This is a genomic window from Lentibacillus persicus (assembly GCF_900112705.1).
GTDB classification, from domain to species: domain Bacteria; phylum Bacillota; class Bacilli; order Bacillales; family Amphibacillaceae; genus Lentibacillus; species Lentibacillus persicus.
On the sequence record NZ_FOMR01000001.1, the window covers coordinates 347,958 to 405,484 of the forward strand.

Annotated in this window: 62 protein-coding genes (2 of these 62 cut by a window edge); 48 read left to right on the forward strand and 14 right to left on the reverse strand. The window is 43.7% G+C overall.

The genetic code is table 11. The features are described 5' to 3' along the window. A protein-coding gene (locus BMZ22_RS01790) for a long-chain-fatty-acid--CoA ligase (protein ID WP_090080433.1) crosses the window boundary here: on the forward strand, nt 1-627 show its final stretch. 966 nt of this gene lie to the left of the window's left edge; the window shows 627 of its 1,593 coding nt (coding positions 967-1,593); its start codon lies off the left edge, out of view; the stop codon is at nt 625-627. A gap of 65 nt (nt 628-692) precedes the next feature. Further along, nucleotides 693-1,820: a CaiB/BaiF CoA transferase family protein gene (locus BMZ22_RS01795; RefSeq protein ID WP_090080435.1), complete on the forward strand. Its 1,128-nt coding sequence runs from the start codon at nt 693-695 to the stop codon at nt 1,818-1,820. 27 nt (nt 1,821-1,847) lie between these two features. On the opposite strand, the gene sdhB is transcribed toward BMZ22_RS01795, so the two are convergent. Continuing rightward, entirely contained in the window at nt 1,848-2,618 is a 771-nt protein-coding gene (gene sdhB / locus BMZ22_RS01800) for a succinate dehydrogenase iron-sulfur subunit (protein ID WP_090080437.1), read from the reverse strand. A gap of 117 nt (nt 2,619-2,735) precedes the next feature. Between sdhB and BMZ22_RS01805 the strand changes: the two genes are divergently transcribed. Together BMZ22_RS01805 and BMZ22_RS01810 are read left to right on the forward strand one after the other, a co-directional pair. After that, on the forward strand, nt 2,736-3,296 hold the full coding sequence (locus BMZ22_RS01805; protein WP_090080439.1) for a DUF4256 domain-containing protein: 561 nt from the start codon (nt 2,736-2,738) through the stop codon (nt 3,294-3,296). Nucleotides 3,297-3,409: 113 nt separating this feature from the next. Next, nucleotides 3,410-4,108, forward strand: a complete 699-nt coding sequence (locus BMZ22_RS01810) for an aspartate/glutamate racemase family protein (RefSeq protein ID WP_090080441.1) — start codon at nt 3,410-3,412, stop codon at nt 4,106-4,108. A 95-nt stretch (nt 4,109-4,203) separates the two neighbouring features. On the opposite strand, the gene BMZ22_RS01815 is transcribed toward BMZ22_RS01810, so the two are convergent. Beyond that, complete coding sequence (locus BMZ22_RS01815) at nt 4,204-5,253, reverse strand: C45 family autoproteolytic acyltransferase/hydrolase (RefSeq protein WP_090080443.1); 1,050 nt, start codon at nt 5,251-5,253, stop codon at nt 4,204-4,206. A 149-nt stretch (nt 5,254-5,402) separates the two neighbouring features. Here BMZ22_RS01815 and BMZ22_RS01820 point away from each other — a divergent pair, with 149 nt between their 5' ends. The 3 genes from BMZ22_RS01820 to BMZ22_RS17065 all read left to right on the forward strand — a co-directional run bounded on the left by BMZ22_RS01820 (nt 5,403) and on the right by BMZ22_RS17065 (nt 8,404). Beyond that, a complete protein-coding gene (locus tag BMZ22_RS01820; protein ID WP_090080445.1) occupies nt 5,403-6,887 on the forward strand; it encodes a BCCT family transporter in 1,485 nt (494 codons plus the stop codon). Nucleotides 6,888-7,130: 243 nt separating this feature from the next. After that, on the forward strand, nt 7,131-8,027 hold the full coding sequence (gene thpD, locus BMZ22_RS01825; RefSeq protein WP_090080447.1) for an ectoine hydroxylase: 897 nt from the start codon (nt 7,131-7,133) through the stop codon (nt 8,025-8,027). A gap of 185 nt (nt 8,028-8,212) precedes the next feature. After that, nucleotides 8,213-8,404 carry a hypothetical protein gene (locus BMZ22_RS17065; RefSeq protein ID WP_090080448.1) on the forward strand — a complete coding sequence of 64 codons (192 nt, stop codon included), beginning with the start codon at nt 8,213-8,215 and terminating at the stop codon, nt 8,402-8,404. Here the strand turns inward: BMZ22_RS17065 and BMZ22_RS01835 are convergent. Then, the gene (locus BMZ22_RS01835; RefSeq protein ID WP_090080450.1) at nt 8,392-9,978 is read right to left on the reverse strand and encodes a peptide chain release factor 3; all 1,587 of its coding nucleotides are present in this window, start codon (nt 9,976-9,978) and stop codon (nt 8,392-8,394) included. The genes BMZ22_RS17065 and BMZ22_RS01835 overlap by 13 nt on opposite strands. A gap of 446 nt (nt 9,979-10,424) precedes the next feature. On the opposite strand from BMZ22_RS01835, the gene BMZ22_RS01840 reads away from it, so the two are divergent. From BMZ22_RS01840 to BMZ22_RS01870, 7 genes are all read left to right on the forward strand, one after another. Continuing rightward, nucleotides 10,425-10,685: a metal-sensitive transcriptional regulator gene (locus tag BMZ22_RS01840; RefSeq protein ID WP_090080452.1), complete on the forward strand. Its 261-nt coding sequence runs from the start codon at nt 10,425-10,427 to the stop codon at nt 10,683-10,685. A gap of 241 nt (nt 10,686-10,926) precedes the next feature. Beyond that, nucleotides 10,927-11,235: a rhodanese-like domain-containing protein gene (locus tag BMZ22_RS01845; RefSeq protein WP_090080453.1), complete on the forward strand. Its 309-nt coding sequence runs from the start codon at nt 10,927-10,929 to the stop codon at nt 11,233-11,235. A 19-nt stretch (nt 11,236-11,254) separates the two neighbouring features. Next, complete coding sequence (locus tag BMZ22_RS01850) at nt 11,255-11,659, forward strand: DsrE/DsrF/DrsH-like family protein (RefSeq protein WP_090080455.1); 405 nt, start codon at nt 11,255-11,257, stop codon at nt 11,657-11,659. Between the two features lie 53 nt (nt 11,660-11,712). Continuing rightward, a complete protein-coding gene (locus tag BMZ22_RS01855) occupies nt 11,713-12,843 on the forward strand; it encodes an MBL fold metallo-hydrolase (protein WP_090080457.1) in 1,131 nt (376 codons plus the stop codon). A gap of 86 nt (nt 12,844-12,929) precedes the next feature. Beyond that, entirely contained in the window at nt 12,930-13,157 is a 228-nt protein-coding gene (locus BMZ22_RS01860) for a sulfurtransferase TusA family protein (RefSeq protein ID WP_090080458.1), read from the forward strand. Between the two features lie 264 nt (nt 13,158-13,421). Next, complete coding sequence (locus BMZ22_RS01865; RefSeq protein WP_090080460.1) at nt 13,422-14,210, forward strand: sulfite exporter TauE/SafE family protein; 789 nt, start codon at nt 13,422-13,424, stop codon at nt 14,208-14,210. Nucleotides 14,211-14,463: 253 nt separating this feature from the next. Continuing rightward, nucleotides 14,464-14,814 (forward strand): hypothetical protein, encoded by a 351-nt coding sequence (locus BMZ22_RS01870; protein ID WP_090080462.1) that lies wholly within the window; start codon nt 14,464-14,466, stop codon nt 14,812-14,814. A gap of 58 nt (nt 14,815-14,872) precedes the next feature. Here the strand turns inward: BMZ22_RS01870 and BMZ22_RS01875 are convergent, their stop codons facing one another. The 3 genes from BMZ22_RS01875 to BMZ22_RS01885 are packed head-to-tail and all read right to left on the reverse strand — an operon-like array spanning nt 14,873 to nt 16,893. Beyond that, complete coding sequence (locus BMZ22_RS01875; protein WP_342709694.1) at nt 14,873-15,472, reverse strand: SCO family protein; 600 nt, start codon at nt 15,470-15,472, stop codon at nt 14,873-14,875. A 55-nt stretch (nt 15,473-15,527) separates the two neighbouring features. Further along, a complete protein-coding gene (locus BMZ22_RS01880; RefSeq protein WP_090080467.1) occupies nt 15,528-16,118 on the reverse strand; it encodes a TlpA family protein disulfide reductase in 591 nt (196 codons plus the stop codon). Nucleotides 16,119-16,134: 16 nt separating this feature from the next. Further along, entirely contained in the window at nt 16,135-16,893 is a 759-nt protein-coding gene (locus BMZ22_RS01885; protein WP_090080469.1) for a cytochrome c biogenesis CcdA family protein, read from the reverse strand. A 317-nt stretch (nt 16,894-17,210) separates the two neighbouring features. On the opposite strand from BMZ22_RS01885, the gene BMZ22_RS01890 reads away from it, so the two are divergent. From BMZ22_RS01890 to BMZ22_RS01900, 3 genes are all read left to right on the forward strand, one after another. Beyond that, nucleotides 17,211-17,831 (forward strand): class I SAM-dependent methyltransferase, encoded by a 621-nt coding sequence (locus tag BMZ22_RS01890; RefSeq protein WP_245745132.1) that lies wholly within the window; start codon nt 17,211-17,213, stop codon nt 17,829-17,831. Between the two features lie 204 nt (nt 17,832-18,035). After that, nucleotides 18,036-18,704, forward strand: coding sequence for a response regulator transcription factor (locus tag BMZ22_RS01895; protein WP_090080471.1), 669 nt, complete (start codon nt 18,036-18,038; stop codon nt 18,702-18,704). Between the two features lie 121 nt (nt 18,705-18,825). Continuing rightward, on the forward strand, nt 18,826-20,979 hold the full coding sequence (locus tag BMZ22_RS01900) for a heavy metal translocating P-type ATPase (protein ID WP_090080627.1): 2,154 nt from the start codon (nt 18,826-18,828) through the stop codon (nt 20,977-20,979). 113 nt (nt 20,980-21,092) lie between these two features. On the opposite strand, the gene BMZ22_RS01905 is transcribed toward BMZ22_RS01900, so the two are convergent. Further along, nucleotides 21,093-21,467 (reverse strand): cupredoxin domain-containing protein, encoded by a 375-nt coding sequence (locus BMZ22_RS01905; protein ID WP_090080473.1) that lies wholly within the window; start codon nt 21,465-21,467, stop codon nt 21,093-21,095. Nucleotides 21,468-21,664: 197 nt separating this feature from the next. Here BMZ22_RS01905 and BMZ22_RS01910 point away from each other — a divergent pair, with 197 nt between their 5' ends. From BMZ22_RS01910 to BMZ22_RS01955, 11 genes are all read left to right on the forward strand, one after another. Continuing rightward, entirely contained in the window at nt 21,665-21,955 is a 291-nt protein-coding gene (locus BMZ22_RS01910) for a metal-sensing transcriptional repressor (protein ID WP_177183330.1), read from the forward strand. A gap of 12 nt (nt 21,956-21,967) precedes the next feature. Further along, complete coding sequence (locus BMZ22_RS01915; RefSeq protein ID WP_090080478.1) at nt 21,968-24,352, forward strand: heavy metal translocating P-type ATPase; 2,385 nt, start codon at nt 21,968-21,970, stop codon at nt 24,350-24,352. Between the two features lie 86 nt (nt 24,353-24,438). Then, nucleotides 24,439-24,645, forward strand: coding sequence for a copper chaperone CopZ (copZ, locus tag BMZ22_RS01920; protein WP_090080480.1), 207 nt, complete (start codon nt 24,439-24,441; stop codon nt 24,643-24,645). A gap of 196 nt (nt 24,646-24,841) precedes the next feature. Then, on the forward strand, nt 24,842-25,909 hold the full coding sequence (locus BMZ22_RS01925; RefSeq protein WP_090080482.1) for a DUF3231 family protein: 1,068 nt from the start codon (nt 24,842-24,844) through the stop codon (nt 25,907-25,909). Nucleotides 25,910-25,982: 73 nt separating this feature from the next. Further along, entirely contained in the window at nt 25,983-28,124 is a 2,142-nt protein-coding gene (locus BMZ22_RS01930) for a catalase (RefSeq protein WP_090080484.1), read from the forward strand. Between the two features lie 187 nt (nt 28,125-28,311). Further along, nucleotides 28,312-28,812 carry a CBO0543 family protein gene (locus BMZ22_RS01935; RefSeq protein ID WP_090080486.1) on the forward strand — a complete coding sequence of 167 codons (501 nt, stop codon included), beginning with the start codon at nt 28,312-28,314 and terminating at the stop codon, nt 28,810-28,812. Nucleotides 28,813-28,841: 29 nt separating this feature from the next. Further along, nucleotides 28,842-29,315: a CBO0543 family protein gene (locus BMZ22_RS01940; protein ID WP_090080489.1), complete on the forward strand. Its 474-nt coding sequence runs from the start codon at nt 28,842-28,844 to the stop codon at nt 29,313-29,315. 192 nt (nt 29,316-29,507) lie between these two features. After that, entirely contained in the window at nt 29,508-30,683 is a 1,176-nt protein-coding gene (locus tag BMZ22_RS01945) for an HD-GYP domain-containing protein (protein ID WP_090080491.1), read from the forward strand. Nucleotides 30,684-30,732: 49 nt separating this feature from the next. Beyond that, the gene (locus BMZ22_RS01950) at nt 30,733-32,025 is read left to right on the forward strand and encodes a peptidase (protein ID WP_245745136.1); all 1,293 of its coding nucleotides are present in this window, start codon (nt 30,733-30,735) and stop codon (nt 32,023-32,025) included. Between the two features lie 138 nt (nt 32,026-32,163). Next, on the forward strand, nt 32,164-32,337 hold the full coding sequence (locus tag BMZ22_RS16850; RefSeq protein ID WP_177183326.1) for a hypothetical protein: 174 nt from the start codon (nt 32,164-32,166) through the stop codon (nt 32,335-32,337). A gap of 55 nt (nt 32,338-32,392) precedes the next feature. After that, the gene (locus BMZ22_RS01955; protein ID WP_090080493.1) at nt 32,393-32,665 is read left to right on the forward strand and encodes a hypothetical protein; all 273 of its coding nucleotides are present in this window, start codon (nt 32,393-32,395) and stop codon (nt 32,663-32,665) included. 232 nt (nt 32,666-32,897) lie between these two features. Here BMZ22_RS01955 and BMZ22_RS01960 read toward each other — a convergent pair whose 3' ends face one another. Further along, a complete protein-coding gene (locus BMZ22_RS01960; RefSeq protein WP_090080495.1) occupies nt 32,898-34,229 on the reverse strand; it encodes an MATE family efflux transporter in 1,332 nt (443 codons plus the stop codon). Nucleotides 34,230-34,367: 138 nt separating this feature from the next. Here BMZ22_RS01960 and BMZ22_RS01965 point away from each other — a divergent pair, with 138 nt between their 5' ends. From BMZ22_RS01965 to BMZ22_RS01990, 6 genes are all read left to right on the forward strand, one after another. Next, the gene (locus tag BMZ22_RS01965; RefSeq protein WP_090080497.1) at nt 34,368-34,712 is read left to right on the forward strand and encodes an ASCH domain-containing protein; all 345 of its coding nucleotides are present in this window, start codon (nt 34,368-34,370) and stop codon (nt 34,710-34,712) included. A 6-nt stretch (nt 34,713-34,718) separates the two neighbouring features. Next, nucleotides 34,719-35,774, forward strand: a complete 1,056-nt coding sequence (locus BMZ22_RS01970; protein ID WP_090080499.1) for an LLM class flavin-dependent oxidoreductase — start codon at nt 34,719-34,721, stop codon at nt 35,772-35,774. A gap of 46 nt (nt 35,775-35,820) precedes the next feature. After that, a complete protein-coding gene (locus BMZ22_RS01975; RefSeq protein ID WP_245745138.1) occupies nt 35,821-36,426 on the forward strand; it encodes a chromate transporter in 606 nt (201 codons plus the stop codon). Further along, entirely contained in the window at nt 36,426-36,953 is a 528-nt protein-coding gene (locus BMZ22_RS01980; protein WP_090080503.1) for a chromate transporter, read from the forward strand. Before BMZ22_RS01975 ends, BMZ22_RS01980 begins: the two co-directional genes overlap by 1 nt. 195 nt (nt 36,954-37,148) lie before the next feature. Next, nucleotides 37,149-37,475 carry an ArsR/SmtB family transcription factor gene (locus tag BMZ22_RS01985; RefSeq protein ID WP_090080504.1) on the forward strand — a complete coding sequence of 109 codons (327 nt, stop codon included), beginning with the start codon at nt 37,149-37,151 and terminating at the stop codon, nt 37,473-37,475. A 59-nt stretch (nt 37,476-37,534) separates the two neighbouring features. Next, nucleotides 37,535-38,464 carry a cation diffusion facilitator family transporter gene (locus BMZ22_RS01990; RefSeq protein WP_090080505.1) on the forward strand — a complete coding sequence of 310 codons (930 nt, stop codon included), beginning with the start codon at nt 37,535-37,537 and terminating at the stop codon, nt 38,462-38,464. A 70-nt stretch (nt 38,465-38,534) separates the two neighbouring features. Here the strand turns inward: BMZ22_RS01990 and BMZ22_RS01995 are convergent, their stop codons facing one another. Beyond that, nucleotides 38,535-38,645: a YjcZ family sporulation protein gene (locus BMZ22_RS01995; protein ID WP_090080506.1), complete on the reverse strand. Its 111-nt coding sequence runs from the start codon at nt 38,643-38,645 to the stop codon at nt 38,535-38,537. 138 nt (nt 38,646-38,783) lie between these two features. On the opposite strand from BMZ22_RS01995, the gene BMZ22_RS02000 reads away from it, so the two are divergent. Further along, on the forward strand, nt 38,784-40,076 hold the full coding sequence (locus tag BMZ22_RS02000) for a M20 family metallo-hydrolase (RefSeq protein WP_090080508.1): 1,293 nt from the start codon (nt 38,784-38,786) through the stop codon (nt 40,074-40,076). A 57-nt stretch (nt 40,077-40,133) separates the two neighbouring features. Here BMZ22_RS02000 and BMZ22_RS17340 read toward each other — a convergent pair whose 3' ends face one another. Both BMZ22_RS17340 and BMZ22_RS02010 read right to left on the reverse strand, forming a co-directional pair. Further along, on the reverse strand, nt 40,134-40,358 hold the full coding sequence (locus BMZ22_RS17340) for a YjcZ family sporulation protein (protein ID WP_090080511.1): 225 nt from the start codon (nt 40,356-40,358) through the stop codon (nt 40,134-40,136). Between the two features lie 35 nt (nt 40,359-40,393). Further along, a complete protein-coding gene (locus BMZ22_RS02010; RefSeq protein WP_090080513.1) occupies nt 40,394-40,489 on the reverse strand; it encodes a YjcZ family sporulation protein in 96 nt (31 codons plus the stop codon). Between the two features lie 192 nt (nt 40,490-40,681). Between BMZ22_RS02010 and BMZ22_RS17455 the strand changes: the two genes are divergently transcribed. The 7 genes from BMZ22_RS17455 to BMZ22_RS02045 all read left to right on the forward strand — a co-directional run bounded on the left by BMZ22_RS17455 (nt 40,682) and on the right by BMZ22_RS02045 (nt 46,385). Continuing rightward, on the forward strand, nt 40,682-40,912 hold the full coding sequence (locus BMZ22_RS17455) for a YppG family protein (protein ID WP_090080515.1): 231 nt from the start codon (nt 40,682-40,684) through the stop codon (nt 40,910-40,912). Nucleotides 40,913-41,049: 137 nt separating this feature from the next. Continuing rightward, nucleotides 41,050-41,859, forward strand: coding sequence for a formate dehydrogenase accessory sulfurtransferase FdhD (fdhD, locus tag BMZ22_RS02020; RefSeq protein WP_090080517.1), 810 nt, complete (start codon nt 41,050-41,052; stop codon nt 41,857-41,859). A gap of 160 nt (nt 41,860-42,019) precedes the next feature. Further along, nucleotides 42,020-42,196: a YozQ family protein gene (locus tag BMZ22_RS02025; protein WP_090080519.1), complete on the forward strand. Its 177-nt coding sequence runs from the start codon at nt 42,020-42,022 to the stop codon at nt 42,194-42,196. 54 nt (nt 42,197-42,250) lie between these two features. Further along, nucleotides 42,251-42,559 (forward strand): hypothetical protein, encoded by a 309-nt coding sequence (locus tag BMZ22_RS17070; protein ID WP_218144014.1) that lies wholly within the window; start codon nt 42,251-42,253, stop codon nt 42,557-42,559. A gap of 202 nt (nt 42,560-42,761) precedes the next feature. Next, a complete protein-coding gene (locus BMZ22_RS02035) occupies nt 42,762-44,225 on the forward strand; it encodes a spore germination protein (protein WP_090080523.1) in 1,464 nt (487 codons plus the stop codon). A gap of 10 nt (nt 44,226-44,235) precedes the next feature. Next, on the forward strand, nt 44,236-45,318 hold the full coding sequence (locus BMZ22_RS02040; protein ID WP_177183327.1) for a GerAB/ArcD/ProY family transporter: 1,083 nt from the start codon (nt 44,236-44,238) through the stop codon (nt 45,316-45,318). Further along, nucleotides 45,315-46,385, forward strand: a complete 1,071-nt coding sequence (locus tag BMZ22_RS02045; RefSeq protein WP_090080528.1) for a Ger(x)C family spore germination protein — start codon at nt 45,315-45,317, stop codon at nt 46,383-46,385. Before BMZ22_RS02040 ends, BMZ22_RS02045 begins: the two co-directional genes overlap by 4 nt. A 16-nt stretch (nt 46,386-46,401) precedes the next feature. Here the strand turns inward: BMZ22_RS02045 and BMZ22_RS02050 are convergent, their stop codons facing one another. Beyond that, the gene (locus tag BMZ22_RS02050; protein WP_090080529.1) at nt 46,402-47,055 is read right to left on the reverse strand and encodes a DNA-3-methyladenine glycosylase family protein; all 654 of its coding nucleotides are present in this window, start codon (nt 47,053-47,055) and stop codon (nt 46,402-46,404) included. Nucleotides 47,056-47,213: 158 nt separating this feature from the next. Here BMZ22_RS02050 and BMZ22_RS02055 point away from each other — a divergent pair, with 158 nt between their 5' ends. From BMZ22_RS02055 to BMZ22_RS02080, 6 genes are all read left to right on the forward strand, one after another. Further along, nucleotides 47,214-48,428, forward strand: a complete 1,215-nt coding sequence (locus BMZ22_RS02055; RefSeq protein ID WP_090080531.1) for an NAD(P)/FAD-dependent oxidoreductase — start codon at nt 47,214-47,216, stop codon at nt 48,426-48,428. 269 nt (nt 48,429-48,697) lie between these two features. Beyond that, complete coding sequence (locus BMZ22_RS02060; protein WP_090080533.1) at nt 48,698-48,949, forward strand: hypothetical protein; 252 nt, start codon at nt 48,698-48,700, stop codon at nt 48,947-48,949. Between the two features lie 76 nt (nt 48,950-49,025). Beyond that, on the forward strand, nt 49,026-49,853 hold the full coding sequence (locus BMZ22_RS02065; protein WP_090080535.1) for a VanW family protein: 828 nt from the start codon (nt 49,026-49,028) through the stop codon (nt 49,851-49,853). A gap of 798 nt (nt 49,854-50,651) precedes the next feature. Next, on the forward strand, nt 50,652-51,767 hold the full coding sequence (locus tag BMZ22_RS02070) for a tetratricopeptide repeat protein (protein WP_090080537.1): 1,116 nt from the start codon (nt 50,652-50,654) through the stop codon (nt 51,765-51,767). Nucleotides 51,768-51,934: 167 nt separating this feature from the next. Further along, nucleotides 51,935-52,942, forward strand: coding sequence for an ABC transporter substrate-binding protein (locus BMZ22_RS02075; RefSeq protein ID WP_090080539.1), 1,008 nt, complete (start codon nt 51,935-51,937; stop codon nt 52,940-52,942). Between the two features lie 5 nt (nt 52,943-52,947). Beyond that, nucleotides 52,948-54,972: an iron ABC transporter permease gene (locus BMZ22_RS02080; RefSeq protein ID WP_090080541.1), complete on the forward strand. Its 2,025-nt coding sequence runs from the start codon at nt 52,948-52,950 to the stop codon at nt 54,970-54,972. Nucleotides 54,973-55,234: 262 nt separating this feature from the next. Here the strand turns inward: BMZ22_RS02080 and BMZ22_RS02085 are convergent, their stop codons facing one another. Together BMZ22_RS02085 and BMZ22_RS02090 are read right to left on the reverse strand one after the other, a co-directional pair. Then, complete coding sequence (locus BMZ22_RS02085; protein ID WP_090080544.1) at nt 55,235-57,193, reverse strand: aconitate hydratase; 1,959 nt, start codon at nt 57,191-57,193, stop codon at nt 55,235-55,237. 124 nt (nt 57,194-57,317) lie between these two features. Continuing rightward, nucleotides 57,318-57,527, reverse strand: partial view of a YceI family protein gene (locus BMZ22_RS02090; RefSeq protein WP_090080546.1) — the final stretch only. The gene runs 327 nt beyond the window's last position; 210 of the gene's 537 nt are visible here — the last part of the coding sequence; its start codon lies beyond the right edge, outside the window — the gene reads right to left on this strand; the stop codon is at nt 57,318-57,320.

Consider the following 57,527-nt stretch of genomic DNA (forward strand, 5'->3'; position numbering starts at 1 on the left):
TATTGCGAGTGGAAAAAAGAATTTGATGCCAAATCTGCTGATGAGCAAGCTGCGATTAAAGCACGGCAGGGAATTGAACTGGCATTTAACGGCGAGACAAAAGTCATCCACCAGGACGGAGAAGAAGTTGCCTGGAATGGTGAAGAACTGGGTGAGATTATCACTCGCGGAAACGTTGTCATGAAAGGCTATTATAAAGACGCGGAAAAAACGGCTGATGCCATTAAAGACGGTTGGTTCCATACGGGTGATCTGGCGGTCACGTATCCGGACGGTTACATTGAAATTCGTGATCGCGCGAAGGACATGATCATTTCCGGCGGCGAAAATATTTCCTCAACAGAGATCGAAGGCGTATTGTACCAGCACTCGGATGTTATGGAAGCTGCTGTCATTGCCATCCCGCATGAAAAGTGGGGAGAAGTCCCGAAAGCGATTATTGTGCCGAATGAAAACGCGTCTGCCACAGAACAGGCTATTATTGATTATTGCCGGGCAGAACTGGCGCATTTTAAAGCACCTAAAGCGGTTGCCTTTGTCGACGCCCTGCCGAAAACCGCCACAGGTAAACTGCAGAAATATCGTCTGCGTGAAATGCACTGGGAAGGACCGAAGAAAGTTAATTGAAGAATGGGAGGGCTGTTTTTCGTCCTCCTATTTAATCTGAATGTGGAATAAAAGGAGGGCGAGACATGCCGCTGAAATCGATACGTGTCCTTGATTTAAGCCGCCTTTTGCCGGGGCCATATTGTACGATGCTTCTCGCTGATTTTGGAGCAGAAGTCATTAAAGTCGAAGAGCCGGCAAAAGGGGATTATGCCAGAGCCTATGAACCCAAGCTTGATGAAGACAGTGCGATGTTTCATTCACTCAATCGGAATAAAAAGAGTGTTTGTCTTGATTTAAAATCTGAGAATGGTAAAAATGAATTTTTGAAGATGGCTGAATCAGCCGATGTGATTGTGGAATCATTCCGCCCGGGGGTCATGGAGCGTCTAGGTCTGGATTATGCAACATTGAAACGCATCAATCCAAGACTGGTGTACTGTGCCATCACAGGATATGGGCAAACCGGTCCATTTGCCGATAAACCCGGTCATGATATAAATTATTTAAGTTTTGCGGGCCTCTTGAATTTGATGGGCGACCAAAAAGGGAAGCCGGTGGTGCCGGCAACGCAAATCGCCGATATTGGTGGGGGTGCTTTGCTGGGCACCATTGGTATTTTACTCGCATTATTGGAACGGGAAAAATCCGGAGAGGGACAGTTTGTTGATGTATCTATGTTGGACGGGGTTATTGCGTGGCTGCAGACGCTTCTTCCCGATTATTTGAACGCTGAGGCGGAACCTAAACGGGGCAAAGAAATGCTGAATGGCGGCAGAGCTTGCTACAGTGTTTATGAAACAAAAGACGAACGCTATCTATCAGTCGGTGCGCTTGAGCCGAAGTTTTGGGAAAAATTCTGTCAGGTGATTGGGCGACATGACTTTGTTCCGTTGCTGGAAGCGCCGCTGCATGAACAGCATCGAATGAAGTATGAGATACAGCTGATTATATCGCAAAAAACACTGGCCGAATGGCTTAACCTGTTTTCCGATGTCGAGGCCTGTGTGTCACCGGTTTTAACATTTGAAGAAATGATTGAGCATCCGCAAGTGATTGCACGCGAAATGATCCAATCGGTGAACCATTCAACGCAGGGAACGATCAAACACATTGGCATTCCGATTAAGTTATCAGAAACACCCGGGAAAATCTATTCGCGCGCCCCGAAACTCGGGGAGCATACTGATGAACGGCAAAAAAACCTGAATTAAAATTGAGCAGTCTGATTAAAAGGCTGCTCAATAATTGTCACTTCCAAAAAAACTTTTAAACGATTGAATGGTGGCCGAACGGTTGACGGCTGCAATTGAGGTCGTAATCGGGATGCCTTTCGGACACACCTGCACACAGTTCTGGGAATTGCTGCACCCCTGTAGACCACCGTCTTCCATAAACGCCTCAACCCGTTCATCCCGGTTCATCTCCCCGGTAGGGTGAACATTTTTCAGTCGTACTTGAGGAAAGACGAATGGGCCCATGAAATCATTTTTATCATTAACATTCGGACATGCTTCCAGACAGACGCCGCATGTGAAGCATTTGGAAAGCTCATAGGCCATAAGCCGTTTGTTTTCATTCATCCGCGGCCCCGGACCAATATCATATGTACCATCGATTGGGATCCATGCCTTCACTTGCTTCAGCGAATCAAACATACTTTCCCGGTCAATAATCAGATCACGCATAACGGGGAATGTACGCATAGGCGCTATTTTAATCGGTTGTTCAAGATCATCAACAAGGGTGGAACATGCCTGGCGAGGGACATCATTAATCATCATGGAACAAATCCCGCACACTTCTTCAAGGCAGCTCATTTCCCATTGAACCGGCACAGTTTTTTCACCATCTTTATTGATGGGATTTTCTCTTATCGCCATAAGGGCGGAAATTATATTCATATTTGGCCGATATGAAATCGAAAACGTTTCGTTATATGGCTCAGAATCAGGTTCTTTCTGACGTTCGATGATTAAATCGATTGTTTTTTTCTCAACAGTTTCTGCCATGTTGTTTCTCCTTCCATTTGTTTATATGAATAGTGTTGGAATCAAATCGCTCATTTATTCAAGTAACTTAAGCGATTTTCTGCTACAATACAACTGAAATATAAGGAGGCGAAAGATATGACAAAGAATCAACTATCACCTGAACAACAAAATGAATTAGTTGAAACGTTAAGCGGGCGATTCGAAAAAAATATGCACCGCCATGAAGACCTTACTTGGAGTGATATCCAGAAAAAGCTGGAATCATCCCCTGAAAAACTTTGGTCGCTTCATGAAATGGAACGAACAGGCGGTGAGCCGGACGTTGTGGGGTATGATCAATCAACAGATGAATTTATTTTCTATGACTGTTCCGCTGAGAGTCCCAAAGGCCGCAGAAGTGTTTGTTATGACCGCGAAGCACTGGAAGCAAGGAAAAAACATAAGCCGGAAAACAACGCTATCGACATGGCAGATGATATGGGCATTACCCTTTTAACGGAATCACAGTACCGGTCACTTCAGGAACTTGATGAAGTAGATTTGAAAACTTCAAGCTGGGTGCAGACCCCTGCAGATATCCGGGAACGCGGTGGGGCACTTTTTTGCGATCGCCGCTACGGGCATGTGTTCGTTTATCATAACGGCGCGTCATCATATTACAGTGCCAGAGGCTTCCGCGGATCCTTGAAGGTCTAGTCCTGGCATTAAATAAGATCCCTTTTCACTGAAGTTAAAGCGGGGGAATGTGTTATCATATCACTATGGGTATAAGTATTCCGATTTAACTAATCAGGAAAAGGGTGGTATACATGAAAAAAGCGGGTATTGTCGGTGGTCTGGGTCCTGAATCCACAGTTGATTACTACGAGTCGTTTATTCAAAAATATCAGGCAAGAATGGGCAGTAAACAAACCTTGCCCGAGCTCTTCATTAACAGCATCAATATGTACAACATTTTTAAATATATCAGCGAAGACCGGCTTGGCGATTTGAGTGACTACGTGGGTGGTGCTGCTAAAAAATTGGAAGAAATCGGTGCGGATTTTGTGATTGTATCAGCCAACACGCCGCATATAGTATTTAATCAAATCAGGGAAAACGTTAATGTTCCAATGATTAGCATTGTCGAAGCAACGTATGAAAAAGCGGATGAATTAGGTCTGCAAAATGTTGGCTTGCTGGGGACAAAATTTACGATGGCACATGATTTTTTCAAGAAACCATTTCTTGAAAGTGACAAAAAGATTGTTGTGCCGAGTAATGACGATCAGGCGTTTATCCATCAGCATATTGTTGATGAACTGGAAAACGGCATTGTAAATGACGAGACAAAAGAAGAGTTCATTAAAATCAGCAACAAAATGATTCGTGAAGAAAACTTGGACGGTCTGATACTCGGCTGTACGGAATTGCCGATGATTTTGAAAGATGGCGATTTGGATGTGCCGCTGTTGAACACGACCGACATCCATGTTAATAAAATGGTCGACTTTACATTTTCGGATTAGTTTCAAGCTCTTTTACACCGAACCGAAACGTAATAAAAAAGGGAAGCGAGTCTGGCATGCCTTGTCCGAGGCGCACTGAACTCGCTTTTCTCAGTTTATTGCAGCCCCATATTAACAAACATTCCCTCATAATCGAGCTCACCTTTAACACGTTTAATGTGAATTTTTTCGCCCTTGAGCCATTTATTAAAATCAAAAATAACTGGGCGCCGGTCCGGCCCGATCGCGAACCAGGCCTTCATATCCTTCGGGAAATAAGCTGCGGTGTGCAGCGTTCCGGCAGCAGCATCATATTTGAATGAATAAATATCTTTCTCTGAATCATTCATCACCCGGAATGCCTTATAGGGATCAGTCATATACGTCTGCTGTTCCAAAATGGTTTGTTCACGCTCACGGGATTCGTCCTGCCGGTAGCGATTCTCCTCATCCAGTAAGTAGAAGTGATTTGTACAAACGTTGGATTTGCGTGCAGCAACTTCACGGGGGGATGCTTCCACCACAAATGATTCACCGCTTTTATCCAACAATACATAGCTGAATGAATGCCGGTGAGGCAGCTCTTTCAGCAGCGAAATCGCCTCCTCCACGCTGGCACACGTTTCGAGAATGATTCGTCCAATCATGTTGCAAAGGAAACCATCACCCGACTGTTTTCGGTGTGTAAAATTATACCCCATCACAAGCCCTTTTTCGTTCATCCCATCAACCCGGCCGGTTATCTGCATTGTCGGACCGATAACGGCGTAACCTTCATCCGTTGGCTGGTATAAGCTAAACCTCCCCTCGTAGGATTTTGGGTGGCTGTCATAATTGCGTATCATGTAATTTGAATCGGTGAAAATCGAGCAGCCACTCCGCCCGAACTCCAGGTAATAACCACCAAACATTCGGATGGCTTCTTCTTTCTCCATTTTCAAAGCGTCTCCCAGTCCATGAATTTCTTTCCAAATTCCTGGTGCAAACGACGTTAAAGCGTGTTTTACTTCCTCAGTATTGATCAGGAAGTGCCGATCTTTCCGGGGTGCCCATTGTTTTCGCCGGTTCGGGAGGATAGGCGAGTCCTTCAACTGCTTGCCTTGATAATAGCCGAAGTCGTAATGGTTTCCTCTATATTGAAAAACATCGCTGTAAAATTCTTTCATGCTTTTAAACCTCTTTCACAATGATAATGTCAGTGTAAAGGATTCACCAGCAAAAACAAACGAATCTGCATTTTCTATTCGGGGTGCGCATAGAAAAGTCAGCTTTAAGCAAAAACTATGCGTATCATATGACAGGAAGGCTGACAAATATGAAAAAGGTAACGCTGGTTTTTTGGCTGACGCTTATTCTCACACTCACATTATCTATATGGGGTGTCATAGCTCCCGACAATTTTGAAAACATTTCAGGATCAATTATGGGCTATATTTCTGATTATTTTGGCTGGTTCTATTTATTAATCGTCACGCTGTTTGTATTATTTTGCCTATACTTGGTTTTCAGTCCTTATGGCAAAATAAGACTTGGAAGACCTGGTGAAAAACCGGAATTCAGTTATTCGTCATGGATATCCATGCTCTTTAGTGCAGGCTTGGGAATTGGACTTGTCTTTTACGGAGTCGCCTCGCCGGTTTCACACTATATAAAAACACCTCCCACAGCAGAGCCGGGAACCACCGAAGCACTTGAGGATGCCCTGCGTCTTACATTTTTTCATTATGGCATCCATGCATGGGCGATTTATGCTGTTATGGCCCTTGTCCTGGCATACTTTATGTTTCGTCATGACAAGCCCGGCCTTGTCAGTGCTTCACTGGAAACGCTATTTGGTGACAGAATGAAGGGAACATGGGGGAAAGTTGTTGATGTTATTGCCGTGTTTGCAACGATCGTCGGGGTGGCCACAACATTGGGATTCGGTGCCACGCAAATCAACGGCGGTTTTGCTTTTTTATTTGATATCCCGATTTCGTTCTGGGTTCAGTTCCTCATTATTTTAATTGTGACCGTTTTATTTATGATTTCCACATACACAGGCCTCTCGAAAGGTATTAAATACTTGAGTAATGCTAATATGGGGCTGGGTTCGATATTATTACTGGCCACATTAATCCTTGGGCCGACTTTATACATTGTTAATTCATTTATGGATACAATCGGTGCCTATTTTCAGCAGCTGCCTTCCGAGAGTTTTCGGTTGGCGCCAAATGACAATGATAAACGCCAATGGGTATTGGATTGGACGGTGTTTTTCTGGGCATGGTGGATTGCCTGGTCTCCGTTTGTTGGCATATTTATCGCTCGTGTTTCAAAAGGGCGAACGATCAGAGAATTTTTGACCGGCGTATTAATTGTACCGTCAGTTATCAGTTTTATATGGTTTTCTACATTTGGCATGACAGGCATAGAAATGCAGAATAATGGAGCGGATATTGCCGGACTGCCTGATGAGCAAGCATTATTCGGGATGTTTGAGCAGTTGCCTTTCGGGATAATTTTGTCCATTTTGGGGATTATATTGATCGGCACTTTTTTCATTACCTCGGCGGATTCCGCCACCTTTGTGCTTGGTATGCAGACAACGAACGGTTCAATGTCACCGCCGACTGCTGTCAAATTCACCTGGGGATTTGCGCAGTCGACAATTGCAGCTGTATTGCTGTACACGGGTGGTCTGCAGGCGCTGCAAAATGCGCTGGTCTCAGCAGCGCTTCCATTTTCATTTATTATGCTGCTGATGATTGTGTCATTTTATAAAGCATTAAAGGCTGATAAAGAGAAAAATTGGTCGTAAAACTGTGCAGGCTTTTGCTAAAGCTGTCGAATCTGATGGTAAATCCATTTTCAGATTCGACAGCTTTTTTCGTTTTGGTTGCAATAAAAATTGGGCAATTATACAATAATTTTAAATGATTTTTAAATTAGGGATTTTAAATTTAATTAAAACGGGTACAGTCGTTAATAGGCAGGAAAGTTTCCCGGCGAACCAGGAAACTTAATCATATATGAAAAATCTTAATAAGGAGTGTTGTTTTCAATGGAAGATCTTTATCCATCACGAAAAAAGGACCAGCCGGAGATTCTAGAGCGGAAGGACCCTGTGATACACACAGATCGATCCAAAGATAATCAGGCTCCTATCTCAAAAGAACAGCTTGATTCCTATGAACAAAATGGGTTTTTGCAAATTGAGGATTTCTTTTCAGATGAGGAAGTCAAAGATATGCAGAAAGCCATTTTTGAATTGCAGGATTCCAACAAAGATGTCGCGTCTGATAAAGTTATCCGTGAGCCGGAAAGCGATGACATCCGTTCCATTTTTCATGTGCACAAAGACGACAATTACTTTAAAGACGTTGCGAACGACCAACGTATTCTGGATATTGTAAACCATTTGCTTGGCAGCGATGTGTATATCCATCAATCCCGTATTAATTATAAGCCAGGCTTTAAAGGGAAGGAATTCGACTGGCATTCCGACTTTGAAACATGGCACGTTGAGGACGGCATGCCACGGATGCGTGCAGTCAGCTTATCGATTGCTTTGTCCGACAACTATACATTTAACGGGCCTCTGATGCTGATACCGGGGTCCCAGAACTACTATGTCAGCTGTGTAGGGGAAACCCCTGATGAGAACTATAAAGAGTCACTGAAAAAACAAAAATTCGGTGTGCCTGACGAGGACAGTCTGCGTTGGCTTACTGAAAAAGGCGGCGGCATCTCGGTGCCAACAGGCAAAGCGGGCTCGATCACACTCTTTGAGTGCAATACAATGCACGGTTCAACAAGCAACATTACACCATATCCGCGCAACAATTTATTCATGGTGTACAACAGCGTAGAGAACCGCTTGGTTGAGCCATATTCGGGCGGCAAAAAGCGTCCGGAATATATCGCAGTGCGTGACAGCGGAATCCTGACCACAAGCTGAACGCTTTAATATAATTTAATTGCCGGGAAACTTTCCTGTAAATTATCCTGGCAAAAAACAGCCGTGCTGAAAGGAGAACTTCCGGCGCGGCTGTTTTTACTTATTGAGATAATCGGCAGAAGAGTGTAGTTATCGGCAGAAGAACGTGGAAATCAACAGAAGAGTGTAGATATCGGCAGAAGAGCGTGGGTATCGACAGAAGAGCAGAGAAATCGGCAGAAGAGGATGGATATCAGCAGAAGATGGCGTATATCGACAGAAGAGCGAAGAAATCAACAGAAGGTGGCAAGATATCAACACAAGAGTGTGCTATGAATAGAAAAAGCTCACGGAGTAGATTCCGTGAACTTTTGCAACTGGATATTTACCAAGTTTGATCATACTGATTCACGTCAAACAGGTCAATCAATTCGATATCCGGGTGATTGTCTTTGAACCAGTTCAGTGAAAAATCATTTTTAAACAAAACCACATAATTGTCTGAACGATCCCTCACGAGCAGATTGCGCTCGTCATACATTGATGGCTCGACCTGCTCAGCACGCAGCCACCGCGGTACACGCTCGCCGATCGGTTCGAGCATGACTTCTACGTTGTATTCATTGCGCATTCTGTACTGAAACACCTCAAACTGCAATTCGCCGACAGCGCCGAGTATGTAGGACTCGGATCGGTAATGCTTATACAATTGGATAGCGCCTTCCTGGACGAGCTGCTCAATGCCTTTTTTAAATTGCTTCGCTTTCATGACGTTCTTGGCGGTAACACGCTGAAACTGCTCGGGCGGAAATTGCGGGAGCTCCTGATATTCAAACAGGTTTTTTCCTTCCAGCAGTGTATCCCCAATTTGGTAGGCGTTCGGATCGTATACGCCGATGATATCACCGGCATATGCTTCCTCGATTGTATCCCGGTCTGATGCGACGAACTGCTGCGATTGAGCCAGTTTAATTGGTTTGCCGGTCCGCGCCAGTTTGACATTCATGCCACGTTCAAATTTTCCTGAACAGACTCTTAAGAAAGCGACTCTGTCCCGATGTGCCGGGTTCATGTTTGCCTGTATTTTAAAGACAAAACCTGAAAAATCCGGGTTGTCCGGTGATATGACACCTTCTGTTGATTTTCGCGGTGCAGGCGCCGGAGCCATCGAAATGAATGTATCAAAGAAATTCTGCACACCAAATGGCGCAAGCGCACTTCCGAAAAAGACGGGCGTTTGCTCGCCGGAAAGGACCGCTTCAAGTGAAAAATCATCACCGGCTTCTTCAACAAGGGCCAGTTCATCATTGGCAGCTTCATACGTGGGATTGGAAACAAGGTCGCTGTATGCCGGCTTATCCAAATCGTCATAAGGAATGTACGTTTCATCTTCATTGCCGTTATATTGAATAAACTGTTTGCCGTACCTGTCGAAGGTACCGAGGAAACGTTTCCCCATACCGGCCGGCCAGCTCATCGGGCATGTCTGAATATCGAGTACTTCTTCAATTTCTTCAAGCAGTTCGAGCGGTTCGCGACCTTCCCGGTCAAGTTTGTTGATAAAGGTGAAAATAGGGATGCCGCGCATTTTGCAAACTTTAAACAGTTTAAGGGTCTGGGCTTCGATCCCTTTGGTTGCATCGATAATCATCACAACACTGTCTACGGCAGTCAGTGTTCGATACGTATCTTCACTAAAATCTTCGTGTCCGGGCGTGTCCAGAATATTTACCTGATAACCCTGGTAGGGGAAATTCATCACGCTGGAGGTGACAGATATTCCGCGCTGTTTTTCAATTTCCATCCAGTCTGATGTCGCGAATTTGCCGGATTTTTTTCCTTTAACAGTTCCGGCTGAACGAATCAGGTTCCCGAACAGGAGAAGTTTCTCGGTCATTGTGGTTTTTCCGGCGTCCGGGTGTGATATGATCGCGAATGTGCGTCGTTTTTTCATTTCTTCATTAATTGTCATAAAAAAATCCTTCCATATAAAGTAGCATGTAGTTCAGGAGAAGTATTAGAGGGGGAGAGAAGGCATATTACCACCATCAAAAGATAGCATGTTGCACATTTTTCGTCAAATCGGGCCGTTCTATCCAGCAATCCGAGTTTGCCGGGATCATCTTTTAAAACATCACGAAAATCACAATAAACTGGTTCTTTGCACCTGGTTAGGGGGGGGGGGATTATAACTTGTTATGCAACAATGATATGCACGTGTTGACAAAATACCTATACGGGTATATGATAGGGTCAGTCCCTTTGGAAAGAAACACATGCAGTCAAAGTACGTTTATCGCTAGTTATCACCTTGAATCCCGGTGACTTGCATTGGAAATATGCCATTTCATACGTTATTATATAAAAGAGAAGAAGTAGCGTTTATATACGAGAGAATAAGTAAAGGAGTGACGCATCATGAAATACGAATCAGATGTAAAGAATCGTGTAAAACGAATTGAAGGACAAGTCCGGGGGCTTATGAAAATGATGGAAGAAGAAAAAGATTGCCGTGATGTTGTCACACAGATGACGGCGGTCCGCAATGCCTTGGACCGTACAGCGGCACTAATTGTGAGCCAGAACCTTGCAGAATGTATACGCGAGGAAAAACAGGAAGGCGAAAGCTCTGAAGACTTGGTTAAAGAGGCTGTCAACTTGCTTGTTAAAAGCAGATAAACAAAAGGTGTTGACAGTGGAAAGTGATTCTTTTAGAATGTGAATTAGGTTACGTTAAGCTCGCTAACCTTTTTTTCTCGCTTTTATAAATACCCCTACAGGTATATGTATTTGGATTGGTGAGATTTTTAACGTAGAAGAACAACAACCACTGTTGAGGAAATAATTATATACCCTTACCTGTACATGTTTATAACAACAACAGTTAAGGAATATATAAATGAAATCAGGAGGGAAAAGCATGAAACAAATTGACATGAAAGAACTGACAGAAAAAGTGAAAAACAGCGAAAACGTTAATATTATTGATGTTCGTGAGGACGATGAAGTCGCACAAGGTAAAATTCCCGGAGCAAAACACATCCCGCTCGGTGAAGTGCCAAGCCGTCTCGATGAAATTGACAACAGTAAACATTATTATATGGTTTGCCGTTCGGGCGGCCGAAGCGGAAGAGCAAGCGAATTTTTGGAAGAACAAGGCTATGATGTGACCAACGTGGATGGCGGCATGCTCGCCTGGGACGGTCCAACCGAAAAATCGAATGACTAATTTTTAGGAGGAATCAATCATGGAAAATAACAACACACGCGTCGCAATTATTGCAGCAAACGGCGGTATGTTTGATGCGTATAAAGTATTTAATATTGCCACTGCAGCTGCAGCATCTGATAAAGAGGTCGGGATTTTCTTCACATTTGAAGGATTAAACCTGATTCATAAAGAAGCGCATAAGGACCTCCCGCTGCCTGAAGGAAAAGAGCACTTCCAGGAAGGGTTTGAAAAAGCGAATGTGCCGGGAATCAGCGACTTGCTGGAAATGGCACAGGAAATGGGCGTTAAAATGATAGGCTGTCAAATGACAATGGACGTGATGAATCTGGAGAAAGACGATTTTGTTGATGGCATTGAAGTCGGCGGTGCAGCATCATTTATTGAATTTGCTAAAGACGCCGATATATCATTGACATTTTAATTTAAAGGGAGTATTGGAGCAAATCATTTAATTATTGAGGGAGGCTATAGCGCATGTCACAAAGTATAACATCGAACGAACTTGCTAAACGTGTCGTTAATCGTGAGGATACACTGATTTTGGATGTCCGGAACACCGATGAGTTTGATGACTGGAAAATTGAAGGGGACAGTGTTGAAATTATTAACGAACCTTATTTCAATCTGCTGGACGGTCTCGACCCTGTTGCCGATAAACTGAAGAAGGATCAGGAAATCATCGTCGTCTGTGCCAAAGGGAACTCATCCAAGATGGTAGCTGACATGTTGAGAGAGGAAGGCTTCACGGATGTCCACGACTTGGAAGGCGGCATGAAGGCTTGGAGTGAACATCTGGAGCCGGTTAAGATCGCTGACTTGAATGACGGCGGAAGTCTTTATCAATTTGTCCGTCTCGGTAAAGGCTGTCTCTCATATATGGCTGTATCTGAAAATGAGGCAGCGGTGATTGATGCCAACCGGATGACAGACATCTACGAGCAGTTTGCCGGAGAGAAAGGTGTCACGATCACGCATACCATTGATACGCATCTTCATGCTGACCACATTTCAGGCGGCAGACAGCTTGCCGAAAAAACAGGCGGGGCGTATTATTTGCCACCGAAAGATGCCAAAGAAGTGAAGTTTGACTATGAAGCGCTTGAAGAAGGCAATGATATAACCGTTGGCAATACGACGATTAAGGTTCAGCCGCTGTACTCACCGGGCCACACGATCGGAAGCACATCGCTCATTATTGATGATCAATACTTGCTGACAGGTGATATTCTGTTTGTCAAATCAATCGGACGCCCGGATCTTGCCGGAAAAGCTGACGACTGGGTGGGCGATCTGCGCGAGACGCTGTACAGCCGCTATAAAGAACTATCTGATGATCTGATTGTGTTGCCGGCACACTATTCGTTTGTGGAAGAGCTGAGTGACGATGGCAGTGTAAAAGCCCGACTTGGCGATTTATATCAGCGCAATGAAGGCTTGCAGGTGGAAGATGAAGAAGCATTCCGTTCAATGGTTGCCGATAATCTGCCGCCACAGCCGAATGAGTATGAAAATATCCGTCAGACGAATATGGGTAAGATGAACCCTGAAGATGAGAAACAACGCGAAATGGAAGTTGGTCCAAACCGCTGTGCAGTACACGGTTAAATTTCTGGCGGGGTCTGACCCCCGCTGGGTGACCCCCGCCGGGTATCACCGTTTATCTATACTATAAAAATAAGGAGGAACTTATGATGGAAGCAGCAAAAGTATTAGATGCAAAAGGAATGGCATGCCCAATGCCTGTTGTCAAAACGAAAAAGGCAATCGAGGAAATTGACTCAGGTGAAATCCTGGAAGTTCATGCAACGGATAAAGGTGCCAAAAGTGATCTATCAGCATGGACCCAATCCGGTGGCCATGAGCTGGTCGAGCAGACAGAAGAAGACGATGTTCTGAAATTCTGGATCAAAAAAGCTTAATGAGTCTCGGCCAAAACTTATATTTCAAATGTTAAAGACGGAAGCTAATAATGGTTAGCGGAGGAAATGTGCGGAGACTCCTGCGGGAAGAGAGGCATAGGTGAGACCCCGAAGTGCCTTGCACGAGGGGGCTCACCAGCCGCCCGCGGAAAGCGCAGCATATTTCCGCAGCGGGGTTACCCGTTTTTTAGCTATTATAGTTCGTCTTTCTTTTACGTTGAATCTTTTGTCTCAGCTCTTCTTTTTTAGGAAGGAAAGGTTTAAATGGAATACAGTCTTATTTTTATGATTGTTTTATTTCTGATTGGATTTGTCGGTTCATTTATTTCCGGGATGGTCGGGATCGGTGGTTCCATTGTTAAATATCCAATGCTTTTATATATTCCGCCATTATTGGGGTTATCGGCTTTTACAGCCCATGAAGTTGCGGGTATCAGTGCTGTCCAAGTATTGTTTGCGACAATTGGCGGTGTTTGGGCATATCGTAAAGGCGGTTACTTGAATAAAGACCTTATCATTTATATGGGGATCAGCATCCTGATCGGGAGTTTTATCGGCGGGTTCGGCTCCCGCTTCATGTCAGATGGCGGGGTAAATCTCGTTTACGGTGTCCTCGCTACCATTGCAGCTGTGATGATGTTTGTGCCTAAAAAACAGATCGATGATATTCCGTTTGACCAGGTGCAGTTTAATAAGTGGCTTGCCGCAAGCCTGGCATTTGTGACGGGAATTGGCGCCGGTATTGTCGGAGCTGCCGGAGCATTTATTCTGGTACCGATTATGTTGCTCATTTTAAAAATACCAACACGGATGACGATTGCATCATCACTCGCCATCACGTTTATCTCATCGATTGGCTCCACAGCAGGTAAATTGTTGACCGGACAGGTGCTGTTTGTACCCGCAATTATTATGATTGTTGCCAGTCTTATAGCTTCCCCGCTGGGTGCAAATACTGGCAAACGCGTCAATACAAAGATGTTACAAGGTGTCTTGGCCGTACTGATTCTGGGAACGGCCATCAAAATTTGGATGGATTTCTTGAACGGCTAATCGTGTTAATCACATACTAAGTAAATAATGAGATGGAATATTTTAAGGAAGGACACGGTAATTTTGTGTTCTTCTTTTTTAAACTTGAAAACTATACCTGCTGAATCAGTTTTAGTCTTTACGTCTGTTCAGAAGTACATATAAAATAATCTGCCAGTTATAAATAATAGTTTGCAGTGATTTTGTCGCGGTGAGGCTAATATAATGAATTATAAAACAAGATTTGGAGGTGGGGCGAATTGCAGGGGCGAAGATGATAAAAACTATTATCCCATTGGTGCTTTTATGCCTGATTTTAGCTGCTTGTGGCGAACCAAGAGCAGGCGACATTTTTAGATTAGAACGAAATACCATTGGGGGCCAGCATATTGATTCTATGAATACGACAATTAGCAAGATGAGAAGCCTTCAGGAAATGGTAGACCCTGTATCCGTGGAGGAGCACGTGGACCTTAGTGAAATAAACACTTTTAGTACAGGTACAGTCGTAAGAGTGATAGAAATTAGTGATAACTATAATATGGTACAGATTGAACGTATAACACCCAACCCAGGTAATAATGTGAAAATGTGGGTTGAAAGAGACAAATTAAATGCCCCTTAGAGCATTTCTCCCCAACTGTGATTGGGGAGAAATGTTAGAAACCACATAAGTCTTTTCATCAATGTACGGCTTTTAAATCTTGAATAATGTTATCCACTTCTTCGGATTCCACGCCGGAGTACCGTTTGATTACTTTCCCTTCCGGATTCACCAAAAAGAAGCTTGTCCCATGCATAACCTGGTCAGACCCCTCGGGCGGTTGCTCTACAAGTGATTTAAATGAACTTACCGAGAATTCTTTGATCGTTTGAAAGTCATACCCCGTTAAAAATGACCAGTTGCTAAAATCAGCGCCATAACGCTCACCATACGTTTTCAGCACTTCGGGGGTGTCATACTCCGGGTCCACCGTAAATGAAATGAGCTGCGCGTCTAAACCTTCCTTGTCTAAACTCTCTTGTAACATAGCCATATTTGGCGTCATCGTATTGCAAACTGTCGTACAGTTGGTGAAAATAAAGTCGGCGATCCACCAGTCGCCTTCTAAGTCTTTAAGGGATAGTGCTTCATTATCTTGTGTTGTAAATTCAAAATCCTCTACTTCCTGTGACATGTTTGTTTCAATATCTTCTCCGCATGCAGCCAGAAAAAGGGCCATCATAACTATTGGGAGCAGTAAACGTTTCATTTCTGATTTCCTTTCTTGTTGATGCTTCATCTTCGCGTGGTTTTCATTTTAAGCATGATAATCATGATTCCCCGTTAATCACCTGTTATTCCATCTTTGACAACTCTTCCACCATAATTTCATAGTCAATGGCACCCATTGCCAGGAATTGTATCCGCCCATTTGAATCAATGAAATAAGAAGTGGGATAGGCCATAACCTCATAAGTATTCGCAACGTCAGAGTTTACGTCCATTGGCACCGGGAATGTCATCTCAAATTCATCGACAAAGTCTCTGACCCCTTCTTCACTTTCTTCCGTTTCGGTTAAATCCACTGCTAAAATTTCAACATCTTTATTATCATAAAGTTTTTGAAAATCCGGTATTTCCTCTCTGCACGGCGGACACCAGGTAGCCCAAAAATTAACGATGACCCGCTCTCCTCTGTAGTCAGACAGACGTACTGTTTCACCTTCAAGCGTGGTCAGTTCAAAATCAGGCGCAATTTGGCCCTCGGAAAGACCGGCCCCATTTGATTCTTGAGCTTCATCTTCGTTGTCGTCAGGCTGTGGCGACGTAATGACATTGTCACCGGTACCCGCTACATCAGGCGTTTCATCGGATGATCCAATAAAATCGTACACGGCCCAACCGAGCGCGCCTACTGCCAACACAATAAGTATTGCTTTTTTCATTGATAATCCCTCCAAATTATCCTAATCTTGATAACCATGTACCTTCTACTAAATCAAGGAGAAACGCCGATATACGCGGCATTAAACCTAAAAATAGAACCAGTCCCATAATTATCATAAGCGCTCCGCCTATTTTCATGATTATGTTACTGTGACGGACAATCCATCTCGTCGACCCAAGGAAAAATGTCAAAATTATGAAAGGTAATGAGAAACCAATCACATACATAATAGTATAAAATACGCCCTGACCGGGGTTGCTGGCAGCCAAAAGCAGAATAGACCCGAAAATAGGCCCTATACACGGCGTCCAACCGGCGGCAAAGCCAAGCCCAACAAAAAATGTGCCCAGATAGCCAGCCGACTTTTTCGAATAATGAAAACGTCTTTCTTTCATTAACCATGGAATATTAATCCATCCTGCAACAAATAAGCCCATCGCTATGATGAAAATTCCGGCAATTCGTTGAATCAATAAACCGGTATCGCCTATCAACAAGTTTTGCGCCCATTGTCCCAGAAATGATGCACTGGCACCTAAGCTGATGAATACCAACGAAACAGCCAGTAAAAAAAACAAGGAATGGCTTAACAACTGACGACGAATTTTGGCACTCTTATTTCCTTGCAGCTCTTTTACACTAATTCCTGTGATGTAGGACATATAAGCAGGAAATATTGGCAAAACACAGGGCGATAAAAATGATAATGCACCTGCTCCTATCGCTAAAAACATGCCAACAATCAACATTGTGTCCCCTTCAATTCCACCCATTGCTACCATCCTTTCTTAATTTGATATACGATTTATGGAAAGTTTGATGATGAAATACAATCCTATAAACCAGGAAGCATGATTCAACCAAACATGTCATATCTGCTATAAAAATAATTTAAGTAGACCATATGCACTGCGTTACAATATACAGCATACAAGTTCATTATGAAAGATTTATGAAAGTAACGCTTATATATTGTGTCGTTTATGTGACATTTCGAAATGTGTTTTTAAGCATTTTTGTATCGTTTGACAAAATACCGTTGCGGGTATAAAGTGGGTAGAGATTTTCTTGGAACAATAAATTCGATGACGTGATTAAAAAAATGAACGTATTCAATAAAATGTTTAAAGAGGTGATGTTCTTGACCGAGAAACGTTTTAATCTGAAGAATGCAGATAAATTAATAAGCGAAGAACGCAAAACGACATTGCAGCCTGAAAAAATCATTGATTATTTGAATGTCACGAGCGGTGACACAGTTGCCGACTTAGGTGCTGGTCCCGGCTTATTTGCGATTCCGCTTGCCAAACGGACTGAGCGTAATGTCTATGCAGTCGATGTTGAACCTGAAATGCTTAAGCGACTCAACGCACATGCAGCAGAAGAAAATATTGAAAACATTAAACCCGTTGTGAGTGATTTGGAGAATATTGACCTGGCCGATAATTCGGTGACCCGGATTTTAAATGCATTTGTCATCCATGAAGTTGGAAGTATTGATCAGACGATTGAGGAAATGAAACGAATTCTCGAACCGGGTGGCCAAGTGTTGCTTATGGACTGGGAGGCGGTTGAATCTGAGTCCGGCCCGCCGCTTGAAATCCGAATTCCTTCTGAAAAAATGGGAAAAATGTTGAAGGACCATGGCTTTGATATTTCAATACTTTATCCAAGTGCAGAACACTATGCCATTAAGGCATTAAAAGAGTAAGTACGGGGTAATGTGAATCTGACGTGTTCGTTAAGCTCATATACTATCAGTCTGTGATTCAACGTCTTTTCATTCGAAGAGGCGTTTTTTGTATTCTGAGGAAATCAATTTAAGAAAATGCGTTAAAATTCATGTAGAATATGCAGTGGGAAATGAACACGAAAGCGAAACAGCCTCATACAATATTAAAACGTGGTGATCGAATTGTATAATGTTTTATTAGTCGATGATGATCCGGAAATGCTGGATTTGCTCGCATTGTATTTAAAGTCTCACAATTATATGTGTCAAAAAGCGCATGGGTCTTATGAAGCTCTGACCTATTTCGAAACAAGGGTGTTCGATATCGTTCTATTGGATATTATGATGCCGGACATGGACGGCTGGGAACTTTGTCAGAAAATCAGACAGTTTTCCGATGTCCCGATCATTATGGTAACTGCCAGAAGACAGAACGAAGATGTCGTCAAAGGGCTGAAACTTGGGGCGGATGATTACATAACGAAGCCTTTTAATGAAGAAGTGCTGCTGGCAAGGATCGAAGCATTGCTCCGCAGACAGGGACCCGTGACACGTGTGGAACGAAATGGCCTGGTTTGGGATGAGAATCGCTACGTGCTTTTTTACCAAAATAAACCGATAAAATTAACGCCAAAAGAATTTATGATGGCAGGTTATTTTATGAAGCATCCGAATCAGGTTTTCTCGAGGGAGAAACTGATTGATCTGGTCTGGGGGTTTGATTCCAATACAACAGGAAGAACGGTTGATTCGCATGTGCGGAATATGCGGGAAAAGATTAATAGGGCCGGTTTTCCTATCGACGATTACTTCAAAACCGTTTGGGGAGTAGGATATAAATGGATTCAGTAGTGAACACTGAAACTGCAGAGTAGACTTTAATAGTGTACATATGTTTAAATTTACCTAAGGGGGGTATCGTACTATTGGGAACCTACAGCATGGTTGAAGAAAAGGAGGCATACTGATGACAATGAATGATAATGAAAATGATCGTACATATACGAAGGAAAAACATCAACACGAGCACCATGACCATTCATCTGAGCATGAAGACCACAGTCAGCATGCACATCAGGAACATGACCACCGCCATCACGACCACAACCATCATCACGATCCCAGTGGCGATCACCACGATGATGACCATCATGAACAGCATGATCATGGCAGTCATGGTCATCATGATCACGGCGATATGGTGAGTGATTTCAGACGTCGGTTTTACATTTCGTTAGCTGTCACGATTCCGATTTTAATTCTTTCGCCGATGATACAGAGTTTTATCGGAGTTGATTGGCGTTTTCCATTTGATCAATATCTCTTATTCACTCTTGCGACATTTGTTTTCTTCTATGGCGGCTGGCCGTTTATTACAGGCGGTATCAGTGAACTGAAGGAAAAAAATCCCGGCATGATGACGCTGATTGGTCTTGCTATTTTGGTGGCATACGGCTACAGTACACTGACGGTATTCGGCTGGGAAGGCAGTGACTTTTTCTGGGAACTGGCAACATTAATTGACATTATGCTGCTTGGACACTGGTTAGAAATGCGTTCAGTGATGGGGGCCTCAAATGCCCTTGAAGAGCTGGTTAAACTCATGCCGAATGAAGCACATAAACTGGATGACGACGATAATGTGACGGATGTGCCGACATCCGAACTGAAACAAGTGGATAATGTACTCGTGAAGCCCGGGGAAAAAATTCCTGTTGACGGGACGATTTATGAAGGCAGTTCTGCGATTGATGAATCAATGCTGACAGGTGAATCGGTTCCGGTGGAAAAAGCTGACGGTGATGAGGTCATCGGCGGGTCGGTCAATAAAGAAGGTTCGATTAAAGTGACGGTCAAAAAAACCGGTGACGATTCCTATTTATCCCAGGTCATTACGTTAGTCCGCGAAGCACAGGATTCTAAATCAAAGACACAGGATTTAACGAACCGTGCGGCGAAATGGTTGTTTTACATCGCGCTTGCATCCGGGTTTATCACGTTAGTTGTCTGGCTGTTGCTCGGCTATCAGTTTGATGTGGCACTGGAGCGTATGGTTACCGTTATGGTCATCACGTGTCCGCATGCGCTCGGATTGGCTGCACCGCTCGTCATTGCCGTTTCAACTTCTATTTCAGCCAAAAGAGGCTTGCTTATCCGCAACCGGGCCAATTTTGAAGGGGCTCGCAAACTGGATGCGGTTGTTTTTGATAAGACAGGAACATTGACCAAAGGCGAATTCGGTGTTTCCGATATTGTGCCAAACGAAGGCTACCGGGAAGATGACGTGCTTCTTTGGGCTGCCAGTCTGGAGCAGAATTCGGAGCATCCGATTGCATCCGGCATTGTCAGCTCTGCAAATGAACGAAATCTTGACCTCAAGAAAATTGATGCATTCGAATCGATAACGGGTAAAGGGATTGAAGGCACGATTGAAGGTAAAAAAGTCAATGTTGTCAGCCCCGGATATGTTGACAGTCATAATCTGGAATATGATAAAACCCGATTTAAGCAATTGTCCGAAGAAGGCAAAACCGTTGTCTTTGTGTTAGTGAATGATGAATTGACCGGCATGATAGCGCTGGCCGATATGGTCCGTGAAACTGCAAAAGAAGCTGTCGCATCCCTTAAAGAAAAAGGGATTGAGCCGATTATGCTGACTGGGGATAATCAAAAAGTTGCCGATTGGGTAGCGTCCAAGCTGGGCATTAAGCAAGTCTTTGCCGAAGTGCTGCCCGATGATAAAGCAAACCAGATAACGAAAATTCAACAAAAAGGTTTGAAGGTTGCGATGACCGGCGATGGTGTGAATGACGCACCTGCATTGGCTACTGCTGACCTCGGTATTGCGATCGGTGCCGGTACCGACGTCGCAATGGAGTCAGCTGATGTTGTCCTTGTTAAAAGTAATCCAAAAGATGTTGAATCGTTGGTGGACCTATCCGGAAAGACGTACCGCAAAATGGTTCAGAACCTGTGGTGGGCAGCAGGCTATAACATTGTAGCTATTCCGCTTGCGGCGGGTGTTCTCGCGCCAATAGGCATTGTTCTCAGCCCGGCAGTCGGAGCAGTCTTAATGAGTTTGAGTACCATCGTTGTGGCAATAAACGCCAAGCTTTTAAAAGCCTAGTTTATACAGTTTCAATCGAAAAAAACGAACGATGATGAACAAGCGATGCGCAGAATCCCCACTGCGTATTTCACCAATCCTTAACATCGTTCGTTCCTACCTTTTTTTATATGTTACTCAACAACTAATGTTGATGTCATGTCGTCGTGTCCATTGCCGCATGGGATTGAACAATAGATTGTGTATTCACCTGGTTCTTCAGGGGTGAAGGCTGCCTCTTCCCCGTCTTCAATTTCGACATCAAATTCATCAATCGCTGCGCCGTGCATACCTTCCTCATTGCTAAGCGAGATGGTTATTTCTTCACCGGCAGGTACTGTGAATTCGTCCTGACCGAACGAGAAGTTTGTAGCATTAAGATTTATTGCGTTTCCGGATGCGGCTTCACTTCCCTCATCACTGCCGGAACCCTCACTGTCATCACCGCCGCACGCTGCCAGAAACAATGCCATCCCCAGAGCGAGCAATACCAATATAACTTTTTTCATAATAGAAACCTCCTATGTAGTTTCGATTTTTTTGTTTCTACAATGCTTATTGTAATAACGAATTATCCATTTTCTGTGCAGCAAATGAGTCAAATCTATGAACAATTTAAAAGCATCATTAAACTTCTTGACAATTATACGCTAGGGGGGTATCCTATAATTAGAAATGAAAAGGAGTGAGGCTGTTGGGCGATTTCATGCACGATCACCCTGTAACACCCAGGACTGACACCGAAAAACAGGCGCTCGAGAATCGTCTGAAACGGATCGAAGGCCAGGTTCGGGGTATTCAAAAAATGGTTGAAGAAGATCGTTACTGTGTCGATATACTCGTTCAAATCAGTGCTATTAATGCCGCGTTGAAGAAAGTAGGCTTTTCAATCGGTGAGCGGCATATGAAGCATTGTGTCAGTGATGCTGTTCAAAGCGGCAATGGTGACGAGGCAATCGAAGAACTGATGGAGATTATGAAGCAATTCTCCAAATAGGGGGGATAAAGAATGCGTGAAACTGAACATGCAACACTGGGTGTGACAGGGATGACGTGTGCGGCCTGCTCGAACCGGGTTGAGAAAGTGTTAAACAAAATGGATGGCGTCGAAGCAAAAGTCAATTTGACGACTGAAAAAGCGTCGGTTGATTATGACCCTTCATCCGCCAGTGTTGATGATATAACAGCTAAAATCGAAAAGCTAGGTTATGGCGTGGAAACGGAAAAAGCTGAATTTGATGTTTACGGGATGACGTGCGCAGCCTGCTCGAGCCGGATTGAAAAGGTGCTAAATAAACAGACCGGCGTTAAACAGGCAACCGTTAACCTTGCAACCGAAAGTGCCGCGGTTGAATACAATCCCGGGCTGATGGAAACCGATGCTATTATCGGCAAAATCAAAAATCTTGGCTATGACGCTGCCGTGAAAGCTGACCAAGAGGATAAGCAGACACAGAAAGAAAAACAAATCCGGAAAATGAAATGGAAGCTGGTTATTTCGGCCGTGCTGTCAGCACCATTATTGCTTACGATGCTTGTGCACTTATTCGGCATGAATGTACCGAATATCCTGTTGAATCCATGGTTTCAATTCGCGCTTGCAACCCCGGTGCAATTCATTATTGGCTGGCAGTTTTATGAAGGTGCTTATAAAAATTTAAAAAACGGCGGGGCCAATATGGATGTGCTTGTAGCATTGGGTACAAGTGCAGCCTATTTTTACAGTTTATATGAAGCGATAAAGACGATAGGCAATCCGGAATATATGCCGCATCTGTATTTTGAAACGAGTGCGATTTTAATCACCCTCATTTTATTCGGTAAATATTTGGAGACGAATGCGAAAAGCAAAACAACCGTTGCTTTATCGAAACTTCTGGGCCTTCAGGCAAAACAGGCGCGTATTGTCCGAAACGGTGACGAAACAATGGTGTCTGTGGAAGATGTGGCGGTTGGTGATCGTCTGATCGTTAAACCGGGTGAAAAGTTTCCGGTTGACGGTCTGGTTGTTAAAGGCAAGACATCAGTTGATGAGTCAATGATTACCGGTGAATCAATCCCGGTTGAAAAAGATGCGCAATCAAATGTCATTGGGTCAACCATCAATAAAAACGGCACCATTGAAATGGAAGCCACGAAGGTCGGAAAAGATACGGCACTTGCTTCGATCGTTAAAGTTGTGGAAGATGCACAAGGGTCCAAGGCACCGATTCAGCGGCTCGCGGACGTTATTTCGGGCTATTTTGTTCCGATTGTCGTCGGCATTGCCGTTCTGACGTTTATCATCTGGATCTCATTTGTGCAGCCCGGCGCATTTGAACCGGCTTTGGTCGCGGCAATCGCCGTTCTTGTTATAGCCTGCCCGTGTGCGCTGGGACTTGCGACACCGACGTCCATTATGGTGGGCACAGGAAAATCCGCAGAATCGGGCATTTTATTTAAAGGCGGTGAGTACCTCGAACGCACGCATCAATTAAATGCGATCGTTCTGGATAAAACAGGCACGATAACGAAAGGCAAGCCGGAAGTGACGGATTTTACCGGTGATAATGAAACATTGATGCTTTTGGCCAGTGCGGAAAAAGGTTCTGAACATCCGCTGGCTGAAACCATTGTTGCCTATGCTATTGAACATGATATCCCGTTAACCGATGCTGAGTCATTTGAAGCAATACCGGGCAAGGGTATCAAAGCGACTGTCCAGGGCAATCAAATACTTGTCGGCACACGAAAACTCATGCAAGAAAATAGCATTACCTTCAGTAGTAGAGAAAAAACACTTGCCGGTTATGAAAGTGACGGTAAAACGGCTATGCTGATTGCCGTCAATGGCCAGTTCAGTGGCATCGTAGCCGTGGCTGATACAATTAAGGATACGGCCAACGAAGCAATCAGTCAGCTGCATGAACAGGGACTGGAGATGATTATGCTGACAGGCGATAATGCACGAACTGCGCAGGCTATTGCGAAACAAGTCGGTATTGACCACGTTATCGCACACGTTTTACCTGAAGAAAAAGCGGATAAAGTAAAAGAGATACAGCTTCAGGGCAAAAAGGTCGCGATGGTGGGGGACGGTATCAATGACGCACCGGCACTCGCGGTTGCAGACATCGGCATTGCCATTGGAACAGGCACCGAGGTAGCGATTGAAGCAGCAGATGTGACAATCCTCGGGGGTGAGTTGCTGTTATTGCCGAAAGCGATTGCTATCAGTCAAGCAACCATCAAAAATATCCGGCAGAATCTGTTCTGGGCGTTTGCCTATAACAGTGCCGGCATTCCAATCGCTGCTGCCGGACTTCTGGCTCCATGGATTGCCGGCGGCGCCATGGCACTAAGCTCTGTAAGTGTCGTATCCAACTCACTCCGTTTGAAGCGTGTTAAACTATAGGTTAGAAATGTGCTGCTGTAGAGCAATTTCATCCACAGAGGCAGCCAGCTTTTAAACTAAAATTTTACAAAAGGGGAGATATTATCATGGAAACAACCTTGAATGTACGCGGCATGACATGCGGTCATTGTGAAAGTGCGGTCAAAGGAGCACTGGAAGATGTAGAAGGTGTACAAGGTGTTGAAGTAAGTCTCGATGCCGGGACAGTCAACGTTATCTATGACGAGACAACCGCTAATATCGAATCAATGCGCGAGGCAGTTGAAGAGCAAGGCTATGACGTTGTCGTCTAATCAGACGCGATCGTAAAGCTGACCGGTTCCCATCTATTTGGGAGCCGGTTTTTTTTATGTCATTGACTTTCCATGAATAATTAATAAGCCATATTGAGAAAATACGAAGAGTCATGTCGATGCGCCTGACTAAAGGGTCAATAAATGTAAGACACTATGCTACTTAACACCTGTGATGATGAAAGGAGCGGGATTTATGGCGTCAAATAACTGGGGGTCGGAAAATGACAAGAAGTTTGGGAAACAGATTTCGGAACATCAGCAGAATCTAAAACTTAACTCAGCTGAATTAAGTGACTTGTGGTCAAATTACATTGGAGATTCTATGTTTATCTGTATATTCGAGCATTTTCTTGAGCACGTGGAAGATGACGAAATAAAAGATCTGTTGTTATTTAATGATGGTATCTCAAAAAGGCATGTTAACACGATTTCAGCTATGTTTGTTGAAGAAGGAATTCCCGTCCCTACTGCGTTTGGAACTTCAGATATTTATAAAAATACGCCGCGCCTGTTTGACGACACATTTATGTTATTTTATATCCAGCAAATGGCAATTGGTGCGTTTGGGCAGTATTCAAGAGCCTTATCGAGCTCAATTCGTCAGGATGTGCTGGACTTTTATCGTCAAGGTATCCAGGAATTGAACGAAGTATTCGAAAGGTCAACACACCTGCTTCTTGATAAGGGTTTTATCATGAAACAACCGAGAATTCCATATCCAACCCACGTAGAGTTTATTGATAAAAAATCGTTTAACAATTTTATTACTGGAAAAAGCCGGCCGTTGGCAGGTATTGAAATGAAATATCTAAATTTAAATATTGCAACAAATGTGCTTGGAAAAGCTATCATGATGGCGTTTGCTCAAACAGCTTCTTCACAAAAACTGAGAAATTACTTTAAAAACGGGTGGGAACTTTCGGATAAACAGATAAAACAGTACAGGGCACTGCTGGAGAGTAATAATATACCGGCACCGATGACAATGGATCCGTATATAACAGATTCAAAAGTCCCTGTGTTCAGTGACAAACTAATGACGTATCATGTGCTCCTCGCAAATCAATTAGGCGTTGAAAATCTCGGAATAGCAATGTCGCGGACAATTCGACACGATATCTCTGCAAAATACGCCAAATTTATCGGTGAAGCCGGATTATTTACGAGTAAAGCACTCGACATGATGGTTCAGAACGGATGGCTTGAACAACCCCCATTGGCATTCGATCGAAATAACGCCGTCAAAAACCCGGAACAGTAATCTTGACTTTATCTTATCAGTCTTGAAATGAACAAATTAATTTTTGGGTGCCAAAAAACGAGGAGGTATATTTATGGCGAAAAATAATGAAAATGATTCGGCCAATCAGCCTAATCAGCAAAACAAAAAAAGTGAACAGCTTGACCAGTATCGGAAGGATCACAAAAACGCCAAACTTACAACAAACCAGGGGATGAAAGTTTCGGACACAGCCGATTCGCTTAAAGCTGGTGAACGCGGGCCCACCTTGATGGAAGACTTTCATTTCAGAGAAAAGGTGATGCACTTTGATCATGAACGTATTCCCGAGCGCGTTGTGCATGCGAGGGGATTCGGGGTGCATGGTGAATTTCAAGTCTATCAGCCGATGACCGAACTGACGAGCGCGAAGTTTTTGCAGGATCCGTCGGTTAAAACACCTGTATTTGTCCGTTTTTCAACGGTTGTTGGGCAACGTGGTTCAGCGGATACAGTAAGAGATGTGCGCGGTTTTGCAACGAAATTTTATACCGAGGATGGCAATTACGATCTCGTAGCCAATAACATCCCAATATTTTTTATACAGGACGCGATAAAGTTTCCTGACCTTGTACATGCGATTAAACCTGAGCCGCATAATGAAATACCCCAGGCGACTGCAGCACATGATACATTCTGGGATTTTGTTGTGAGCAACCCGGAAAATGCCCACATGGTCATGTGGCTGATGTCTGACAGGGCAATACCGCGGAGCTTTCGCATGATGGAAGGATTCGGCGTTAATACGTTCAGATTTGTCAATGCCGAGGGAAAGGGACGGTTCGTGAAATTTCATTGGAAACCGCTTCTTGGCACACATTCACTGGTTTGGGATGAAGCACAAAAATTGAATGGAGCAGATCCCGATTTTCACCGCCGTGACTTGTGGGACGCTATAAATCAAGGCGATTATCCCGAATTTGAATTGGGCGTGCAAATTTTGGAGGAAGAAGATGAATTTGCATTTGATTTTGACATCCTCGATCCTACAAAGTTCTGGCCGGAAGAACAGGTGCCTGTCCAAATCATCGGTAAAATGACGCTGAACAAGAATCAGGATAATTTTTTCGCGGAAACCGAACAGGTGGCATTCCATCCCGGTCATCTCGTACCGGGAATTGATTTCAGCAACGACCCGCTGCTGCAGGGACGGCTGTTTTCCTATCTCGATACCCAGCTGCTTCGTCTGGGCGGACCGAACTTTCACGAGATACCGATCAACCGGTCTGTTGCGCCTGTTAAAAATAATCAGCGGGAAGGTTTTCACCGGATGGCTATCGATAAGGGGGCAGTCGCTTACTCAGCCAACTCATTGAGGGCAAATTCACCTGAGCCGGACCTTGAACAAGGCTTTAAACATCACGCTGAAAAAGTGGAAGGGCGGAAAACGCGTAAACGCAGTGAGAGTTTTGAAGATCATTATCGGCAGGCAACCCTTTTCTGGAATAGCATGTCGCTTCCTGAAAAAAGCCATATTATTAAAGCATTTCACTTTGAAGTAGGGAAGGTGAAGGATAAGACGATAAGACAACGTGTTGTGGAGATGTTTAACAACGTCGATGGACAGCTCGCATCACAAATCGCAACAGGCATTGGTGTCAATCCACCGGAAAATCCTGGCGGCAGTGGTGAGACCGCTTCATCACCTGCTGTAAGTCAAGAAAACACAGTAAAAGTGGCGGTAACACGAAAAGCAGGGATTTTGATTGAAAACGGGTTTGATATGAATGATGTTGTTCAAATGACAACAAAATTGGACAGTGCTGGTTTAAAATACGATATCATCAGCAAAAATCAAGGTATGATCACTGCATCAGACGGGAAGCAAATTGAAGCGACTAAAAGTTACGCCATTACCAGTTCGGTCATGTATGATGCCCTTTACATTCCCGGTGGAAAGCAGTCAACTAATCAGCTGCTGACACACAAAGAAGCGAAGATGTTTGTGAATGATGCGTTTGTGCATGCTAAAACAATAGGAGCGGCCAATTCCGGCGTTGACCTGCTTATGACGTCAGACATCAAGCAAATAACGTTTGCTGATACGAATGTACCGAATACGGTCGTGACTGATTTGGGGGTTATCTCAATACGCGAGTCAAACGATTTGAGTGCGTTTTCGCAGGAATTCATCGACAATGTTGCCCAGCATCGTCATTGGGCGCGGGAGAATCAAGATGGGAAAATGAGCGGCTGATCTCATTTGATGAACTGAGTTAAAAACTAACTAACGTTTGATGCGGCTTGAGGAAGTATGGTTTATCCAGGCACCTGAGCCGCTTCGAACGTTTGAAAATAGGCGGGCCACATTCAGAATATAGTAAATCGGTCTTTTTCTCTATAAAGCCCTCTGAAGCTATCTTAAAATTTTAGGGGAATGAAAAATGCATATACTTATTGCTTTGTCGGTCACTTTAGCTGCCTGGCGATGGGCAGATTGGGCACGTTTCGAAACGTTTCATCCAACGATCCTCTATATTGTGTCCATGGACTTATTATATTATTTTTTTACATATGATTATCAGCTTTGGATATTCCGTTCAAATTTAGGTGTTCCTGAAGAGGTGGTTGATCTCTTGCACACATTTATCGTTCTCCCGGGTGCAACAATGATTTTTCTGTCCAAATTTCCTGCTGAACGCATTTCTGCAATTTTCTATACAGCCAAATGGGTGTTTGTTTTCTTCAGTATTGAGTGGGTGTTCCATCTTTTTAATTTAATTCAATATGACAACGGCTGGTCACTCGTATGGTCTGCAATTTTTTTAATCGTGATGTTCCCCATGCTCATACTGCATTGCAAGCGCCCGCTGATTGCTTATGGGCTGTCGGTGGTTGTTATTGCATTATTACTTATCATCTTTAATGTGCCCTGGCTTTATTAAAGTAATCAATTGTTACGGGAGCTGTTAAAATGGAGATATTTTTACTCTGGCTCTTTCTCATTTCAGGCCTGGTTCTAACAGGCATATTATTAACAAAACGACCACTCATACAGTGGCTGTTATGCTTTTTCATCGCAGCATATTTTGCCAGCTTTCTGGGTGACTTGGTGGCTAAAGCGGGGATGCTTACCTATCCGGTTAAATTATTCCCTCAGCTTCAGTCAAGTGTGCTTTATGAATATTTGCTGCTGCCGCTAATTTGTGTAAGGCATGTCCAGATAACGTACCAATCGTCCTTTCTTAAATGGTGTTTGTATGCTTTTTTTTACAGTGGCGTAGTGACAATTGTTGAAGTGTTGTTGGAAAAATATACTGCGCTTGTTCATTTCATCAACTGGAACTGGTTGTATTCGCTAATAAGTGTGATGTTTTTTATAGTGGGTATCCGTTTGTTGATGTGGTTAATAAATACAGCTCGAAAAAATAGTAATTCTCCGGGCTGATTAAAGATTCACGGAATCCCGGAGATGTACTAATAATGCCGGGATTTTTCTTATGATAATTCAAGGGCCGTTCGGACCTATTTCAGCCTTCACAATGAGCGATGCGAGGCTTAGAATTTCTCTATACTATTTCATGAAGAAATGGTAGAATAATATTCCAATAGGCAATTGAGTTTTAGAAAGGACTGCTACATGAAAAACTTACGTCATGAAGCTCTGCTATATGAAGAGAAACGTGCAACCATATGGTTTTTATGGTTGTTTTACATAATCTTTTTCGTCTATGATATTACTTACTATTACATATTGCCCGCAACGCCGTGGAGCATTAATACGCCTGCGCCTAATACAGGTCTTAATATAATATTTTATATAATCATACTTAGTGTGTTACCAATTTCAGTTCATTTTATGAAAAGACAACGACCTGAGCTGGTTAAATACATCCTTTTTATTACCTATACCTTGATGAATATATTCAATGATTTATGGCTGTATTGGGGTGACGGAACGCCGTACGCCAGTGGCAACATTGCCGAGATTGTAATTGTCTTATTTTCGCCGCTATTTATTAATAAACGTTTTTTTTATACTGTGTTTATTGGAACTGTTCTAAAATTTGCTGTAATTGGTTTGGTGCTGCAGGATGCGATTGTTATTTTTCCAATGCTTATGGTCATTGTGACCGCTATGATCGCTTTCTTCCTTCTGTACCGTTTCTTGAATTATGTTGGTGCTTTAAAAGATTCCTATCGAAAACAATTGGAAGGCATTGTTAAAGGTGTTATCGCCACATTAGAATTAAAAGATCCATATACACGCGGACACAGCGAACGCGTAGCTAATTACGCGCTGATTATGGTCAAGGCAACAGGGCAATTTAACGCCGACCAGTTAACACCGATCTATTATGCGTGCTTGCTGCATGATATAGGCAAAATCTATATTTCTGATACGATTTTAAGCAAGCACGGTACATTAACTGAAAAGGAATTTGAGATTATAAAGGAACATCCCGAGATTGGTGCAAAGGCTGTTCAGGATGTGGAAGGCATCTCCGATTATATTGATATCATTCTTTACCATCATGAACGCTGGGATGGCAAGGGGTATCCGGAAGGGTTAAAGGGAGAGGAAACACCACTATTAGCGCGTATTACAGCTATTGCGGATGCGTTTGACGCCATGACCTCATCAAGGTCATACCGGAAAGCACTGTCTTTTGAAGAAGCGTACGAGCGCATCATTGCCGAAAAAGGTACGCAATTTGACCCTCAATTAGTTGACATATTTACGAAAATCTTCCCTGAACTGGAACGCTATTCCCGCGATCGTAATAATGGAGGAATCAAGCAATCCCTTTATTGAAGGGGGGTGGAAGCATGAAAATCCGCAAGCTTAAAAAAATTAAAGTAACATGCTGGTGGTGCTGGTGGGCAATGAAATAAAACCTGAGCAAGTACAGCTGCAAGGATGCTGGGATCTAACTTCTAGCATCCTACTATCTACAGACGAAACGGGGTCTGACCCTTTTAATGATATGAAACTAACCTTTAATACGACATTAACCCTGCATCCGCTGCAAATTCATCCGGACCGAAAACATTATATCGTTGAAGACAGCTTGTCCGGTGACTATTATGAAATGCCACAAGTTTGTATTGATGCCATTGAATTACTGAATAAAGGCAAAACATTAGGTGAAATCGAAACAGCTTTGATTCATGACTACCCAGAGGAAGCGGTCGAACTAATTCCGTTTGCAGAACAGTTGGTCGAGTTAGGATTGGTCAAAGAAATCGATGGTGAACAGGTGGGACAGAAAAAGAAAAACCATGCGCCGTCAGGGCTGGAGTGGGTTCCTGTTCGGGCAGGCACGTTCTTTTTTAATGCCATAACTGTCAAACTGTATTGGGTCTTTTTCGTGGTAAATATTATTTTCGTAGTATGGAATCCTTGGCTTTTGCCAAGTTATGCGGATATATTTCTGTTTGACTCGATGATGATGAGCATGGCGGCTTATTTAATTATTTCCCTCGTTCTTATTATCATTCATGAGTCGGGTCATATTTTAGCCACCCGCGCACATGGGTTACCTGCAAATCTGGAAATAGGCCACCGATTATTTCTGGTTGTATTTGAGACGGATTTAACACCAGCCTGGAAGTTGACGCCGAAACAACGCAATCGACTCTATTTTGCAGGTATGTCGTTTGAACAAGTCATTCTCTTTATTGCTTTTTGCTTTATATTGTTTGTACCGTTTGAAGACGCGTTGTACATAGGAATAATGAAACTTGTCGTATTCGATTTATTCGTCAAGTTTATTTATCAATGCTGCTTTTATATGAAAACGGATATGTATTATGCCGTGGAAAATTTAAGCGGCTGCTACAATCTAATGGAGAGAGGCAAGGCATTCTTAAGATCTCGGATTGGTAACGAAGATAACGGCGATTATCAGAACGAAGCAAAAACCGTCAAGTACTATAGTGTGTTTTATCTTTGCGGCATTATGCTAATGGCTGGATTGTTTTTCCTGTTCTTTCTGCCGCAAGCATTGTTTGCGTTTTCTGAGAGCTTCCGTCACATCATGAATTACACAGTTACAAGCCCTTATTTTTGGGATGCTGTCGCGTTCTTCACACAGGTGTTCTTGATGCTTGGTTTGTTGTTGTATGGCATTTTGAAACATAAAGCAAGCCGGTAAGTAAATCGAAAAATAATCGGTTTCCAAGGTACAGACAGCTCTGTATCTTTTTTTTATTCTTTAAGCAATAAATGCTGGTTTAAAGCGTGTTAAAACTGTTCATGCTAATGACAAAAATTAATTTCAGAGGTGATTTGATTGAAATGGTCAACATATGTCGGTCTGTTTTGCGTCATTTTTGTGGCAGGTGTCCTCCTTGGCGTAACAGCATTTGTTACAAATGAGATTGAAGATACACTTGAGGAAGGTTTTCAACAGGAGCGACCACAGAACGTTGACCATTCAAATACCATAAGGATGTATAATATGTAACATAAAATCAAAGGTTAATGACACGACTTATTTTCTCGACACGGAGGCGACTTTTATGACCGATTCAAACCTGCATAACGAATTACAACAGGCGAGCCGGCAGCTGCATGAGGCTCAGGAAACTGCGAGGCTGGCACAAGGTTCGGACGAACAGCTTTTTGATGAGGCAGAACAGCAACTGCAGCAGGTCGAACGTTTATTGCAGCAAGCTCGGCAGGCGGGAAGGGAAGCAACGGAAAATCCGCAGTTTCAGCAGGCTTATGAGCAGCTGCATGACACACGTCAGCAACTGCAGGAAGCACAGCAAAACAATCATGATGTGCTGTAAAATCAGCTTATGCTCTTCTTCAATCACAGGCGGGGAAGTGAGCATTGTCTGTGATTGAAAATCCATGTTAAGAGCGGGTACCATCGCTTTTTTGGCTCAAATGGTCACAAAATCCGCTCAAGTTCACAAAATTCCGCTCAAATTGATACAAAATCGGCTCAAGTTCACAAATTTCCCGCTCAAATAATCACAGTTAAAGAGGCATCCGACGACCGCTGATTGAAGACTCAGGTTACACTTGTTTCATCACACCGCGCCGCGCGAATACTAACAGAACAACGGCGGTCAATCCCTCTGCGAATGGAAGGGCCAGCCAAACACCGGTTGTTCCGAGCCAGGCCGGCAGAACAATCAGGGCAGCAATCAGCAGAATAACACCGCGGGCAAGTGTGATGCCGATTGATTGCTTTATTAAGGCGATTGATTGGTAATACGTCATGTATACAAAGTTGACCCCCATAAATAAATAACCAATGAAAAAGAGCCTGATGCCCTTTATGGCAAGCTGCCGTATCTCTTCGGTTTCCACACCGAATATCGAAACAAGACTTCCCGCGGCAATCCAGCCGATGGCGAGAAATAAGACCCCGATACTAATTCCGGTAAGTTCTGCAATTTTAACGGTCGCTTTGATTTTTTCATACTTTTTTGCTCCATAATAAAAACTGATCATTGGCTGAATCGATGTCCCGATACCGATAAACGCCAGAAAAACGAACGTGTGTAAATAGTTAATGACCGAAAATGCCGCAAGTCCGGTCGTCCCCGCATAATACGCCAGCGCAATATTGTATCCGACCACGAACAGACCGGTTCCTGCCTCAGATAGAAAGTTGGGAAACCCGAGTTTGCCAACTGTTACGACATCGTCTTTTTTCCACTTCAGCCGCACGAATTTCAATCCGGCGTCTTTTTTGAGAAAGTGAAACGTATAAACCATTAAACCTGCAGCAGTTGCAATGACAGAGGCGAGAGCTGCACCTGTGACTTCCATTTCCAATATAAAGATCATCCAGTAGTTCAATACAATATTGAGTAAAGCTGAAATGATCAGCCCGCTCATCGCCAGCTTCGGACTGCCGTCATTGCGCACAAAAATACTGAGTGCTGCTTCCCACCCTACAATCGGCGCCCACATAAATATGATTTTCAGATAATCAACTGTATACTGTAATGTCTCATCATTTGCCCCAAATAGCCTTGCCAAGGATTCGGCGGCAAGATAACCGGTTATTCCGATAACGGCCATTATGAGCGTTGTTATCACCATTGAAATCGAGAAAACTTGTTTTGCCCGGCCAGTGTCCCGTTCGCCGGTCGTGATGGAATAAAGCGTCCCGCCACCGACACCGATCAGCAGCGAGACGGATATAAGGATTGACCAGACTGGCACCGCGATGTTGACACTTGCAAGTGCAATTGATCCCACACCATTGCCGACAAAAATACCATCTATGACAATATTTGCTGACATAAGCATCATCCCAATCAGGGTAGGGAAGAGGTATTGAAAAAAACTTTTTGTGACGCTTTGGTTTAAAAGTCGTTGTTCGGCTATACTCATGACAATTCTCCTGGATTAAGGTTGTACATCTATTTTATAGTTTTGCTGAATGGAATTCCATCATCATTGTGTGTACAATTTAACATGTAGCACGATCCATATATATAGAAATGGAAAATTACTGCAGGAGATGATTGCATGGATTTCGATAAACAACAGTGGCCGGCCAAGTTTGATATCAATAAACTTGTTACAATTCCGGAAGATATTGAAAAAATCATTCAAGGTGATAAAACAGCTGTGCGGCGCAATGATCGCTATGCCGACCCGGGTGATAAACTTGAACTGGACGGGCATACCGTAATCGTTGAAAACGTGTATCCGCAGAAGCTTCGTGATATTTCAGACGTCGATGCCCGGCAGGAGGGTTATAATAGCCTGAAGGAGTATAAACAGGGTATTACCAGCATTCATGGTGAAGAAGTCTGGGACTCTGACTTGATTGTCTGGTCACACATATTGCACACTGTTCAGAAGGGGTGATATCGTATGGAAAACTATTCGATTGATCCAAGTAAGGGGCTTGAATTCGGACTTTATACATTAGGCGATCATTTGCCGGATCCCGGAACGGGCGAACGAATTTCAGCGCGTCAGCGGATAAATGAAATTATTGAACTGGCGAAACTGGCTGAGCAAGCGGGTATTGATTTCTTCAGTGTTGGGGAAAGTCATCAGGATTACTTTGCCACGCAGGCGCATTCTGTTGTTTTGTCAGCGATTGCCCAGGCAACTGAGAAAATCAAAATTTCCAGCTCTTCAACGATAATCAGTACGCTTGACCCTGTGCGTGTTTTTGAGGATTTTGCAACAATCGATCTCATTTCAGGCGGACGTGCTGAGATTGTTGCGGGACGTGCATCACGGGTAGGTGTATACGATTTATTAGGTTATGATTTGCGTGATTATGAAGAGCTTTATGAAGAAAAATTCGATCTCTTGAACAAGATTAATGAAGAAGAAGTGATTAATTGGAGTGGCCAATTCCGGGCACCGCTCAGGGATGCACGCGTTATCCCGCGTCCGTTGAACGGTTCACTGCCGATTTGGCGGGCGGTAGGCGGAACACCTGCCAGCGCCATTAAAGCGGGTTTTGCCGGCGTACCGATGTATATGGCGCATCTGGGTGGGCCGGTATCAGCGTTTAAGCGCACGGTTGATGCATACCGTGAAGCATTGCAGCAAAGCGGTTATGATCCGGCTGAGCTGCCGGTAGCCACGGCCGGTTTTTTCTATGCTGCGGAAACAAGCCAGGATGCTTTAAGGGAGTATTATCCCCATATAAATGAAGGCATGAAGCGGACAAACGGCCAAGGATTTCCGAAGCAAGGCTTTGCTCAGGCGCAGGACATGCGAAGTGTCATTAACGTCGGCAGCCCGCAGCAGATTATTGAAAAAATCCTGTATCAGCATGAACAGTATGGTCACCAGCGCTACATTGCCCAAATGGATTTTGGCGGCGTGCCGTTTGATAAACTGAAGAAAAACATTGAACTGATTGGTAAGGAAATTTTGCCGGCGGTTAAAAAACATACTGCTAAATAAGGGGGGTCTGACCCCCCAGGGCACTTCGACGATGGGTTGTGTGTTTGTGAGTGATAAACAGGATAAGTATATAAAGCAAAATAGTCGAGGTACCAGCCAACTCCGTCTTTTCCTGGCGTTTTTTCGTGTAGGCGTTCTCGGATATGGCGGCGGACCTGGTTCAATACCACTCATACATAAAGAAGTGGTTGATCGCTATCAGTGGCTTAGTGATGAGGATTTCGGTGATATTTTAGCTTTGGCGAACACGCTGCCGGGTCCAATCGCGACTAAACTGGCTGGTTATATCGGCCAGCGTGTTTCCGGCGTTTTGGGCATGATTAATGCAATTCTGGCTGTCATTATGCCGACTATTGTCCTCATGATTGTTCTGTTAACATTCCTTTCATCAATCAGTGAATTTGATTGGGTCAGCGGTATGACAGCTGCTGTCATACCGGTCGTCGGCGTGATGCTGGGCGTGTTGACGTGGCAATTTTTCAAAAAAGCTGGCGATGGCATCGGTTGGATTAAAACGATTCTGATGAGTGCCGCGGTATTAGTATTACTTGAGTTAGCCGGGGTGCATCCGGGAATTATAATTGGTGTATTGATTATTTTAGCGCTGGTCAGAAGAGACGGGAAACCTCAGGCAGAAGGTGAGGGCTCGTGATGGTGTACTGGAATATTTTCATCGCATTTTTTATTCCGGGAATTCTTGGTTATGGCGGAGGTCCTGCATCAATTCCGCTCATCGAAAATGAAGTTGTTCAGCGCTTTGAATGGATGTCAGTAAAGGAATTCAGTGAAGTGCTTGCACTCAGCAACTCACTGCCGGGACCGCTCGCAACGAAAATGGCCGGCTATATTGGCTATGAAGTCGGAGGTCCAATCGGTGCTGTTGTGGCCATATTTGCAACAGTGGCACCATCACTGCTTTTGATGATTTTACTGCTTGGATTTTTATATAAATACAAGGATTCGCCAAAAGTCAAACGTCTTACGTTGTATGTACGCCCGGTTATAGCCATTTTGCTCGGCTTGATGGCGTGGCGTTTTTTTGCTGATTCGTATCAGGGTATCGGCTTATGGCAAACCGCTTTCTTAATCGTTGTCAGTTATTTGTTGTTGGAGCGGCTGAAAATTCACCCTGCTTTTGTGATTTTAGGAACGCTTGTGTATGGCGGATTCGTTTTATAAAAGCCCTGTTATCGTGGATCGCGATGCGGGGTTTTTGTTTGAAAAACGGTATGATCCGCTGCGGATTTTGATCGCCGAAAGTTAGTTGACAGTTTAATAAATATTTCTTACAATCATTATATGAACATATGCTAATATAACCACTTAATGCTAACCATTATAGATGGATTTATTTTCGTATAAGGGGGAATTGTAATGGATGAAAAGCAACAGCCGGATAACGATACGTACGAAGACCTGGATGAAGAAACGTTGTTTGTCGTTTCACAAACATTTAAGGCATTGGGGGACCCGACCCGAATTCGAATTCTTCACTTGCTTTTTTATCAGGAATATTCCGTTAATCAGATAGCTGAGAATCTGGATTTGCGGCAATCAACGGTTTCCCATCAGCTCAGATTTCTGAAAAATTTGCGTCTGGTTAAAAATCGCCGGGACGGTACAACGCTTTACTATTCGCATGACGATGAGCATGTTATGACTCTTTTAAATCAAACAATTAATCACGCAACACACAGTTGATGCCATGTTGCATATTAATATATGAACAGATACTGTTATATGGAGTGGGAGGTTTTTGAATGGCACATGATCACAGCCATGACCACACACACGGGGCCAATAAAAAAGCGCTGTTATTTAGTTTCATTATTATTGCCACTTATATGGTTGTTGAAGCGATTGGCGGCTTTTTGACGAATAGCCTTGCTTTATTGTCAGATGCCGGTCATATGCTGAGTGATGCTGTGTCGCTCGGTGTCGGCCTTTTAGCGTTTAGATTGGGCGAAAAAGTTGCCAGCTACCATAAAACGTTTGGATATAAGCGGTTTGAAATTTTGGCCGCAGTCTTTAACGGTGTAACGCTTATCGTCATTTCCATATATATTTTTTATGAAGCGTATCAACGCTTTATGGATCCCCCGGAAGTCGCCTCGACCGGTATGTTGATTATTGGCATAATCGGCCTGATTGTCAATATCGTGGTAGCGTGGGTGCTTATGCGCGGCGATACGCAAGAGAACTTGAACCTCCGGGCAGCTTTTCTTCATGTCATCGGTGACTTGTTTGGTTCAGTTGGTGCTGTGACGGCGGCAATTTTAATTATGTCATTTGGATGGGGATGGGCTGATCCGCTGGCAAGTGTTCTTGTTGCTATTCTTGTGCTTATTAGCGGATGGCGTGTCACCAAAGATGCTGTGCATGTATTAATGGAAGGCACTCCGAAAAATGTTGAACTGGACGACATTGTCCAAACAATTGAAGAACTTCCGGAAATTATTTCCATTCACGACTTACACGTCTGGAGTATTACAAGCGGGGAAAATGCGCTGTCCTGCCATGCTGTTGTCGATGGCAAGCTCTCGGTACATGACAGCCAGAAATTGTTGCACATGGTTGAAGAGAGGCTGGAATATAAAGGAATCGGTCATGTAACCGTACAAATGGAAAGTGAGGAACATTTGCATGAGGAATCCTTGTTTTGCCGGGTTGATCCCGGACATGGGGGATAAGTTTATTTACAAGTTAACGTGTGAGAAAAAAGCTTATGGAATCGCTCCATAAGCTTTTTTATGCCTGGTTTTAGTAACCGCCGTAGCCTCTGCCAACGTATGCACTGCCCACGATGATAAGCAGAATGAACAGAACAACAATCATGGCAAAGCCACCGCCGCTTCCGTATCCTTCACTCACTAATAACACCTCCTTAGCAGAGATAGTGTTATACTATGCATAAATGCAAATGTAGTGTGGATTACCATCTATTTTTTGGGAAATATGCCTTGCATTGTTTAGTAGAATGAACCTAAATGTATTTTGGGGAGGGACAGTATGACGTGGAATTTATATAATCGATTGATTGAGGGTTATGACTGGTCATATGATAGCGATGGTGTATCCGGTGAGCGGCTGGCGAAGCGGCTTGATGCAATTGCTCAAATTGGACTGACGAAAGAGGCTGGGTCGCATCGACCGGGGTTTTCCTTGGAAGAAAAAGAAGCGAAAGAACTTGTTGCGCAGTGGATGCGTGAAGCAGGATTAGATGTGCGGCATGATGGAGCAGGCAATGTGTTCGGGCGTCTGGCCGGGAAAAACGATGAAAAGCCGGCACTGCTGAGCGGCTCCCATCTTGACAGTGTGCCAAACGGCGGCCATTTCGACGGGCCATTGGGTGTTCTTGCCGCGCTGGAAGTGGCCGAAGCGTGGCGGGAGACAGGATTCCAGCCTGAACAGCCATATGAAGTCGTGGTCTTTACAGATGAAGAAGGCAGCCGGTTCAATGGCGGTTTCCATGGAAGTGAAGCCGTTGTTGGTAATGTTGATATCGAAACGAAATTAAACCTTACTGATTATAATGGCGCAGACTTTTCAGAAGTGCTGGAAGAAGTCGGCTTAAGCGTAGACGGTTATGTGGGAGCTGAACGAAGCGCTGAAGAGATCGAAATGTTTGTTGAGGTACATATTGAACAGGGGAAGCAACTGGAACGCGAAAACCTGCCATGCGGAATCGTGACAGGGATCGCCGGCCCGTGCTGGCTTGAGTTTACATTTACGGGTGAAGCGGGGCATGCCGGCAATACACCAATGGAAGACCGGAAAGATGCTCTTGTTGCTGCCAGTGAGTTTATCGGAGCTGTCAATACACTGCCTGCAGGAATCAGTGAAACGGCGGTGGCAACAGTCGGGAAAATTGACAATACGCCAAATGGTGTGAATGTCATACCGGGCAGTGTGACACTTTATGTTGATATACGCGACATATTTAAAGAAACACGCGACGAGCTTGTGACACAGGTTTTAGCAATGGCGGACAAAGTTGCTGAAAAACATAATGTCAGCGTAAGCCATGATGAAAAGATGCGTGTCGCACCGGTCCCTATTAACAAAGACCTGCAAAAACTTTTGGCAGCATCTTCTCAAGAAAGAAATATCACGCCTTATTATCTGCCAAGCGGAGCAGGACATGATGCTATGATTATAGGTGCCAAATGGCCGGTCGCTATGTTGTTTACACAAAGTAAAGACGGCACCAGCCACAACCCGGACGAGTGGTCCGATTTAAATGATTGTGTACAGCCTATTCACGTATTAAAAGATTTTTTGGAAAAAGCTTCAGACGGCTGAGCGGCATCCAAAAAAAAGCGGACTTCCTTATCAAAGTGAAAGTCCGCTTCTTTGTTATTAGCACCACGCTGCGCCTACGATTATCAGCAGAATAAACAATACGACGATCAGCGCGAAACCACGGCCGCCGCCATGACCATAACCACCGCCATAGCCGCCATAGCCGCCGTAGCCGCCACCGCCGAAACCTGGTCCTCCATAGCTGGCCCCGGCTACTTGGCCGCCGCCATAGCCACCGCCATAGCCACCGTGACCGCACCCTTGATTACATCCAAATCCCATTTGCAGTCCTCCTTAAAATTTATTTTTTACTTTTATTAATAGCCAACGTAAGCAACGCCTACTATAATTAACAGGATGAATAGAACGACGATCAAGGCAAAGTTACCGCCGTAGCCTTTGTAGTCACTCATTCCAAAACACCTCCATAACCGTTTGTTACTAATATATGTAGGTGAAATGCAGATTGATATGGGTACGTCCCCAGATAAAAGGATTTGGGCTTGATTCAGCTTCGGAAAATCTGCTTTGAATTAGACAAACACCTTTTCAATTCCAGAAAAAGTGAATAGGATATAACAAAGTGACCATAAGGAGGTGTTAACATGTTGCATCCCGGAAGGCCACAGCCTCCATTGCCGCCACATCGACAGCCCCGCCGGCCAATGCAAACACCGACTCAATTCTCTAACAAGCATAAGCTGGTAAATCAATTCCGCGATTCTGAGGGGAATTTGGATATAGATAAAATTACTGCTACCGCGCAACAAGTTGGTCAGTTATACGAACAGGTCAGTCCATTGATATCAAAATTAAAGAAACGACCATGGTTCTAACCGAGCAGAATCAGCGGACAACATTTTTTTCAAATAGTTGTCAACACTCGGTATTCATGTTACGTTTAATTGACAGAATAGAAAAAATATAACGTACGTGCTATGAATATTTGAAAAAAATCCAGAAGGTGATGGAGATGGGGGAGACAAATCACAACGACTGGCAGGTTGTCCGCTTTGACGGGAATGAGCCGTCTTCAATGAATGATGAAATTGCTGCTGAATTTCCGTTGACAATAATGGTAAATGATGCCGAATTTGCAACCATGGTATGTTCACCGATAAACTTGGAGGAACTGGTAATTGGCTTCCTTGCGTCAGAAGGGGTCATTCGATTTTATAGCGATATTAAAACGATTCTTCTCGATGAAACGAAAGGATTCGCTTACATTGAGCTTTATAAAAATATTGATACCTCTCAACAGTATTCAAAGCGATTTATCGGTTCCTGCTGTGGTAAAAGCCGTCAATTTTATTTTAAAAGCGATGTTCAGACAGCCAAAACGATTTACAGCAAACTTTCGGTATCCGTTGAGGCGTGCTACGCCCTAATGAACGAACTGCAAGCAGCTTCTGCTCAGTTCTTGCGGACCGGGGGTGTGCATAATGCTGCTTTGGCAACGCCTGAAAAGATGCTTGCGCTTCGTACGGATATTGGACGGCATAACGCACTAGATAAATTATATGGACACATTATGAAAAATCATACCCAGAAGAAAGATAAATTAATCGTGTTCAGTGGCCGTGTGTCATCTGAGGTGTTATTGAAAGTGACAAAAATCGGAGCTGGCATTCTTCTTTCCAAGTCGGCCCCGACAGACCTGGCACTTGAATTGGCAGATGATTTAGGTGTAACGGTAATCGGCTTTGCAAGGGAAGGGAAGCTGAACGTGTATACACACCCCGGCAGAATTGCAGAAGTGAATTCTTTAATGGAAAAACAATAATCGATTGAAAAGCCGGGACTCTGTGTATGTCATGAGATTCGGCTTTTTGTCTGATCAATCTAATGCTGAATATAAGTTTGCCGCTGACAAAAAAAGGATACAGTATCAACACGAGACATGAGCATACTAACAGTAAACGCTATATTGGAGGGTCTCCTCAATGTCAAAAAAGCAAAATAAGGTTAACAAAGAAGACAGCAGAAATATTGCCGAAAGAAATTATGAGCCTGAGAATTACAGCGGCAATACACAGTTTGACAAAGGCATGGCGGAAACACATGAACAAGTCTCGGATGATTATCATGAAGGCACGATTGACCGGAAATTAAAAGAATAGTTGTAAGGTGTAAAAAGGGAGCCTGCATTTAGCGGGCTCCCTTTATCATGTTTAATGTGGCTTATTGATTATTATTTTGCTGTTGCTGTGCCTGTGCAGCTTGTTGCTGCGCCTGCTGCAGCTGTTGTTGCGCTTGCTGAATTTGCTGGTTTTGTTGGGCAGCAGCGCCTGCCTGTTGCTGTGCGTTCTGCAGTTGCTGCTCGGCTTGCTGAACCTGCTGTTGCGCTTGCTGCAGCTGTTGCGGGTCTGCACTTGCCTGAGCCTGCTGTACCGCTTGCTGAGCCTGTTGTGCCTGTTGCACTGCTTGTTGCAGTTGTTGTTGCTGTTGGTTCTGTTGTGCCATTCCAAATAACCTCCAGTTAAAATATTGAGCTGCGTAACGCTCCGTCTTTATCATGCAACATGAAACGAAAAAATATGCACGTGATTTGAAACTTTTTACCATTTTTTTAGTCTGGAACGGCTACACCCGGTCATTTAATATTTGCAGATATCAGACGAATATTTCATTCATTTTATATCATACTAGGGTTACGATATTTGCCAATTTCAAGAGGTTGTTCCTATGACAAAAAAAGCGTCACAAAAAAAAGCAGAGCGTGATTTTGACAGATTATTAAAGAAGCTGAAAACAAAAGATGGCTTCATGCATTATCAGCATGACCATCCTCAGGGCACGATGCATTTGGGCTATTTAAAAACCGCTGTGGACCCTGAAAAGCTTGAAAAATACATTCTGCCCCGCATGCAGGAATACATATACAACGATTTAAGCGAGTTAAATCAATTTATTCCTTTTACAAAAACTGAATTAACAAATGATTCAAGCCAGATCCAGGAAAAGCTTGTCAATGGCTTTGTGTTTATTTACATGGCGAATACACGACCTTCATTTTTACTTATTCCGCTGCCGCTGGATGAAAAACGGCAAGTGGCAATTCCGGAGATCGAGTTCAGTGTGGTTGGTCCGAAAGAAGCGTTTGTTGAAGATATCGACACCAATTTGAATCTTATTCGCAAACGACTGACAATTCCCGAGTTGCATGTCAGAAAATTAAAAGTCGGAACGATCACAAAGACTGAAGTTGCGGTTCTATCGATTGATGGTATCTCGGACGAGGAGAACGTTAATACGGCCATTCAGCGAATTGAAGGCGTCGATATCGACCAGGTAATTGACAGTTCGTATATTCAGCAAACGATTGCCGATAACAAAAACTCGCCTTTCCCGCAGCTGTTGGACACAGAAAGACCGGACAGAATTGCAGCTGTTTTAGCGGAAGGGAAAATAGCTATCGTGGTGGATGGCTCACCGCATGTCTTAATTGGTCCGACCACATTGATTGAGTTTTTTTCCGCATTCGAGGATTATTTTTTAAATTGGATGACAGCATCAGCCTTTCGAATGATTCGAATCGTTGCCGTCTTTTTCTCAATTTTGATTACACCAATGTATGTAGCAGTATTGACACACCATTTTGAAATTGTACCGCAAGCACTGCTCACGACCCTTATCAATTCCAGGGCGCAGGTGCCGTTTCCGCCAATTATGGAAGCTATCCTGCTGGAATTTACGATTGAACTTCTACGGGAGGCCGGTGCCAGACTGCCGACAAAGATTGGTCAGACGATTGGTATTGTCGGTGGTATAGTTGTTGGCACAGCTGCTGTTGATGCCGGAATGACGAGTAATGTGCTATTGATTTTGATCGCTTTGGCAGCGTTGGGATCGTTTACAACGCCCGTGTATAAAATGGGCAATACAATCAGGCTTATCCGCTTTCCGCTTCTACTTATTTCTCATGTTTATGGCATGATTGGTCTTGCGGTAGCAATTGCGTTCATTATGGTTCATCTGCTGCGGCTGACTTCACTGGGGAGACCGTTTTTTGAACCGATCTATCCATTCAGGCCTGCTGATTTCAAAGATGCACTCATTCGACTGCCGTTTGATAAGCAAAAAAAACGTCCGTTCCAGGTGCGTCCGGATAAAGTTAACCGTCCCGTTGGGAAAGATCACACTAAATAGAGGGATATCTATGCTTTCACTAAAAGACAAAGTAACAGGGCTTATGGTTTTTTTTCTCATTACCGCTTCCCAAGTAGGTGTCGGGGTGCTTGGATTTCAAAGTATCATTAATAAGTATGCCGGAAATGATGCGTGGCTATCTGTAATTGTTGCCGGACTTATGGTCAATGTCCTCATATGGGTGATGTATCGGATGCTGAAAAACGATGAAACCGGGGATATTATTTCCATTCACAATGTTACGTATGGCAATTGGTTGGGAGCTTTTTTTACGATTCTTTTTGTCCTGTATTTGGTTCTATTAGCCATAGTTGTACTGCAAACGTACGCTGAGATTATTCAGGTATGGATGTTTCCGCACTTAAACATCTGGGCGTTTCTATTGCTGTTGCTGCCGCTGATTTACTATACGATTTCTGACCAATTCCGGATTGTTGTCGGGGTGTGTTTTTTGGGTGTCGTTTATCCGGCCAGTTTAATTTTTACGATGATCTTCCCGCTGCAATATGCTGATATGAACCATATAATGCCGGTTATGGACCACACACTCATAGAAATTGTGCAGTCCTCGAAACTGGCTATTTTTAGTTTTATGGGCTTTTCGACGCTCTTGGTCTACTATCCATTTATACGGGAAGCCGACAAATCACAAAAATATGCCCACTATGGCAATTTTTACACGACGATTCTTTACGTACTTCTATGTGTAGTAACATTTCTTTATTACAATCAGTCGGAATTGACCGATGTTATATGGCCGACGTTAGGTCTGTGGAAAATTATTGAATTGCCGTTTATGGAACGTTTTGAATATTTTGGTATCGCGACATTATTTTTTAGCACATTACCGAATGTCGTGCTTTACCTCTGGGCAGCTACCCGTGTGGTTCACCGTACCTTTGGTTTTGCGCATAAACGGATTGCTCTAATTTTGCTTGGCATTGTATTTATAGTCAGCTTTTTTATAGAGGGGCGAGAAGAAATTAATTTTTTAAATGATACCGCCGCACAAATCGGGTTTGTCTTTTTATTCATCTATATTCCATTGTTGTTTGTGTTGAATTACATAAAGCGGAAGGTGCAGAAAAAATGAATCTTAAGTACATTGTTGCTTTCGGGTTGGTTATTACCAGCTTACTGATAAATGTCAGCATGCCATCGAAAGTGATCGATAAAATAAATATGATTACAGTCTCCGGCTACGATAAGGCTGAACAGAATCGGATTAAAGAGACGGTTGTGGCTCCCACCTACCTGGAGCAGGGCACCGTGGAAGATCATGTTTACACGACCAGTGCTGATACGGTGTATGGGAATCGTGTAAAATTAAATTCCAAAGCAAGCGAGCAATTACTTAATGGCAAGTTAAGAGTTGCATTTTATAGTGAAGAGCTGGCGAAACAAGGTCTCAAAACGCCTATCGAATTTCTGACCAGAGATACATCAATTGACAGTAACTTATTTCTGGCCATAACAAAGGTGCCAGCAGTCGAATTAATCAATACGGTAAAAACAAAGAAGGGAAAAGGAGTCTATTTTGAGGACTTATTTGAGCACAATATTATACACGGAAATCTGCCGGATGTGTCGTTAAAAACATTTGAGGATAGCTTGAAAGGTGAAACGAGTGATCCTTTCCTGCCGATGTTCGGGATTGAAGGAGAAACTGCCAAGCTGGAGTCACTTGCATTCTTCAAAGATGATCGGCTGGTCGATACATTACCAATTACACAGGCGGATGTCTTTAAAATGTTATATGAAAATGTTGGTGACGGAACGTATCAGTATAAAAGCGATGATTATAATATCTCGGTGGAAAATATGGAATCCACGAGGAAGATAACAGCTGAGAAAAAAAACGGTTCACCTGAAATGACACTGGATGTCCGGATGACCGGTGTCGTCAGGGAATATACTGGAGAACAGGTTATGGACCAGAAAAGCAAAATTGAGACAGATATTGCTCAGGATTTCACCGAAAAAGCCAACCGTATCATAAAAAGCTTCCAGGAGTTGAATATAGACCCGCTTAAACTCGAAGATTTTTTTAAGAGTAAGCACAGGAGCTATAATCAAGACCAATTTAAAGAAGATTATTCCGACATGACCATCAAAGTGAAAGCGGATATGCGTCTGACAGGAACGGGAACCAGACGTTAAATGCCAGGCAAAAAAATCATATTAGTTCATCAATCGATGAATAGGCCTTGTCAAATCCTAAATGAACGACTTCCCACAAGTAAAATGAAGCAATCGTCAAGTGTGGTGTCCAGATGGGCTTTTTATCAATCAGAATTTGCCGGCGTTCGGACTTTTCTACTTGGTACAGCCATTTCGCCCCGCGCTGAATGCCGATATCATCGACAGCGAGTACGTTCATTCTGCCGAGCGAAAAGATTAAAAACATTTCAGCCGTCCATTTCCCGATTCCTTTAATTTGTGTCAGCTCTTTAATGGCCTCGGTGTTAGTCAGATCGTTTATGCGGGTAAAGTCTAATGAACCGTCATTTGCTTTTGCCGTTAAATCGCGGAGATACTGAATCTTTTGCCTTGAAAAGCCGATTGAACGCAACTGTTCATCCGTGACAGTCATGATAGAATCGGACTTTATCCGATTATCCAGCAGCTCTTCCAAACGGCTGAAAATGGTACTCGCTGCCTGCACCGATATTTGCTGGCCGACAATGGCACGCACAAGGGATTTAAAATATTCCGGTCTGGTACTGACTGTGATGTCCCCGACAATATTTATCAGTTTTTTCATTTGGCTGTCAGCTGTACTGAGTTCCTGTGCAGCACGGTCCTGCTTTTTAATGGTAAATGTTTTCATAAGTCACCTCAGCTACCTTCTTTGTTTTTCAACAAAAAGCGTTAAGATTGTTTGAAATTCTAGCTTAAATAAGATAGGTTTGATATGATGTTTATGGTATGAATTATCTACTATTTTAACAGAAAGACTGTAATCAAACAGGAAAGGTGGATCTGTCTATGAGTAAACCAAAAATAGTCGTTCTTGGCGCCGGTTACGCCGGGATGATGACAACGAAACGATTAGCACAAAAATTAAGCCCTGAAGAGGCTGAGATTGTGCTCGTTAATAAGCATAACTATCACTATCAGACAACATGGCTTCATGAGGTAGCGGCAGGTACAAGAAACCAGAACCAGGCTCGCATGATGATCAGTGACGTTATTAGCCCGAGCCGTGTTAATCTGATCTACGATGAAGTCGTAGAAGTGAAAAAAGATGACAATCGTGTCGTGTTGAAAAATAGTGAAATTACATACGATTATCTTGTGATTTCGCTTGGGTTTGAGACCAACACATTCGGCATCAAAGGAATGGAAAAGAATGCATTTTCCATTACAGATATCGATTCAAGCCGCATGATTCGGGAGCATATCGAGTATCAATTTGCCAAATACAGCTCAGCTTCCAATCCAAAAGATGAAGATTTGGCAATTCTTGTTGGCGGCGGAGGTTTCACAGGCATCGAATTTGTCGGGGAGCTGGCTGAAAAAGTGCCGGAACTGTGCAAAAAATATGATATCGACCGCAGCAAGGTCCGTATCGTGAATGTTGAAGCAATGCCGCGCATATTGCCTGGATTTAATGAAGATCTCGTCGAATATGCTAAAAAATCATTGTCAGAGCGCGGTGTGGAATTCAGAGAAGGCGGCAAAATTTCCGAGTGCAAGAAAAATAGCTTTGTTATCGGAGAAGGCGACGATATGGAAGAGATCAAAGCCGGCACAATCGTCTGGACAGGCGGTGTGACAGGCAGCTCAGTTCTTTCCAAATCCGGGTTTGAAATTACAAAAGGCAAAGTGACCGTTGATGGTGACTTGCGTGCGCCAGGCGAAGACAATATCTTCATTATCGGTGACTGTGCATGGGTTATGAATGAAGAAGAAGGTAAACCATTCCCACCAACAGCACAGGCAGCTATGCAGCATGCTGATACATGTGCCGGTAACTTAAAAGCACTGCTGCGTCATGAACCATTGAGCAAATTTGTATTTGATGATAAAGGTACTGTGGCCTCGCTCGGCGAATCAGACGCTATGGGTACGGTATTTGACGGCAATCTGCTTTATGGCAAGCCGGCAGTTTCAATGAAAAAAGTAATTGACAACCGCTATCTGTTCTTGCTTGGCGGACCGAAACTTATCCTGAAAAAAGGCAAACTGCGCATGATTTAATGCACGTGATTTAATAACTGAGGAGGGACTCGTTTATGAAAAACGGAACTTTATATGTCATTTTAGCTGCACTGGCAGCAATTGCAGGTTACACGGTGGCAACACGTGCCCTCGAAGATACAAGGGACTTCCGTTAAATAAAACTCAAACTCGCACTATAACAACCACCTTGCAATCAAGCGGGTGGTTGTTTATTTGTGAATATGTGATATTTATCACTGGCCGTATAGTGAAAAACAGATATAGTGGCAGGAGAAGGAGGTTTTTTTATGGGCATTGAATTATTTATATTGCTTGCAGTTCTTTTTATTGCGGCAATTATTGGTACGTTTATTGCATTTAAACAGGAAGAAAACAAAATGAAAAAGTATGAAGAAGAAGGGGATACGGTAGAAGATCAGTTAAGACGCTCCCATGAATATGAATCCTCGTCGTTAAAATCAAACATTCCGCTGCAGCTGATTATCTACAGTGTAACAATCGTGATATCTCTAATCGTTTTTGCAATATACTTATTCTAAGTATTTCTGGAATTTACAGTGTAAGCACTCATGTTTTTATCCTCATATCAAATACTAAAGGACAGGAGGTGGTCAATTGATAACCATTATCTTGTCTTTTTTATTATCATCAGTGCCCATGACCGTTACCGATGAGGGGCAGGTCGTTGATGAGCTGATTAAAGAGGATTTTTCCCTGCAGTTTTCAGATGAACTGCTGATTGATGACGCGAAGCTGAATTTACAAATGGACATCATTAATGAAAAAGTGAAAAAGAAACCCGTGGATGCGGCCTTGGATGAGAACGATGACATCATAAAAGAAAAGCCCGGCAGAGCATTGGATCGTGTTAAATTCCGCAAAGCTTTTTACGATTATTTTCACAATAGTACGTCTTCGTCTATAATTACATTGCCTGTGAAAAAGGTCTATCCCCGGGTCGACAGTGAACTTCTTGCAGAAATTCGTGAATATGAAATCGGCCGTTATGTGACAAGGTTTAAAACCAATAATAAAGAGCGGTCACGCAATATCGAACTGGCGGCGGAAGCAATTGATAATCATGTAGTTTTTCCAAATGAACGATTTTCGTTTAATGAAGTTGTTGGTGAAAGGACAGAAAATAAAGGCTATAAACGAGCGCCGGTGATTGTTAAAGGGGAGCTGTCCGAGGATATTGGCGGAGGGATATGCCAGGTTTCATCAACACTTTACAATGCAGTTGATTTAAAAGGTATCGAGATAACTGACCGTTATTCGCATAGCCGAAGTGTCCCTTACGTTCCGCCGGGCCGTGACGCTGCAGTAAGCTGGAATGGCCCGGATTTGGCCTTTACAAATGTGTTTAAGCATCCAATTTTAATACGCGCTACGGCGGATAAGGGAAAAATGCAGATACGGATTCTTTCATCTGAACAGCGGTGAAAAACTTGTATAAGGCGGTTAACGCACAGATTGTTGTTAACTGCCTCGAATTGGATGTAAACTGCGAACCAGTGACAACATTGATTTCCGCTGCGGGCAGTCGCTTTTCGCAACCCCCCTCGTGAACCTCTGTTTACGGCAAGATGTTTCTGCTCTCCAGCACATGTTTCTGTTTTCCGGCACATGTTTCTGCTTTCGGGCACATATTTCTGCTTTCCGGCACATGTTTCTATTTTCGGGCACATACTTCTGTTTTCGGGCACATATTTCTGCTTTTGGGCACATACTTCTGTTTTCCGGCACATGTTTTTGCTTTCGGGCACATGTTTACTTTTTTCCAGGAAGCAGTCTGTCTTTTCAAGCGTGTGATCACTAGATACGTCGCAGTTTATGGGAATTACGATATCTCACACGAAGAAAAAGGGTTTTGGAGGACGTGGCGAACTTAGCCTTTGTTCCACTATATTCTGTGGAAAAAGCCCCCTGTGGAATGTAGTTTCGCTTTTCCCCGCATATAAAGATCAGTAACTTGCCAAAGAACGGCAAGCAACTGATCCTAAATGCCCGATTCTGCTCAACTAACATTCAACAAGGAAAGAACACCTTGTTGAATGTAGTTTCGCTTTTCCACTCATGTAAGGGACAATAACCCGCCGAAAAAACGGCGGCTAATTGTCCCTAAATGCCCGATTCTGCTCAACTAGCATTCAGCGAAATGAAAACCGATTTCGCTGAATGCAGTTTCGCTTTATTTTACGTTGTTTTTTGGTTAGAATTTATGGGGGGAGGGATTTGGCTATGGATATATTGAATTTGAATGAGCATTTTCGGGATAACATGTCCTCTGAATATAGAGCAGAGCTTGAGGAGTTGCTTGAAGAGTTTAAACGCGGTCATTATCCGAACGTATTATCAAAATCGGCTGATTTGCGGTTGAAGGGAGATCTGGATCGTGAGCTTCGTGATAAGCTGCGGATGGTGGAGGCGATCAGCCATTCGGAAATTGGTGAAGTAAAAGCTTCGTCTGACATCATATCCGAGCTTTACCATGATTCAACGATTGAATGGATGCTGCTTGGTGAGTTGGCGTTTATGTGCGATTTTAAACTTGCAAGACGTATATTGAGTTCGGCTGTCAAGGAAATGGAAGAAAGCGGTGAAATGGACCGGATTAAATTGGCACGCGGTTATCTTGTCCTTGCAGAAGCTGAGGAGAATCTGGAAAAATACGTTCGTGCTATTAAATATTTTAAAAAAGGTCTAACATATTTCCAGGATAACGAAGCACCGGATCAATATATGATATTATATCTCCATTTCAAAATCGGAATGATGTATTCCATGAAAAATGAAGCCGACGAATCGCTTCATTATTTAAATAAAGTAATCGAATTAGCCGGTGACTCGAATGAGGAACTTAAAATTAACAGTTTGGTGACAATAGCCAAAACATTTGGCAGCAAAAATGAGAATGAGAAAGCCTACCCATATTTACAGGAAGCGCTTGGCTTGCTTGAGGGGTCTTCTTTGGAGAATAAGCTTTCGCATGCTGAGGCATTAACTGAAATGGCCTTCTATTACTTTGATCAGTCCAAGCTGGCTGAGGCTGTGCCGTATTATGAAAACGCGGTTAACGTATATAAACGTCTCTCACACGTGTCGCATCGAAAGGTGGGCATGGTTTATATGCAATACGCCTACTGTCTCGAAAATATGGAGCAGCCGAATCTAAGAGAGGCTGGAAAAAGCTATGAAAAAGCCATCGGGAAGCTTGAGCTCACAAAAGACGGCGAATTATTGGAAAATGCGCTTGCGGATGTAATTGCATTTTTTGATAAAACCAATGATCAGAAAACAAAACGAAAATATGAAAATAAATTTGTTGAGCTTACAAACGCAAAAAATGCAACTTGACAGGCTATTGAGTGCTACGTATCATATTAACTGATAATGATAATCTTTATCATTGAGTGTCTTTACCGCCCGAATTCAATTGAAGAACCGATTACATACAAACGGTCAGACACAACCAGGGCAACTGTAAGGATACAAGATGATAATTAGACAGAGGAGCGAATTATATGAAAAAAATGCTCGTTGTATTATTGGCTATGCTGCTGTTAATTCTGGCGGCTTGCAGTGGCAATGACGGCAGTAATGAAGAAAGCAATGAGGAAAGTGCAGACGAATCAACTGAAAGCGAGCGGACGATTACAATAGAGGATGCGATGGGGGAGCAGACAATCGAGGGGACACCTGAAAATATCGTGGCACTCGAGTGGTCCTACGCAGAAAACCTCCTTGCACTTGGAATCCAGCCCGCGGGTGTTGCTGATCTGGACGGGTTTAATCAATGGGTGAACATTAGTAAGGATTTTGACGAAAGCGTTGAGGATGTTGGTACACGTCAGGAACCCAATCTGGAAGCAATCAGGCGTCAGGATCCGGATTTAATTATCGCGGTTAAGTTCCGTCACGAGCAATATTTGGATCAGCTGAGAGACATTGCGCCTGTTGTAACATTCGCGCCTTATGGTGAAGAAGCTGTACAGGATCACTATCAGAACATGATTAATGAAATGGAAACACTCGCTGAAATCGTTGATAAACAGGAAGCGGCTGAACAGGCTGTTGCTGAGTTGGATTCATTTATCGAGGACCAAAAGCAACGGATTAAAGAGGCGGGGCTGGAAGGATCTCAATTTTTAGCCACACAGGCATTTACGGCTCAAAACACCCCTACTTTAAGGTTATTTACCGGTAATTCTATGGTAGGGAAGATTATGAATAAGCTTGGGTTTGAAAATGTATATGAGACCGAAGAACCGGAAGTGTACGGTTATTCCGAAGTAACATTAGAGGCACTCCAAAATTTCCAGGATAATGAGGAGTTGCAATTCCTGTATATTGTTCAGGAAGATGATAATATTTTTGAGAGCGATTATGAAGGAAACCCTGCATGGGAGAATTTGAGTTTTGTACAAAACGGCAATACACATCAGCTGCCCGGTGACACATGGACATTCGGAGGTGTGCTGTCAAATCAAGTACTCACAAAGCAGCTGGTTGATGCCATGGTAAATGAGTGATAGTGATGACGAGCAGTCTGCGAAAAGTAATTGTTGCGGTTCTTACCTTTGGAGGTGGAACCGCGCTTTTGTTAATTTTAACATTTATACATATTAATCAAGGCAGTGTGTCCATTTCCGTCGGGACGATTATCGACGCCATCTTTGCGCCGGAAGATAAACTTGAACATCATACGGTCAGAGTATTGCGGATGCCGCGGGCTGTAATGGGAATCCTTGCTGGTGGAGCGCTGGCAGTGGCAGGGGTTGTTTTACAGACGGTAACAAAAAACCCGCTGTCATCTGCAAGTACGCTGGGTATTCATTCCGGAACCTATTTTGCTGTTGTGTTCAGCACGGTATTTTTCCCGGCTGCATTGATTGGAAATGGCATTATTGTTGCTTTTATCGGCGGTATTATAACCTTTTTGATTGTATTTACTTTGTCGGGGGGCAGCAGTGCCTCACCTGTGCGCATGGTTCTTGCCGGAATGATTGTAACTTTTTTATTTTCATCTTTAACAAGTGTTTTGCAGATATTTTATGAAAATGAGACCGCAGGCTTATTTTTGTGGGGCTCAGGCACGCTTGTTCAAAATGATTGGAGCGGTGTTCAATTTTCGTTGCCAATAGTAGCGCTCGGGCTTTTGGTTATTGCATTTATGGCATTTAAAATGGACACACTGACGTTGGGAGATGAAGTGGCAACAGCACTCGGGCAGAATGTAGCAGTGGTTAAATTTGTCTCTATTATTGCAGCAGTTCTGTTGACGTCCGTGACAGTCAGTGTGGTAGGGCCAATCGGCTTTGTCGGGCTTGTGGCTCCTCATATTATCAAACTGATTGGTTATCGGAAACATTGGCCGCTGATAATCGCGTCGTTTATTTGGGGAGGCAATGTTCTATTATTCGCTGACGTGCTCGCACGGATTATCGATCCTTCCTTCTCCGAACTGCCAGTCGGCGCAATAACAGCGCTTATAGGTGCACCGTGGCTTATTTACCTTGTATTGCGAATGAAACAAAATAAATACGGTGATGAAAACACCTCCGTTATCGCTGGAAAAACTTCTGTGAACTGGCCGATGATAAAAGTTATCCCGGTCCTGCTCGGAACGATTTTGGTGACTTTATTTGTCAGCTTGGCTTCTGGAAATTACGGGTTTGAACCTGTTCTATTTTGGAATGCATTTTTTGGCGATACAGATGAATTTATGCTTGGACTTATTACTGATTTAAGGCTGCCACGGGCGTTGGTTGCGCTCATAAGCGGGATGGTTCTCGCGGTCAGTGGACTGGTTTTTCAGGGAGTACTGCGTAATCCGCTGGCTGACCCATCAGTGATCGGCATCACATCGGGCGCCGGGGTTGGTGCGCTTTTAACGATGTATGTATTTGGTGTGGCAGCTGTCTGGATCCCCGTGGGTGCTATTATCGGGGCGTGCTTGTTTTTTATATTTGTCATGCTTATGGCGATCCGTGCAAAATTTCAGCCGACCATCTTGGCGCTGTTGGGCATCGGTGTTTCGGCATTTGGTCAGGCGATTATTCAAATATTGGTTGTTCAGGCTGATATGAATGTTGCTTCAGCACTTACTTGGCTCTCAGGCACTACGTATGCTAAAGGCTGGTCGGAACTAGTCAATTATCTGATAGGACCGGTCGTTATATTGCTGCCATTATTAATTTTGCGGATTCGTGACCTTGACATATTGGCATTGGGCGATGACACAGCACAAGGGCTCGGTTTAAAAGTTATGTCAGTGAGGTTTCAACTGGCACTATTGGCCACATTGCTGGCAGCATTCAGTGTGGCAGCCGTCGGGACAATTGGTTTTGTTGGTCTAATAGCACCGCATTTATCCCGCTTGCTTGTTGGCCCTTCGAATCAAAAGCTTCTCCCGGTCACAATGCTTACCGGAGGGACGTTGCTGGTTGTTGCTGATGTTCTCAGCAGAACGCTTTTGGCACCAAACGAAATTCCATCCGGCATACTGGTCGCGATTATTGGTGCACCATATTTTCTATGGCTTATGCGAAAACGTGCATAAGGTAAAGGAAAGTAGCTACGACATAACTGTTGATTTCAATAAAAAGACGAACGATTATTAGGAAGGGATGCGGGTTACACCGCTCCGGAAATATGCTTCGCTTTCCGCGGGCGGCTGGTGAGCCAACTCGTGCCAAGGCACTTCGTTGTCTCACCTATGCCTCTTCTCCCGCTGGAGTCTACGCATATTTCCTCCGCTACCTAAGCAATCGTTCGTCTTTTCGTTATTTTTAAACCTTTTGTTTCAGCCTCTTGCTGTTACATTAAGCTTTTTCTTTTTCTTGTCTTTCTTTAATCCAGTTAATCAGGCCGCCGCTGATAATGATGTCACGCTGACGGTCGGACAGGTTGTGTTCTGCAGTAATCTCTTCGCCGCTTCCTGATAATGTTACTTTAATCGTGTCATTGTTTTTAACCTGGCTGCGGAGATCGTCGAATTGAAGCTCATTCTCTTTATCGAGCTTCTCATAATCTTCTTCGTTGACAAACTTAAGCGGAAGCACACCAAAGTTAACCAGGTTCTGCCAGTGAATGCGGGCAAAGTCCTTTACAAGTACAACCCTTAAGCCGAGGTATCTTGGTGCCAATGCAGCATGTTCGCGGCTTGAGCCTTGGCCATAGTTATAACCGCCGACGATGGCGTGACCTGATTTCTCTTTGGAAACATTAGCTCGGTCGACATAAGTCGGATCAACATCTTCATAGGTGAACTTGCTGATCTCCGGTAAGTTACTGCGGTATGGCAGCACCCGTGCACCACCAGCTAGAATTTCATCAGTGGAAATATTATCGCCAACTTTCAAGAGCACCGGAACGTTGAGTTCATCCGGTAATGCGTCCATCGCCGGAATCGAAGCAATATTTGGCCCTTTTACAAGTTCTTGTTTTTGTGCTTCTTCAGGTGGAAGTGGCTCTTCAAGTAATTGATCATCCACGTTCGGCTGGGTTGGTCCCGTGACTTTCGGATAAGGGAAGTCCATCGTCCGGGGATCTACAATCTCTCCTTTTAAGGCAGATGCTGCTGCTGTCTCAGGACTTGATAAATACACACTGTCTTCTTTCGTACCAGACCGGCCAGGAAAGTTACGTGGTGTCGTCCGAAGACTGTTCCGGCCGGTAGCTGGCGCCTGTCCCATTCCGATGCAGCCATTACAGCCGGCTTGATGCAGTCTGGCACCTGATTGCAGGAGACTTGCTATATGCATTTCTTTTACGAGATTTGTCAGCATTTGACGGGATGTCGGGTTAATATCAAATGATACGCCATTGGCAGTAGTGCGGTCTTTTACAATTTCAGCTGCTACAGCGAAATCACGATATCCCGGATTTGCTGAAGAGCCGATATAAGATTGATAGATTGGTGTGCCTGCAAGTTCTCTGGCTGGTACAACATTTCCCGGGCTCGACGGTTTAGCTACTAATGGTTCCAGTTCGGAAAGATTTATTTCTTCATGCAAGTCATATACAGCGTCATTGTCTGCGGTTATTTCAACCCAGTCATCCTCACGATTCTGTTGTTTCAAAAATTGCTTGACTTCATTGTCAGAAGGGAAGACGGTGGCAGTTGCACCAAGCTCAGCTCCCATATTGGCAATAACGTGCCGATCCATTGCTGTAAGGTCATCAAGACCGGGACCGTAGTATTCGATGATTTTGCCAACGCCGCCTTTAACACCATGGCGTTTGAGCATTTCAAGAATAACGTCTTTTGCGCTTACCCAGTCGGGCAGTTCGCCGGTTAATTTGACACCCATCACTTCCGGCATATTGATGTATATTGGTTCGCCTGTAATTGCCATTGCAACGTCGATGCCACCAGCGCCCATTGCAAGCATCCCCATGCAGCCATTGGCACACGTATGACTGTCGGAACCAAGCAGTGTTTTTCCCGGAACAGCCAAGCGCTGCATGTGTACAGGATGGCTTACACCATTGCCAGGTCTGGAATAATAAAGTCCAAAACGATGCGCTGCACTTTCGAGAAACAGATGGTCGTCGGGGTTCTTATTGTCTTCCTGAATCAGGTTATGGTCCACATACTGGGCGGAAACTTCCGTTTTTGCATAATCCAGCCCCATTGCTTCGAGCTCGAGCATTACCATCGTACCTGTTGCATCTTGGGTCAGTGTTTGGTCAATACTGAGTCCGATTTCTTTACCAGGTTCCATTTCACCTGATACAAGATGCTCCTTAATCAGTTTTTGTGTCACATTCAAAGCCAATGTATATAGCCTCCTTCTGGAAATATGTCTATAACACCCCATTCCTCAAATAGAAAGGTTTCAAACAAGTTTTCGATGTAAATAAAAAAATGCCACCTCAATGGGTGACATTTTCTAAAGGTTATTATTCGGCTTTTTGCGCTTCGATTTCAAAATTGATTGTTACTTCTTCGCCGACAAGAACGCCGCCTGTTTCCAGTGCCGCATTCCATGTCAGACCGAAGTCTTTACGGTTGATTTTTGTGCTGCCGCTGAAGCCGGCTGCAATGTTGCCGCTCATAGGGTCTTTGCTTTGACCTTCAAAAACGACATCAAATGTTACTGGTTTTGTTGT

Coding starts and splice junctions, on each gene's coding strand:
- BMZ22_RS01960 (WP_090080495.1), bottom strand. CDS start 34,229: ATGAGTATAGCCGAACAACGACTTTTAAACCAAAGCGTCACAAAAAGT.
- BMZ22_RS17455 (WP_090080515.1), top strand. CDS start 40,682: ATGTTGCATCCCGGAAGGCCACAGCCTCCATTGCCGCCACATCGACAG.
- BMZ22_RS01795 (WP_090080435.1), top strand. CDS start 693: ATGCCGCTGAAATCGATACGTGTCCTTGATTTAAGCCGCCTTTTGCCG.
- BMZ22_RS01900 (WP_090080627.1), top strand. CDS start 18,826: ATGAATGATAATGAAAATGATCGTACATATACGAAGGAAAAACATCAA.
- BMZ22_RS02070 (WP_090080537.1), top strand. CDS start 50,652: ATGGATATATTGAATTTGAATGAGCATTTTCGGGATAACATGTCCTCT.
- BMZ22_RS02035 (WP_090080523.1), top strand. CDS start 42,762: ATGACAAAAAAAGCGTCACAAAAAAAAGCAGAGCGTGATTTTGACAGA.
- BMZ22_RS01875 (WP_342709694.1), bottom strand. CDS start 15,472: ATGAAGCATCAACAAGAAAGGAAATCAGAAATGAAACGTTTACTGCTC.
- BMZ22_RS01835 (WP_090080450.1), bottom strand. CDS start 9,978: ATGACAATTAATGAAGAAATGAAAAAACGACGCACATTCGCGATCATA.
- BMZ22_RS01840 (WP_090080452.1), top strand. CDS start 10,425: ATGAAATACGAATCAGATGTAAAGAATCGTGTAAAACGAATTGAAGGA.
- BMZ22_RS01845 (WP_090080453.1), top strand. CDS start 10,927: ATGAAACAAATTGACATGAAAGAACTGACAGAAAAAGTGAAAAACAGC.
- sdhB (WP_090080437.1), bottom strand. CDS start 2,618: ATGGCAGAAACTGTTGAGAAAAAAACAATCGATTTAATCATCGAACGT.
- BMZ22_RS01810 (WP_090080441.1), top strand. CDS start 3,410: ATGAAAAAAGCGGGTATTGTCGGTGGTCTGGGTCCTGAATCCACAGTT.
- copZ (WP_090080480.1), top strand. CDS start 24,439: ATGGAAACAACCTTGAATGTACGCGGCATGACATGCGGTCATTGTGAA.
- BMZ22_RS01970 (WP_090080499.1), top strand. CDS start 34,719: ATGGAAAACTATTCGATTGATCCAAGTAAGGGGCTTGAATTCGGACTT.
- BMZ22_RS02060 (WP_090080533.1), top strand. CDS start 48,698: ATGGGCATTGAATTATTTATATTGCTTGCAGTTCTTTTTATTGCGGCA.
- BMZ22_RS02050 (WP_090080529.1), bottom strand. CDS start 47,055: ATGAAAACATTTACCATTAAAAAGCAGGACCGTGCTGCACAGGAACTC.
- BMZ22_RS01850 (WP_090080455.1), top strand. CDS start 11,255: ATGGAAAATAACAACACACGCGTCGCAATTATTGCAGCAAACGGCGGT.
- BMZ22_RS01880 (WP_090080467.1), bottom strand. CDS start 16,118: ATGAAAAAAGCAATACTTATTGTGTTGGCAGTAGGCGCGCTCGGTTGG.
- BMZ22_RS01930 (WP_090080484.1), top strand. CDS start 25,983: ATGGCGAAAAATAATGAAAATGATTCGGCCAATCAGCCTAATCAGCAA.
- BMZ22_RS01940 (WP_090080489.1), top strand. CDS start 28,842: ATGGAGATATTTTTACTCTGGCTCTTTCTCATTTCAGGCCTGGTTCTA.
- BMZ22_RS02025 (WP_090080519.1), top strand. CDS start 42,020: ATGTCAAAAAAGCAAAATAAGGTTAACAAAGAAGACAGCAGAAATATT.
- BMZ22_RS01865 (WP_090080460.1), top strand. CDS start 13,422: ATGGAATACAGTCTTATTTTTATGATTGTTTTATTTCTGATTGGATTT.
- BMZ22_RS02000 (WP_090080508.1), top strand. CDS start 38,784: ATGACGTGGAATTTATATAATCGATTGATTGAGGGTTATGACTGGTCA.
- BMZ22_RS01855 (WP_090080457.1), top strand. CDS start 11,713: ATGTCACAAAGTATAACATCGAACGAACTTGCTAAACGTGTCGTTAAT.
- BMZ22_RS02010 (WP_090080513.1), bottom strand. CDS start 40,489: ATGAGTGACTACAAAGGCTACGGCGGTAACTTTGCCTTGATCGTCGTT.
- BMZ22_RS01965 (WP_090080497.1), top strand. CDS start 34,368: ATGGATTTCGATAAACAACAGTGGCCGGCCAAGTTTGATATCAATAAA.
- BMZ22_RS01820 (WP_090080445.1), top strand. CDS start 5,403: ATGAAAAAGGTAACGCTGGTTTTTTGGCTGACGCTTATTCTCACACTC.
- BMZ22_RS01980 (WP_090080503.1), top strand. CDS start 36,426: ATGGTGTACTGGAATATTTTCATCGCATTTTTTATTCCGGGAATTCTT.
- BMZ22_RS01860 (WP_090080458.1), top strand. CDS start 12,930: ATGGAAGCAGCAAAAGTATTAGATGCAAAAGGAATGGCATGCCCAATG.
- thpD (WP_090080447.1), top strand. CDS start 7,131: ATGGAAGATCTTTATCCATCACGAAAAAAGGACCAGCCGGAGATTCTA.
- BMZ22_RS01905 (WP_090080473.1), bottom strand. CDS start 21,467: ATGAAAAAAGTTATATTGGTATTGCTCGCTCTGGGGATGGCATTGTTT.
- BMZ22_RS01915 (WP_090080478.1), top strand. CDS start 21,968: ATGCGTGAAACTGAACATGCAACACTGGGTGTGACAGGGATGACGTGT.
- BMZ22_RS17340 (WP_090080511.1), bottom strand. CDS start 40,358: ATGGGATTTGGATGTAATCAAGGGTGCGGTCACGGTGGCTATGGCGGT.
- BMZ22_RS01945 (WP_090080491.1), top strand. CDS start 29,508: ATGAAAAACTTACGTCATGAAGCTCTGCTATATGAAGAGAAACGTGCA.
- BMZ22_RS01955 (WP_090080493.1), top strand. CDS start 32,393: ATGACCGATTCAAACCTGCATAACGAATTACAACAGGCGAGCCGGCAG.
- BMZ22_RS01990 (WP_090080505.1), top strand. CDS start 37,535: ATGGCACATGATCACAGCCATGACCACACACACGGGGCCAATAAAAAA.
- BMZ22_RS02045 (WP_090080528.1), top strand. CDS start 45,315: ATGAATCTTAAGTACATTGTTGCTTTCGGGTTGGTTATTACCAGCTTA.
- fdhD (WP_090080517.1), top strand. CDS start 41,050: ATGGGGGAGACAAATCACAACGACTGGCAGGTTGTCCGCTTTGACGGG.
- BMZ22_RS02040 (WP_177183327.1), top strand. CDS start 44,236: ATGCTTTCACTAAAAGACAAAGTAACAGGGCTTATGGTTTTTTTTCTC.
- BMZ22_RS01910 (WP_177183330.1), top strand. CDS start 21,665: ATGCACGATCACCCTGTAACACCCAGGACTGACACCGAAAAACAGGCG.
- BMZ22_RS01870 (WP_090080462.1), top strand. CDS start 14,464: ATGATAAAAACTATTATCCCATTGGTGCTTTTATGCCTGATTTTAGCT.
- BMZ22_RS01805 (WP_090080439.1), top strand. CDS start 2,736: ATGACAAAGAATCAACTATCACCTGAACAACAAAATGAATTAGTTGAA.
- BMZ22_RS01925 (WP_090080482.1), top strand. CDS start 24,842: ATGGCGTCAAATAACTGGGGGTCGGAAAATGACAAGAAGTTTGGGAAA.
- BMZ22_RS01885 (WP_090080469.1), bottom strand. CDS start 16,893: ATGGGTGGAATTGAAGGGGACACAATGTTGATTGTTGGCATGTTTTTA.
- BMZ22_RS02080 (WP_090080541.1), top strand. CDS start 52,948: ATGACGAGCAGTCTGCGAAAAGTAATTGTTGCGGTTCTTACCTTTGGA.
- BMZ22_RS01950 (WP_245745136.1), top strand. CDS start 30,733: ATGCTGGTGGTGCTGGTGGGCAATGAAATAAAACCTGAGCAAGTACAG.
- BMZ22_RS01815 (WP_090080443.1), bottom strand. CDS start 5,253: ATGAAAGAATTTTACAGCGATGTTTTTCAATATAGAGGAAACCATTAC.
- BMZ22_RS01935 (WP_090080486.1), top strand. CDS start 28,312: ATGCATATACTTATTGCTTTGTCGGTCACTTTAGCTGCCTGGCGATGG.
- BMZ22_RS02055 (WP_090080531.1), top strand. CDS start 47,214: ATGAGTAAACCAAAAATAGTCGTTCTTGGCGCCGGTTACGCCGGGATG.
- BMZ22_RS01985 (WP_090080504.1), top strand. CDS start 37,149: ATGGATGAAAAGCAACAGCCGGATAACGATACGTACGAAGACCTGGAT.
- BMZ22_RS17070 (WP_218144014.1), top strand. CDS start 42,251: ATGTGGCTTATTGATTATTATTTTGCTGTTGCTGTGCCTGTGCAGCTT.
- BMZ22_RS02075 (WP_090080539.1), top strand. CDS start 51,935: ATGAAAAAAATGCTCGTTGTATTATTGGCTATGCTGCTGTTAATTCTG.